Raw genomic sequence first — 56099 nt, 5'->3', positions numbered from 1 at the left:
TTCTGGAAGTCAGCTGCCGGCCCCACCCAGGCGTCGGCAACTCGGATCAGCATCGGTGCTCGCGCCGACGCCGAACACACACAACTCGGGAGACGGCAGTGGACGAGGTCCGCAACCTGATCATCATCGGCTCCGGGCCGGCCGGCTACACAGCGGCGGTCTACGCCGCACGCGCCAACCTCAAGCCGCTGATCATTGAGGGCGTCCAGTCCGGTGGCGCGCTGATGACCACGACCGAGGTGGAAAACTTCCCCGGCTTCGCTGACGGCATCCTCGGCCCCGAGCTGATGGACAACATGCGCAAGCAGGCCGAGCGGTTCGGCGCCGAGTTCCTCACCGACGACGTGACCCGGGTCGAGCTGGTGGACACCGGCGACGCCGGCTCCGGCGCGGTGAGCACCGTCTGGGTCGGCGAGACCGCCTACCGGGCGCGATCGGTCATCCTCTCCACCGGGTCGGCCTGGCGTCCGCTGGGCGTGCCGGGTGAGCAGGAATACCTGGGCCACGGCGTCTCCTCGTGTGCCACCTGTGACGGCTTCTTCTTCCGCAACCAGCACATCGTCGTCGTCGGCGGTGGCGACTCGGCGATGGAGGAGGCCAGCTTCCTCACCCGCTTCGCGGAGTCGGTGACCATCATCCACCGGCGCGACTCGTTCCGGGCCAGCAAGATCATGGCCGACCGGGCGCTGAGCAACGAGAAGATCAAGGTCGAGTGGAACAGCACCGTCGAGGAGATCCTCGGCGACGACGGCAAGGTCACCGGCGTACGCGTCCGCAACGTGCACACCGGCGAGACCAAGGTGCTGGACGTGACGGGCGTCTTCGTCGCCATCGGTCACGACCCGCGCAGCGAGCTGTTCCAGGGCCAGGTCGAGCTGGACGACGAGGGCTACGTGAAGGTCCACGCCCCGAGCACCCGCACCAACGTGCCGGGTGTCTTCGCCGCCGGCGACGTGGTCGACCACACCTACCGTCAGGCGATCACCGCGGCCGGCACCGGTTGTGCCGCCGCGCTCGACGCCGAGCGGTTCATCGCGACGCTCAGCTGAAACAAGGAACACATCCCGGAGGAGGGGCATAGTGGGAACAACCAAGGCGGTCACGGACAAGAGCTTCGTCAGTGACGTGCTGCAGGCCGACAAGCCGGTGCTGGTGGACTTCTGGGCGGAGTGGTGCGGGCCGTGCCGCAAGGTGTCGCCGCTGCTCGAGGAGATCGCCCGGGAGATGGGTGACCAGGTCACCATCGTCAAGCTCAACATCGACGAGAACCCGGAGACCGCTCGGGCCTACCGGGTGATGTCGGTGCCGACGCTCACCGTCTTCAAGAACGGCCAGCCGGTCCAGTCGATCGCCGGTGCCAAGCCGAAGGGCGAGCTGGTCCGGCTCATCGAATCGGCCCTCTGACCCGCAGAAACATCAACCGAACCCCGTACCCGCTCGCCGGGTGCGGGGTTCGGTGTCTCCTGGACCGGACCGTCGACGTATTTTTCGGCCCCAGCCACCTCGCCGCCCCGGAGCGCATAGCCTCAAGCCTGGGCCGCCCGGCCAGCCAGCGTCGTGCAGAGGGGGTCGTGCGTGCGTCCAATTCGACCCGGTGACCGGGGACCCGCGGTCACGGAGATCCGTACCATCCTGACCGGCCTCGACCTGCTCGCCGCCGCCGGCTCGCACACCGACGAGTTCGACCTCGACACCGAGCGGGCGGTCCGCGCGTTTCAGCAGTCGCGCGGGCTCAGCGTGGACGGCCGGGTCGGCGCGGAGACTTGGCGCGCGCTGGACGCCGCCCGCTGGCGGCTCGGCGCCCGCACCCTCTACCACGCGGTTCCCGAGCCGCTCACCGGCGAGGACGTCCGGTCGCTGCAGGAACGACTGCTGGAGATGGGGTACGACGTGGGCCGCGCGGACGCCATCTACGGTGTCCGGACGTCGCGGGCGGTGGCCCAGTTCCAGCGCGAGGTGGGGCTCACCCCCGACGGTTCCTGCGGCCCACACACGATGAACGCGCTCCGCCGGATCGGCCGCAAGGTGGTCGGAGGCCGCCCGCAGTGGCTCCGCGAATCCGACGCCATCCGGCAGTCCGGGCCGGCGCTGGTCGGCAAGACGGTCGTCATCGACCCGGGGCACGGGGGCACCGACCCCGGGATGGTGGTGCCCGACGGCGCGCTGCGCTGGACCGAGGCGGACCTGGTGCACGACCTGGCCAGCCGACTGGAGGGGCGACTCGCCGCCACCGGGATGCGGGTGCAGCTCACCCGGGGTCCGTCGCCCGACAGTTGCCTGCCGGACACCGACCGGGCCCTGCTCGCCAACTCGCTCGGTGCCGACGTGTTCATCTCGCTGCACCTGGACGGCCACGCCAACCCGGACGCCGAGGGCGTCGCGACCTACCACTACGGCACCGACAACGGGGTGACCTCGGCAACCGGTGAGCGCCTGGCCGGGCTGGTGCAGCGGGAGATCGTCGCCCGCACCGGGCTGCGCGACTGTCGTACCCACGCCAAGACGTGGGAGCTGCTGCGACTGACGCGGATGCCCGCCGTCCGGGTCGAGGTCGGCTATCTCACCTCGCCGACGGACCGCGCCCAACTCGTCGACCCCCGGTTCCGGGACCGGGTGGTGGAGGCGATCGTGGCCGCGGTGCAGCGGATGTACTACCCGATCGAGCGGGACGTCCCGACCGGATCACTCGACGTCAGCGAACTGCGTGCCGTGGTGACCGCCGGCACGGTCGTCGACTGATCCGCCGCCGGGCGTCAGCCGTTGGTGGAGCGGGTGGCCGGGGCGGGACGGACCGGCCGGAGCAGGGTTTCCGGGCTCATCGACCCGAGCAACTTCTCCAGCGCGTACTCGACGTCGGACTTCCAGCTCAGCGCCGTCCGCAGCTCAAGGCGCAACCGAGGAAACCGCGGATGCGGACGGACGGTCTTGAAGCCCACGGAGAGGAAGAAGTCGACCGGGGCCACGCAACCGCCGGCCGGGTCGTCCGCGTCGCCGAACTTGGCGTCGCCGAACGCCTCGATGGCCTTGATCCCCCGCTTGGTCAGATCCCGGGCGACACCCTGCACCAGCATCCGGCCCAACCCGCCGCCGGCGAACGCGGCCACCACGTTGGCGGTCATCAACAGTGCCGCGTCCGCGGAGACCGGTGAGGTCGGAAACGCCATCGAGCGGGGCACGTAGGCGGGCGGGGCGTACATCACGAAGCCGGCCGGCATGCCGTCGACGTACGCGAGTTTGCCGCAGGAGCCCCATTCCAACAACGTCTGGGAGACCCACGCCTCCTTCTCCAGGCCCGGATCGCCGGCGGCGCAGGCCCGGTCCGCGGAGACCGGATCGAGCTCCCAGTAGACGCATTGCCGGCACGGACGCGGGAGGTCTTCCAACGTGTCGAGGGTCAGGCTGACCAGACGTCGCGACATATGGCGCATCCCCACAATAGGCTCGGTGGTGAAACCGGCATGGAACGACAGCGCCGCCTTCCTGCCCCCGACGAGCGATCGTACGCCGCCGATCGGCGATACGGGAGGGGACGCGCAAATGCCCACCCCAGCGGGGGACGCCGCGGGCGGTCCGCCATGTGGTCGATCTGCCTCGGCACGGCGGCAGCCCGGCTCTGGCGGACTAGGATCGACAATCGGTGTGCCCGCCGCCATGGTCAGCGGTGTGCGGGGTACCCGGGGCGGGAGCCACCCGAGCAGCGATCGAGGTGAGGTCATGACCGGCACGACACTCGACGACTACACCGACCGGTACGCCCGGCGGGTCCGCGGGATGACCGCCTCCGAGATCCGAGCACTGTTCGCGGTGGCCAGTCGACCGGAGGTCGTCTCGCTCGCCGGCGGAATGCCGTACATCGCCGCACTGCCCCTCGATGCCGTCGGCGAGATGCTCGGCCGGCTCGGCTCCGAGCACGGTGCGACCACCCTCCAGTACGGCATCGGCCAGGGCACCCTTGAGCTGCGCGAGCGGATCTGCGAGGTGATGTCGCTCTCCGGGATCGACGCCGCGTGCGGGGCTTCCCCGGAGGACGTCGTGGTCACCGTGGGCGGGCAGCAGGCACTGGACCTGGTGGCCCGGCTCTTCCTCGACCCGGGTGACGTGGTGCTCGCCGAGGGCCCGACGTACGTCGGTGCGCTCGGTGTCTTCCAGGCCGCTGAGGCGCAGGTCGTCCACGTACCGATGGACGCCGACGGGCTGATCCCGGAGGCGCTGGAGACGGCCATCGCCGACCTGGCCCGCGCGGGCCGGCGGGTCAAGTTCCTCTACACGATCCCCACCTACCAGAACCCCGCAGGCGTGACGCTCAGCGAGGAGCGCCGGGAACGGGTGCTCGACATCTGCGAGCGCGCCGGCCTGCTCGTGGTCGAGGACGACCCGTACGGTCAGCTGGGGTTCGAGGGCGAGGCCCCGGCCCCTTTGCGGGCCCGCCGCCGGGATGGCGTCTTCTACCTCAGCACATTCTCCAAGACCTTCGCCCCCGGGCTGCGGGTCGGCTGGATCCTGGCGCCGCACGCGGTCCGCGACAAGCTGGTCATCGCCAGCGAGGCGCAGATCCTCTGCCCCAGCGGTTACGCCCAGGCCGCCGTGTCCACCTACCTGGGCACGATGCCGTGGCGGCAGCAGCTCAAGGTCTACCGCGAGGTCTACCGGGAACGCCGGGACGCGATGCTCGACGCGCTGGCCGACCTGATGCCCGAGGGCACCACCTGGACCAAGCCGGCAGGTGGTCTCTTCGCCTGGGTCACCCTGCCGGACGGGCTCGACTCGAAGGCGATGATGCCCCGCGCTGTCGCCGCCCGGGTCGCCTACGTTCCCGGCACCGGCTTCTACGCCGACGGCACCGGCACCGGTGCCATGCGGCTCAACTTCAGCTTCCCGTCGCCGGAGCGGATCCGCGAGGGCGTCCGCCGGCTGGCCGGTGTGATGGAGCAGGAGATCGCCATGCGCCGGGTCTTCGGTGCCGTTGGCGGCGCCGCCGGCCGACGCGGGCGGGCCGGCTCCGACGTGCCAGGGCCCGACTTGGCATGATGCCGGCATGGGTACGACCGCCGAGCACCTCCTCGTGACCGATTCCGCCGTCTCGGCCGACCTGCGCGTCGTGGTGCTCGCGGGTGGGCTCTCCTACGAACGGGACGTGTCGCTGCGCTCCGGTCGTCGGGTGCTCGACGCGCTGCGCGCCGTCGGGGTGGAAGCCGAGCTGCGCGACGCGGACGTGGCGCTGCTACCAGCGCTCGCGGCCGACCCGCCGGACGCGGTGGTGATCGCGCTGCACGGCGCGACCGGCGAGGACGGCTCACTGCGCGGGGTGCTCGATCTGTGCGACATCCCGTACGTCGGCTGCGACGCTCGGGCCTCCCGGGTCGCCTGGGACAAGCCCTCGGCCAAGGCGGTACTCCGCGAGGCCGGCATCCCCACCCCGGACTGGGTGGCGCTCCCGCACGATCGATTCTCCGAGCTTGGCGCGGTCGCCGTTCTCGACCGGATCGTCGACCGTCTGGGCGTACCCCTGATGGTCAAGCCGGCACAGGGCGGGTCCGGGCTGGGCGGGGCGGTGGTCCGGGACGCCGCCGCGCTGCCCGCCGCGATGGTCGGCTGCTTCGCCTACTACTCCACGGCTCTGGTGGAGCGGTACGTGCCGGGTATGGACGTGGCGGTCTCCGTCGTCGACCTCGGCGACGGCCCGCAGGCGCTGCCGCCGGTGGAGATCGTGCCGCGCAACGGCGTGTACGACTACGCCGCCCGCTACACCGCGGGGCGGACCACCTGGCACGCCCCGGCCCGGCTGGACCCGGAGGTGGCCGCCACGGTCGCTGACGTGGCCCTCGCCGCGCACACCGCGCTCGGACTGCGGGATCTCTCTCGCGTCGACGTGATCGTGGACGCGGCCGGCCAGCCGCACGTGCTGGAGGTCAACGTCTCGCCCGGCATGACGGAGACGTCACTGCTCCCGCTCGCCGTGCAGGCGGCCGGGCTGGACTTCGGCCGGCTCCTCGGCACCCTGGTCGCCCGAGCGGCGGCCCGCCTGACCACTCACTGACCTACCCGTCGGCCGAGCGGCGCCGTCCCCGGTCGACCACGAGGTTGGTCTGTCGAAGCCAACCTCGTGGCCGGTCGCAGATCACTGGCTCGCGCGTACGTCGGGTGTGTCGCTGCCGTTGCTGCGGGCGGCTGCGGCCGGATCGCTGCTGCCCCCGGCGCCGTTCCCGGCAGCGGTCCTGCGGACGGCCCCCCCGATGGCGTCCGTGTCGGAGTCCGTCGGGTCGGCTGGACCCGAGGGAGCCTCGTCGGCGCCTGCGCTCTCCGGGCCGAGGTGGGGCGTGTCGGTGGGCATTACCACCGTCCCGACGGTGGGCGTTGCCGCCGGCCTGTCGGTGGGCGTTCCCACCGGCCCGTTGACGGGCGTTGCCGCCAGGTCGACGCGAGGTCCGTCGGTGGGCGTCCCCGCCGTGCCGGCGCTGCCGGACACGGCGTTGTCGAGCGGTGCACTGTCAAGCGCTGCACTGTCGAGCGGTGCGCTGCCGAACGCGGCGGTGGTGGAGTCCGGGGCGGTCGAGGCGGCGTCCGCGTCCACGACCGGCTCGACCGGAGGCGCGCTCTCGGCGTCGGTCAGATCGGGAGCGGAGTCGAGCGCTGGTTCCGGGATCTCCTCTGCCGATTCGATGATCGAGACCACCTCCGCCCCGGCTGCTGCCACTGAGGCAGCCTCCGCTGCGGCAGCGGCGTCCGCGGCAGCGGACTGGGCCAGCAGACTGGACGGCGCCTGCCACTGGATGCGGGGCGGCTCGGCGAGCGGACGGCCACCGAACTCGGCGAGCCAGGCCGCGACCAGTGCCAGATTTTCCCGCCACTGCGCCTCGGAGATCGGCGGCAGGATCGAGTCCCACAGTGACAGGAACGTGCCCCGCAGCTGAAGGCGGCCGTACGGGCGGGCGAGGAACCACATGTGCAGATGAGCTGAGCCGTCGCCCCAACGATTGACGTGCACCCGCGCCACGCCGTCGAGCGACCGGATGGCCCGCTCCAGCCGTACGGTCATCACCCCCAGCTCGGCAGCCAGCAGATTCGGCAGGTCACCGAGGTCGAGGTGGGTCCGCGACTCCAGGATGAGCACCATGGGCAGACCGGTGGGTCGGTCCATGGCGCGGACCCGCCACCGCTCGCCCACCCAGATGTAGGCGTCGTCGGGTGCATTGCAGGCGGTGCATTCCCGGAGACCCTCGCCCTTCCGGGGCGGTTCGACCGGGACCGGATCATCGAGTTGCTTCACATGGAGGTCACCCTCGAAGGGAAATGACGGCCACTGGGTGAAGTCCGGGACTGAGGGAGGGGTGTCGTGCACGACGCTGACCCTAACCGAGTCTGGCACCGCTGTCCCTACCTGTTTGAGCGGGCCCGGACGACCGAATCGGTGCCCGGCGTCGACCCGGGCCCGCGTGGTCGCGCGGGCACCGAGAGGCGATATCCACAGGCTGCCGAGATCCTGAACACAGGCCGTCATCCACAGGCTCACACCCACTCCCACGCGCTGTTTCACGTGAAACGGGGGGTGCCTGTGGACAACCGGTGTGGATAACTTTTTGGTCGGTCCGTCGTTGTCCGCGAACCGCCAAATCGGCGGTTCGGTGGCCACCGGGGGCGGCGGTAGCGGGAGCGCTCCGACCGCGTCGCATGCCGCCGCCGAAGCGGCCTGCACCCACCGGCCAACTCAAAATTTGGCGGACCAGCGAGACGGATCTCTGTTTCACGTGAAACCGGGCACGCCCGGCGTGGGGTCGTCGGCTGGGTGGACGCCCCGGGCCCAAGTCGCTGTTTCTGCCGCACTCCGGCGTTGGGCGCCCCGGTGGCATGGCTGACGGCTCGATCGGCGTCGAGGGACGCGCGTAGGAGTGCTCCGACAGGTCGGACTCGCACCGCCAGCCTCGGCGCGCCCGAGGATGACCACGAGACGCCTTCCGCGCCACTCAGCGGCCCGCAGGCGCGTCGAGTGGGGCAAGGGGTGGCTGCGGTCGAGTGGACCATCCCAAAGCCCTCTGCGACGCGTCTAGGGGCTTCGCTCAGCAGCCCCCGCTGGCCGCCGCGCTGACCCAGCTCTCGCCGCCGCGCCGCTCGCCGCCGCGCCGCTCGCCGCCGCGCCGCTCACCGCCGCGCCACTCACCGCCGCTCGCGCTCCGAGGACTGCCTTCGAACGCGTGCTCAGCGCGAGCCCGTCCGCACGCGTACTCCAGGGCCTTGTCCCTGCGGTCTGGGTGCCGTCGGTCTGGCTGAGCGAACCGAGGACGAGGACGGCCCGTCGGGTTGGCCGATCCGCTGGAGCGGGATCGCCGGCTGTTTCACGTGAAACGCGACGACCCGGGACGCAGAACGGCCGCGCCCCGATAGGTGGCGCGGCCGTAGGCGAGAGGGGTCGGGTTCAGTCCCCGCTCTCCTCCTGCTGTACGCCGATGATTCCGACGATCCGCTCAAGGTCGTCCACCGTGGCGAACTCGATCGTGATCTTGCCCTTGCTCCGGCCGATGTCCACCTTCACCCGGGTGTCGAAGCGGTCGGACAGCCGATCGGCGAGATCGGTCAGGGCCGGCGCGTGCGCCTTGGGTCGCCGTTTGGCGGCCTGACCCTTCGCCGGCCCGTCGTTCAGTGCCAAGGCCACGATCTCCTCGGTGGCCCGAACCGACAGCCCCTCGGCCACGATCCGCAGGGCCAATTGCTCCTGTGCCTCCGCCTCGTCGAGGCTCAGCAGAGCGCGCGCGTGCCCCGCCGACAGGATGCCGGCCGCCACCCGGCGCTGTACCTGTGCGGGCAGATTCAGCAGTCGGATCGTGTTGGAGATCTGCGGCCGGCTTCGGCCGATCCGGCGGGCCAGCTCCTCGTGGGTGGCCCCGAACTCCTCCAGCAGTTGCTGGTAGGCGGCGGCCTCTTCCAGAGGGTTCAGGTTCGCCCGGTGGATGTTCTCCAGCAGGGCGTCGCGGAGCATGGCGTCGTCACGGGTGTCCCGGACGATCGCCGGGATGCTCTCCCGCCCCACCGCCTGGGCGGCCCGCCAGCGCCGCTCGCCCATCACCAGTTCGTACTTCTCGTCGTCGAGCTGCCGAACGACGATGGGCTGGAGGAAGCCGACCTCCTGGATCGAGGTCTTCAGCTCCTCCAGTGCCTCCTCGTCGAAGACCTGACGGGGCTGCTTCGGGTTGGGCATGATCGCGTCGACCGGGATCTCGGCGAATCGAGCACCGGGCACCGGGCTGAGCACGGGCTCCGGCTCGCGGACCGGCGCTCCGGTGGGCACCGTGGTGACGGCGACAGTGCCCGCATCATCCGTGTGCTCGTTCTCCGGCTCGGCGGTCGCGGTGCCAGCGGCACCCGGCGCCGGCCCGGTCGGGATCAGCGCCCCCAGGCCCCTACCCAGACCGCCCCGAGGACGGTTCTTCATGCCACGCCTCCCAGCGACTCATCCGCACTACGCATTCCGGCCCACCGGCTCCTTGACGCCCCGCTCGGCGATCTCCTGGGCGGCCTCGAAGTAACTCGTGGCACCCCGCGAACCGGGATCGTAGGTCATCACCGACTGGCCGTAGCTCGGTGCCTCGGAGACCCGGACGTTGCGGGGGATGACCGCCTGGAGGACCTTGTCGCCGAAGTGGTTCCGGACGTCCTGCTCGACGGCGTCGGCCAACCGGGTGCGACGGTCGTACATGGTCAGCAGGATGGTGGAGACCTCGAGCTTCGGGTTGAGGTGCTGGCGTACCAGGTTGATGTTGTTGATCAGCTGGTTGAGACCTTCCAGCGCGTAGTACTCGCACTGGATCGGGATCAGCACCTCCTGCGCGGCAACCAGAGCGTTGACCGTGAGCAGACCGAGCGAGGGCGGGCAGTCGATGAAGACGTAGTCGAACTCGCCGGGGTAGGCGGCGATCGCCCGGTCCAGGCGCGACTCCCGGGCCACCACCGACACCAGCTCGATCTCCGCGCCAGCCAGGTCGATGGTCGCGGGAACGCACCAGAGGTTGGGGATGCCCTCGACCGCCTGTGCCACCTCGGCCAGCGGCACGCTGTTGATCAGGCAGTCGTAAACGTCTGGGATGCCGGTGTGGTGGGGGACGTTGAGCCCGGTCGAGGCGTTGCCCTGCGGGTCGAGGTCGACCACGAGCACACGGTTGCCGTGCAGGGCGAGCGCCACCGCAAGGTTGACGGTGGTGGTGGTCTTACCCACGCCGCCCTTCTGGTTGGCGACGCACATGACCCGGGTCCGGTCCGGCCGAGGCATGGTCACCTCGCCACTGGGATTCAGGATCTGCACGGCGCGCATCGCCTCCATAGCCAACGGTGGGTCATCCTCTTCGCGCGTCGGGGTTTCACGTGAAACGTACGTGGGGTCGGCGGCCACGGCAGCCAACGACTCGGTCGAAGCGACAGGTGCGTCGGGGACCACCGGTGCGGCGTCCCGAACGACGGCCGCGGTGGGTTGGTGCGGGACCGCCGCCTCGAAGCGGACCGCCGCGGCGGTGTTGCGGCGACCCGAGGTCGACCGCACCTCGGCGGCGTTGACCGGTCGACTCGACGCGTCCGCCATCCGACGACCACTCGCCGGCTCGGGAATGGCCGAGCTGCCCGGCCGCCCGGAGCCTGCCGGTGGGTCGAGCGCCGCCAGCGGATCGCTGTCGGTAGGTCGGGTCGATGGCCCGGTCGCGCCGGGCGACCAGCTCGGGTAGTCGGTTTCACGTGAAACGGGATCGCCTGTCGACCCGGTCACGCGTGGATCGTCGTACCTGCCGTCGTCATGCACCTGTCATCCCTGCCCGCTTCGGATGGTCGGTCCGCGCCCCGGTCAACTTGGCCGCATCCACGCCCGCGACCCGGAGCGTACGGCCCACGGGAGCGGTCGGAGACCCGCGACGTCCGTCACCCGCTCCACACTATCGACGCGCGGTCAGCCTACGGCGGACGGGCGCGGCCGGTCCATGTCGGGTTCTCATCCCCTCGTCCATCCGTACCGGTACAACGAGGCAACCCGCCGGCCGGAAGCCCGATGGCGCGAAGTGTCAACCTCGCCGGGAGCGCCCGCCCCGGGCGCGCTTCCTGGCCGCCGGGCGGGCCGGGCCGACCATCCGCTCGCGCACGATCTCCACGACCGTGGTGGGTGGATCGATCACCCCGACGCCGCAGAGCCGCACGGCCGGCTCTCCGCCGCCGAGCCGCGCCACCACGTCGGCGTGCTCCTCGATCTCGGCCGCGGCGGAAGAACCCTTGAGCGCCAGCAGCCGGCCACCGCGAACCGCCAGCGGAAGGCTCCAGCCGGCCAGCCGATCCAGCGGCGCGACCGCGCGCGCGGTCACCACGTCTCCGCTGATCGGTTCCCGGCCGCTCGACCCGCTGGCCGCCTCGTCGGCCCGGCCGCGGAACACCCGCACCGACCTGGCCAGGCCGAGTCGCTCGACGACCTCGATCAGGAACGACGTCCGCCGGGCGAGCGGCTCGATCAGGGTGACGGTGAGGTCGGGGCGGGCGATGGCCAGGACGAGGCCCGGCAGACCGGCGCCGGAGCCGACGTCGAGCACCGTCGCGCCGGACGGGATCCGCTCGGCGACCGCAGCGCAGTTGAGCAGGTGCCGATCCCAGATGCGTGGTGCCTCCCGGGGGCCGATCAGGCCGCGGACCACCCCGTCGGTGGCGAGCAGTTCGGCGTACGCGGCGGCCAGGTCCAGACGATCGCCGAAGAGGGTCAGCGCGGCCGGAGCCAGCTCGGGCGGCAACGCCGCGTCGGCCGGCGACGGGGAGTTGTCGCGCCCGGTCGATTCGGCATCGGTGTCGGAGGGGGCAGGGCGGACAGCGGACGGCCCGGGCAACGTGCCGCCCGGGCCGGACACGGCATCTGCCGTGATGTCGTCGTGGGTCACCCGGTCAGTCCGCCGGCCGTACGACGATGCGCCGGTTCGGCTCCACACCCTCGGACTCGCTCGCCACGCCGGACATGGCGTTGACGACGTCGTGCACGCACTTGCGCTCGAACGCGGACATCGCCTCCAGGCGAACCGGCTCGCCGTACTCCTTGACCTTCTCGACGGCGTTCTTGGCGACCGCGGCGAGTTCCTTGCGGCGGTTCGCCCGGTAGCCGCCGACGTCGAGCAGCAGCCGGCTCGGCGTACCGGTCTGCCGGAAGACGGCGAGGCGGGTCAGCTCCTGGAGCGCCTCCAGGGTGGCTCCGCGCTGACCGACCAGATTCTGCAGCCGCTCGCCGACCACCTCGACCATCGGACGGCCGGCGGCGACCAGCTCGTCGATGTCGCCGTCGTAGTCGAGGATGTCGAGCAGGCCCTCGACGTAGTCGGCGGCGATCTCGCTCTGCCGGAACAGGTCGCCCTCGCCCACAGCCTTCTTCACCCGGGTGCCGGCGGCGGTGTCGGTGTCGTCGTCCGCCTCGGTGTCGTCGTCCGCCTCGGTGTCGTCGCCGTCCACCGCGAGCGTGGCGGTCTCCTCCTCGTCCAGGGACTGCTCGGCGCGGGGGATGCTGGTCTCGGTCACGGTCTCATCTCCGTACTCGCTCGGCCGGACCGTCGGGTCCGACTGGTTTCCCGGGGCCGGCGGGAGGTCACCGGTGCCCACGGGCACGTCTGTACGGGCAGTGTCGCCCGTGGCCGCGCGGTGCGCGGTCGGTTCCGTCCGGCGCCGGCCGTACGGCGGCTGCGCGGTGCGGAACGGGCCGCCGCCGGATCACCGGCGGCGGCCCTACAGGTCAGCCCTGCCGCTTGGCGGGGCGGCTCTTCTTCGGGTTGTTCACCGGCTTGGCGCCCGGCTTCGGCCCGGCCACCTTGGGGGCGGTCGCCTTGACCGGCGCCGGCGGGGCCGCCTTGCCCCGACCGAACAGACCGCCGGACTTGGCCGGCTGCACCGGGTTACGGGAGGCGGCGGGGGCCGCAGCCTTCTTGGCGGTCACCGGCGGCGGGAACTTCCGCAGCACCCACTGCTGCTGGCCGAGGGTGAACAGGTTGTTGGTGACCCAGTAGATGATGACGCCGATCGGGAAGATCGCGCCGGAGATCAGCAGCGACGCGGGGATGCCGTAGAGCATCAGTCGCTGGATCATCCGCTGCTGCGGGTCCTCGGCCCAGCCGGTCTTGAGGATCATCTGACGGCTGGTCAGGTAGGTGGTCGCGATCATGACCAGAACCAGGACGCCCGCAATGATCTTGACGGTGGTGCCGTTGGCGCCGAGGCTGGCCAGCTCGTCGGCGGTGGAGCCGAACTTGCCGGCGATCGGGGCGGTGAACAGCTTCGCCTGCGAGGCGCTCTGGAACTGGTCGACGGTCCAGCCGTAGAGGGTCTTGTTCCCCTTGTCCGGATCGAGCCGACGCAGCACGTGGAAGAGGCCCAGGAAGACCGGGATCTGAAGGAACATCGGAAGGCAGCCCATGAGCGGGTTGGCCTTCTCCTTCTTGTACAGCTCCATCATTTCTTTCTGGAGCGTCTCCCGGTCACCCTTGTGCTTCTCCTGAAGCTCCTTGACCTTGGGCTGGAGCGCCTGCATCGCCCGCTGCGACTTGATCTGCTTGACGAAGACCGGGAACAGGATCACCCGGACCGTGACCACCAGGAAGATGATGGACAGGATCCAGGCGAAGTTGGTGCCGAGCACCGCGTCGACGGGCACCCCGATGGCGTCCCAGGCAGAGTGCCAGGTCAGCAGGATCCACGAAATCGCGTAGTAGATCCAGTCGAGACTCAGACTCAATTCGGGGCTCCAGTCACATCAGCACGACGGCGGCCGCCCGGCTCCGGCACCGGGTCATATCCACCAGGGTGAAAGGGGTGGCAGCGCAACAACCGCCGGACCGCCAGCACGGCTCCCCGGAGCGCGCCGTGCCGGGCGACCGCCTCCTGGGCGTACGCACTGCACGACGGGTAGAACCGACAGCGGGCCGGCAGTGCCGGACTTATCCACCGACGGTACGCGATGATAGGCGCGATCAGCACCTTGGCACCGGTTGTCGACGGGCGTGGGCTGGTCTGCTCGGTGCCGCTCATCGGGACCGCCGCTCGCGGGGCGACCGGGCGACCGCGATGGCGGCGTCCAGGTCGGTGGCGAGCCGCGGGTACGACGCCTGTGCCGCAGCCGGGAGCGCCCGGACGACCAGGGTGCTGCCAGCGGGCAGGGCGGCCAATCGTTCCCGGACCAGCGCCCGCAGTCGGCGCCGGACCCGGTTACGGGTCACCGCGTTGCCGACCGCCTTGGACACGACGAAGCCGGCACGGGACGGCACGGACGACTGCTCCGCACTGTTGTCCCGTACCGGCTCCGGCGAGGTCGGTGTGCTGGGGTCGACTGTCACCGGCATGGCCAGGTGGACCACGACGGCGCCACGTCCGGCACGTCGGCCACCGCGAACCGCTGCGGCGAAGTCAGTGCTGCGCCGCAGTCGCTGTGCGGCGGCCAGCACGACTGCCCACGTCCCCTGGACCGGCCCGGTCGGCTCAGGCCGACAGGGTGGTGCGACCCTTGGCGCGACGGCTCGACAGGATGGCACGGCCGGCACGGGTGCGCATGCGCAGCCGGAAGCCGTGGGTCTTCGCGCGCCGGCGGTTGTTCGGCTGGTAGGTGCGCTTGCTCACGTCAGGCTCTCCGTTTTCGTACGCGCCCCGCGCGACGGGATCGCCGGGGTCGTGTGGTGGTCCAGGCCACCTCGACAGTGGCCCACGATCGGTGCTGTCCGGCGGAGCGGGACCTCGGCGGGCGGGGATGCGACCGCGGACAGCAAGCACCCATCACCCTAGCAGAGGGCGAGAAAGCAGCCGTTCCAGCCTACGCAGGGGGGCAATGACCGTCAAACACCCCGAGCGGCGGACAACAGGACGCGCCCGAGGCTGGAGGGCGGTTTTCGCTGATGCCGACAAGGGTGCCGCCGCGTCGCCGGTTGATGGCGCAGGGACAACGCTGTTACCGTGCCCGATTGCGGTGAGCGTCTTCAAGCTCCGGTCGTCGCACAGGCAAGACCGGACAAGGCAGTGAATCGTTCGGCACGGTGAACCCGCTTCAGCGCCCGTTCAGGCAGGGGCAGGTCCCACCCGCGACCGGCAGCGGCCACAATCGGTCGGTACACAGGCTGTGGATAACTTGTGGATGACCACCGGTCGACCGTCCGGGTGGGTGTTGTTCCACCCGCGAACGCGGCGGGCCCGGGACGGCCGGCTGGCAGACAGCGGCGGCCGGGAGCAGAAGCGAGGGGGGTGGCACGACGGTGGCCGGTACGACCGACCTTGCCGCAGTGTGGTTAGCGGCGACCGACGAGCTCGCCGACGAGATCATCTCCGCCCAGCAGCGTGCCTACCTCCGCCTGACCCGGCTGCGAGCGATCGTCGAGGACACCGCACTGCTCTCCGTCCCGGACGCGTTCACCCGTGACGTGATCGAGTCACGACTGCGCCCGGCGATCACCGAGGCGCTCACCCGTCGACTCGGCCGACCTATTCAGGTCGCGGTCACCGTTCGGGTGGCCGAGGACGCCACCGGCCGACCGGCTGGCACCGTCTACCGCAGCGCCCCGGAGCCCGCGCCGCTCGACATCGACGGTCCGGGTGTCGCGCCGTTCGACGACGACCACGGCGCTCGACCGTCGGCCGACGCGATGATCCCGGAGCAGTCACCCGCGCCGCGTACTTCCGATCCGGTGGCGTCGCCGGCACCTGCCGGCCCGCCGCTCGCGCCGGCCGTCGACGGACATCGCTCGGGGCTGATTCCCGCCAGCAGGGACGGGCAGGAGGCGTTGTTCAGCGCCGCCTTCGCGGAGCCCCTGCGGTCGCCCCGGCCCGCTCCGGACCGGCGTGGCTACGACGAGCAGGCCGGTCGGCTGGACCCACCCGGCCCGGACACCCGGCCCTACGAGCCCCGATACCGGGACGACTCGGCGTCGCCGCGCGACCAGCACGTGATTCGCTCGCTTCCCCGGGACGGTGGAACGGACAGCGGCCCGGGTCGCAGTGCGGTGGACCATCGCACCGGTGGCCGCGACGACCGCCGGCTGCCCGGTGCCGACACCGGCGGCAACCGGCTCAACCCGAAGTACATGTTTGAGACGTTCGTCATCGGCTCGTCCAACCGCTTCGCCCACGCGGCGAGCGTGGCGGTGGCGGAGTCGCCGGCCAAGGCGTACAACCCGCTCTTCATCTACGGGCACTCCGGGCTGGGCAAGACCCACCTGCTGCACGCCATCGGGCACTACGCCACCACGCTCGGCAACGCCCGCTCGGTCCGGTACGTCTCGACCGAGGAATTCACCAACGACTTCATCAACTCGCTCCGGGACGACAAGACCAGCGCGTTCCAGCGGCGCTACCGCGACGTCGACATCCTGTTGATCGACGACATCCAGTTCCTGGAGAACCGCGAGCGCACCCAGGAGGAGTTCTTCCACACCTTCAACACCCTGCACAACGCCAACAAGCAGATCGTGATCACCTCTGACCGGTCGCCGCGCCAACTCGCCACCCTTGAGGACCGGATGCGAACCCGGTTCGAGTGGGGCCTGCTGGCCGACATCCAGCCACCGGATCTGGAGACCCGGATCGCGATCCTGCAGAAGAAGGCGGCGCAGGAGCGGATGTACGCCCCGCCGGACGTGTTGGAGTTCATCGCCTCCCGGGTGTCGAACTCGATCCGGGAGCTGGAGGGCGCGCTGATCCGGGTGACCGCGTTCGCCAGCCTGACCCGGTCGACCGTCGAACTGTCGCTGGCCGAGGAGGTGCTTCGGGACTTCATGCCCGACGGCGCCGGCCCGGAGATCAACGCGGACCAGATCATGGCCTCGACCGCTGACTACTTCGGGGTGAGCCTGGAGGACCTGCGCGGTCAGTCCCGGTCCCGGGTGCTGGTGAACGCCCGCCAGGTGGCCATGTACCTGTGTCGGGAGCTGACCGAGCTGTCGCTGCCCCGGATCGGGCAGGCGTTCGGCGGTCGGGACCACACCACGGTGATGCACGCCGACCGCAAGATTCGTCAGCAGATGGCGGAGCGCCGCTCGCTGTACAACCAGATCGCCGAGCTGACCAACCGGATCAAGCAGAACAGCTGACGCGTACGACCGCCGACGGCGGTGCACAGCCCGGGACACGCCCGGCCGGATCTCCGGCCGGGCGCTTCTTTTGGCCCGCCAACTGGACTCTCGACATGGTGGAGACCACATCATCGAGGCCGTGACCGTCTCGACTTCCGCTCGTTGTCCACAGCTCGTTATCCACCGCCTGTGGATAACTACGGTCCGTCCTCCGCCAGTTACCCACAGGCTGTGGAGAAACCCTGTGTACGAGGCTGTGGACGCCTGGGGACGACGGCCACGTTTTCCACCGATCACGATCAACCTGTGTACGAGCTGTTGAAGGTTCTGGGGATGACGGCAATGGTGATCTTCCCCGCGATCCACAGGCTTGGGGAGAAAGTCGGTGGATTACCGGTGGATAACCGGTGGACGACGGTGGACAACCGGCCGGCGACGGCGGGCTGTGGACACACAAGCCGGTTTCACCCCCGGTTCTCCACAGCTAAATCACCGGTGGATAACCTGTCTGACCTGCGCAGACCTCGGTTTTCCACAGTTTGCACAGGTGCGATGAAGACGATGAGTTATCTCTTCTAAGAGAACAAAAACCAATCATCACCGTTGGGCTTTCTGTGGATCGGGCCGAACGCTGCCGGATCAACCGGTCAGCATCGACACGATCCATGGGGTCGGGCGCACAGCCGATGCCCCCGCGCCCTAAGGTGCGATGGGTACCCGCACGGTCGGGCGGGACGGTAGGCAGCGGTCGGCATGAGAGAGTTGTCGCTGACGTCGACGCGGAGGCATTGATGAAGTTCCGAGTGGAGCGCGACGCGCTCGCCGAGGCTGTGGCGTGGACCGCAAAGAGCCTGCCGAACCGGCCATCCGTACCGGTGCTCGCCGGGGTGATGCTCCGCGTCACCGACGGCAACCTGCGGGTCTCCGGGTTCGACTACGAGGTCTCCAGCCAGGTGACCGTTGAGGTGCAGGGCGACGCCGACGGCGCCGCGCTCGTCTCCGGCCGCCTGCTCGCCGAGATCACCAAGGCGTTGCCGGCCAAGCCGGTCGACATCGCCGCGGTCGGCGCGCACCTCGAGTTGGTCTGTGGCAGCGCCCGGTTCACCCTGCCCACCATGCCGGTGGAGGACTACCCCGCGCTGCCCGAGATGCCACAGAGCGCCGGCACCGTCGACGCCGCCGCGTTCGCCACCGCGGTGTCCCAGGTGGCCATCGCCGCCGGTCGCGACGAGACGCTGCCGATGATGACCGGTGTCCGCGTCGAGCTGTCCGGCGACACGCTGTCGATGCTCGCCACCGACCGCTACCGGTTGGCGCTGCGCGAGATCCAGTGGCGGCCGGACGACCCCGAGGTGAGCATCAACGCCCTGGTGCCGGCCCGCACCCTGAACGACACCGCCAAGGCCCTCGGCCCGCTGGGCGGCGAGGTCACCCTCGCTCTCGCCCAGGGCGCCGCGGGCGAGGGCATGGTCGGCCTCGCGGGCGGCACCCGACGCACCACCAGCCGACTGCTCGACGGCGCCAACTACCCGCCGGTGCGGTCGCTCTTCCCGGCCACCCACAACGCCGCGGCCCGAGTGCCGGTCAGCACGCTCATCGAGGTGGTCAAGCGGGTCGCGCTGGTCGCCGAACGGACCACGCCGGTGCTGCTCAGCTTCAGCGCCGACGGCCTGGTGGTCGAGGCCGGCGGTTCCGAGGAGGCACGGGCCAGCGAGGCGATGGAGGCCACCTTCACCGGTGACCCGCTGACCATCGGCTTCAACCCGCAGTACCTCATCGACGGTCTGGCGAACCTGGGCGCTCAGACGGCCGTGCTCTCGTTCGTCGACGCCTTCAAGCCCGCGGTGATCTCTCCCGGGGGCGAGGATGGCGAGGTCATTCCGGGGTACCGGTACCTCATCATGCCGATCCGCGTCTCGCGCTGATCGCGCGCAGCAACACCCAGATCCACGGAGGTAGAAACACATGCAGCTCGGCCTGGTAGGACTCGGCCGTATGGGCGGCAACATGCGGGAGCGGTTGCGTTCGGCCGGGCACGAGGTGGTCGGCTTCGACCACAACGCGCAGATCAGCGACGTCACGACCCTCGCCGGCCTGGCGGAGAAGCTCGAGTCCCCGCGGGCGGTCTGGGTCATGGTGCCCGCCGGTGTCACCGACGCCACCATCGACGAGCTCGCCGAGGTGCTCGGTGAGGGCGACATCATCATCGACGGCGGCAACTCGCGCTTCAGCGACGACGCTCCCCGCGCCGAGCGGCTGAACGCGCGCGGTATCGGTTACGTGGACGTCGGCGTCTCCGGCGGCGTGTGGGGCCGGCAGAACGGCTACGGGCTGATGGTCGGCGGCGCCCAGGAACACGTGGACCGCCTGATGCCGATCTTCAACGCGCTCAAGCCGGAGGGCGAGTTCGGCTTCGTGCACGCCGGCCCGGTCGGCGCCGGGCACTACTCGAAGATGGTGCACAACGGCATCGAGTACGGCCTGATGCACGCCTACGCCGAGGGCTACGAGCTGATGGCCGCCTCGGAGCTGGTGACCAACGTGCCGGGCGTCATCAAGTCCTGGCGGGAGGGCACCGTCGTCCGTTCCTGGCTGCTCGACCTGCTGGACCGGGCACTCGACGAGGACCCGGAGCTGGCCGACCTGAGCGGCTACACGGAGGACACCGGCGAGGGCCGGTGGACGGTCGACGAGGCGGTCCGGCTCGGCGTCCCGCTGAACGTCATCACCGCGTCGCTGTTCGCCCGGTTCGCCTCGCGGCAGGACGACTCGCCCGCCATGAAGGCCGTCTCCGCGCTGCGTCAGCAGTTCGGTGGCCACGCCGTGCACAAGCGCTGAGCGGTATCCACAACCTGTGTACGTTCACCGGCTGGAACTGGTCGACTTCCGCTCGTACGAGCGGGTGGCCGTCGACCTTCAGCCGGGGGCGAACGTCCTGATCGGGGCGAACGGCGTCGGCAAGACCAACCTCGTCGAGGCGCTGGGCTACGTGGCGACCCTGGACTCGCACCGGGTCGCCACCGACGCGCCGCTGGTCCGGATGGGCGCCACGTCCGCGGTGATCCGCTGCGCGGTGGTGCACGACGGCCGGGAGCTCCTGGTCGAGCTGGAGATCGTGCCCGGCAAGGCCAACCGGGCCCGACTGGGCCGCTCACCGGCGCGGCGGGCCCGGGACGTGCTCGGGGCGCTCCGGCTGGTGCTCTTCGCCCCAGAGGATCTTGAGCTGGTCCGGGGCGACCCGGCCGAGCGCCGCCGCTACCTGGACGACCTGCTGGTCAACCGGCAGCCCCGGTACGCGGGCGTGCGGGCCGACTACGAGCGGGTCGTCAAGCAGCGCAACGCCCTCTTACGCACCGCGTACCTGGCCCGCAAGACCGGGGGGTCTCGGGGCGGTGACCTCGGCACCCTCGCCGTCTGGGACACCCACCTGGCCCAGCACGGCGCGGAGCTGCTCGCCGGCCGGCTGGAGCTGGTGGCCGCGCTCACCCCGCACGTGGCCAAGGCGTACGACGCGGTGGCCGCCGGTCGGGGTGCGGCGAGCATCGCCTACCGGCCCTCGATCGAGCTGGCCGAGCCGACCACCGACCGGGCCGCGCTGGCCGAGGCGCTGACGACGGCGCTGGCCGCGTCCCGCTCCGCCGAGATCGAGCGGGGCACCACCCTGGTCGGCCCGCACCGTGACGAGTTGGCCCTGAGTCTCGGCCCACTGCCGGCCAAGGGGTACGCCAGCCACGGTGAGTCGTGGTCGTTCGCGCTCGCGCTGCGGTTGGCCGGGTACGACCTGTTGCGCGCCGACGGCATCGAGCCGGTGCTGGTGCTCGACGACGTCTTCGCGGAGTTGGACACCGGCCGCCGGGAGCGGTTGGCGGAGCTGGTCGGTGGGGCGAGTCAGCTGCTGGTCACCTGCGCGGTGGACGATGATGTGCCGGCCGCCCTGCGCGGCACCCGCTACCAGGTCGGCGAAGGGACGGTACGCCGTGTCGGATGAGCCAGGCACCGATCGGCCGGCGGCAGGCGACAACCCGGCTGCGCGTACTCCCAAAGCGGGATCGGCGGGCGGTGAGCCGGCGGCGGCCGCCAGCGGGCCGGAGCTGGCCCGAGCGGTGCTCGACGCCGCGCTGTCCCGACGGCAGGCGGCGGCCCGCGCCCGGCGTACCCCTGGCGGCGACGCTGCCGGCGGCTCGGGGCGGCGGTTGCGCGGCTACTCCGGCCCCGGCCCCGACCCGCGCGATCCACAGCCGCTCAGCGCGGTGCTGAACCGGCTGGTGAAGGCGCGCGGCTGGCAGCAGCCGGCGGCCGAGGCCACCGTCTTCGGCGCCTGGGAACGGGTCGTCGGCGCTGAGGTGGCGCAGAACAGTCGCCCGGTGAAGTTGGAGAACGGCGAGCTGACCGTGGAGGCGCGTTCGACCGCCTGGGCCACCCAGCTGCGGCTGCTGGCCGGCTCGCTGCTCAAGCAGATCGCCAGCGAGGTCGGTCACAACGTGGTGCGCAAGCTGCACATCCACGGCCCGGCAGCGCCCTCCTGGGGAAAGGGCCCGCGCCGGGTACGCGGCCGGGGTCCACGCGACACGTACGGCTGAACCGGCCGCTCAACCGCGTCGGTCGGCCTCGCGGGCTGCCCGCTTGCGTTCCCGCTGCTCCTGGGTGAAGCGCTTACGCTCGGCCAGGTCGCGTTTCCACGCCTCGCGGGCCTCGGCCGAGCCGCCCTGCACCGCGCCCTGCACACCCTCGGCTGGGCCGGCCAGGTGCCGGAAGGCCCAGCGCATCAATCGGCCACCCTCGCCCGGGGTCCTGGTGACCGCGCCGTCCTCGCTCATCTGCCGCCCTCTTCCCGCGTCGCCTCCGCCGGGTCACGCCCGTCGCACGAGCATACCGTTGGGGCACGAATGGTTGGTGTACCAATGATCGGTACGGTAGTCACCGTGCGGAGAGAGGGCAACCGATGAGCGAACGACCGGACAGCGTCGACCCGCTGGCCCTGGAGCAGCAGGTCTGTTTCGCCCTCTCGGTCGCCGCGCGCAGCGTGGTGGCCGTCTACCGGCCGCTGCTGGAACCGATGGGGCTGACCCACCCGCAGTACCTGGTGATGTTGGCGCTCTGGCAGCACGCGCCGCTGTCCGGTCGTGACCTCAGTCGCCTGCTCCAGCTCGACCCGGGCACGCTGTCACCCCTGCTCAAGCGGCTGGAAGCGGCCGGCTACCTGCGCCGGGAACGCGACCCGAGCGACGAGCGCAGCCTCGCCGTCACGCTCACCGCCAGCGGCGCGGCACTGCGGAGTCAGGCAGAGCTGATCCCGGCCGCGATCGTGCAGCGGCTCGGCCTGCCCGTCGAGGACCTGCAACACCTGCACGGGGTGCTCACGCGGCTGATCTCGGCCGCCAACCGACCGGCCGCCTCAGCGGCCGACGGGGCGGCTCAGACGTCGGCGTAGACGGCGAACCCGCGCTCGGCGCAGCGTCGATAGAACGCGGCCAGCACGCCCAGCTCGGCGCAGGTGAAGTTCCACTGCGGCGGGTCACCGCGCTCGTCGCGCAGAGCGTCGAGCCGGCTCTCCAACCAGCGCAGCTGCTGCTCGGCCAACCGACCGTCGCCGAGCAGGGAGCGCAGCACGGTGCTCACCGACTCGAACGTGACCGCCTCGCCGTTCGCGCGGTGCGCGGCCACGAACCTCTCGATGCCGCCCGCGATCCAGGAGCAGCCGTCCGGGTCGATCACCGGGTCCTCGTCCTCGGCGGCGGCGTCTGTGGCGTACAACACACCTTCGAGACCGAGCAGAAGATCCACCAACTCGGTGTACGCGGTCGCCCGGATGGTGCCGGTCTTCGCGATCAGCTCGGCCAGCGCGGCGGTCGGCGCGGAGATGCGCGGAAGGTCGACGATCTCGCCGAAGTCGACGAACTCGGCCGGCGCGACCGGATCGTAGAAGCGGCCGGTCCGCGGCCAGTGCACCGCGACGTTGTCCAGCCCCATCTGTCACCTCTTAAAGAGCACGTGTCGGGTCGATCGGGTCGATCGTCCCGGTTCCGACCACTAAAGATCAAGGCTGGTTCCGGGGCGCCGCAAACGTACGGCACGGACGCTTTGGCCGCGACCCCCGACCCGCCCGACCGCGGGTCAACCCGTTCCGGGGCGGCGCGTGCGATGGGAGCCTGGCGTGTGGGGGGAGTCGTGGGCGACGGGGTTCTGCCGGCTACGGACTTCTCAGCCGCCTCGCTGAGGGTGCCGAGTGGTGGTTCTGTCCCCCGCGCACAGTAGGATTGACAGTGAGACGAAGACCCGGTGCGGGAGTGGGACGGGGCCGGTGGCCCCAGATTCATTCTCCACGTCGGGTCGAGCCGATCGCGATCCGCGGGCAACCGCGGCGACCGGCGCGTTCGACCCGCTGTCCGGAGGTCTCCGGCGCCGGTCCACGCGCCGACGTCGCGTCCTGTCCGCCGAACCCGCGCCCGACGCGCCCTACCGGCGCGCCTGACGCGAGAAAGTGGCCGAGGGTGGCAGCGCAGGACAAGCAGGAGTACGGCGCAGAGTCGATCACCGTTCTCGAGGGGCTGGAGGCGGTTCGCAAGCGGCCCGGTATGTACATCGGGTCCACCGGCGAGCGCGGTCTGCACCACCTCGTCTGGGAGGTCGTCGACAACGCTGTCGACGAGGCGCTGGCTGGATACTGCGACACCATCGACGTGGTGCTGCAAGCCGATGGTGGCGTCCGGGTCACCGACAACGGCCGTGGTTTCCCGGTCGACCTGCACCCGAAGCTCAAGAAGCCGGGTGTCGAGGTCGCGTTGACCATCCTGCACGCGGGTGGCAAGTTCGACGGCAAGGCGTACGCGGTCTCCGGCGGTCTGCACGGCGTCGGTGTCTCCGTGGTGAACGCGCTCTCCACCAAGATGTTCGTGGAGATCCACAAGTCCGGCTCCGTGTGGCGGCAGCACTACACCAACTCCAAGCCGAGCCCGCTGGAGAAGGGCGAGGCCACCGACCGCACCGGCTCGGCGGTCTCCTTCTGGCCCGACCCCGACGTGTTCGAGACCGTCGACTTCGACTTCCAGACCATCTACCGGCGTCTGCAGGAGATGGCCTTCCTCAACCGCGCGCTGCGCATCCACCTGCTCGACGAGCGGGTGGATGCGGAGGAGGACGGCCGGCAGCGCGAGGTCACCTTCTTCTACGAGGGCGGCATCGCCGACTTCGTCCGGCACCTCAACGCCTCGAAGAACCCGATCCACAAGACAGTGGTCGAGTTCGAGGCCGAGGAGGAGGGCATGTCGCTCGAGATCGCCATGCAGTGGAACGAGTCGTACGGCGAGTCGGTCTACACCTTTGCCAACACGATCAACACGCACGAGGGCGGCACCCACGAGGAGGGCTTCCGGTCCGCGCTGACCAGCGTGGTCAACCGGTACGGCACCGACAAGAAGTTGCTCAAGGGCGACGAGAAGCTCTCCGGCGAGGACATTCGCGAAGGGCTCGCCGCGATCATCTCGGTCAAGCTGGCCAACCCGCAGTTCGAGGGTCAGACCAAGACCAAGCTGGGCAACACCCCGGTGAAGAGCTTCGTGCAGCGGGTCTGCAACGACCGGCTGGTCGACTGGTTCGACCGCAACCCGGCCGAAGCCAAGATGATCATCCAGAAGGCGTCCCAGGCGGCTCGGGCTCGCATCGCCGCGCAGCAGGCACGCAAGCTGGCCCGGCGCAAGTCTCTGCTGGAGTCCGGCTCGATGCCGGGCAAGCTGGCCGACTGCCAGTCCACCGACCCCCGCGAGTCCGAGGTGTTCATCGTCGAGGGCGACTCGGCCGGCGGCTCGGCCAAGCAGGGCCGCGACCCGCGGACCCAGGCGATCCTGCCGATCCGCGGCAAGATCCTCAACGTGGAGAAGGCCCGGATCGACCGGGTGCTGAAGAACAACGAGGTCCAGGCGCTGATCACCGCGCTGGGCACCGGCATCCACGACGACTTCGACATGGAGAAGCTGCGGTACCACAAGGTGGTGCTGATGGCCGACGCGGACGTCGACGGCCAGCACATCCAGACGCTGCTGCTCACCCTGCTGTTCCGCTTCATGCGTCCGCTGGTCGAGCTGGGGCACGTCTACCTGGCCGCCCCGCCGCTCTACAAGATCAAGTGGAACAAGAAGGGCGACGACGCCCAGTACGCGTACTCCGACCGCGAGCGCGACGGGCTGATCCTGCTGCGCCAGCAGAAGAAGCCGAACGCCAAGCCGGACGACATTCAGCGCTTCAAGGGCCTCGGCGAGATGAACTATCCCGAGCTGTGGGAAACCACGATGAACCCGGCGACGCGTACCCTGCGTCAGGTCACTCTCGACGACGCGGCGACCGCCGACGAGTTGTTCAGTGTGCTGATGGGTGAGGACGTCGAGGCGCGCCGGTCGTTCATCCAGCGCAACGCCAAGGACGTGCGGTTCCTGGACATCTGACGGACTGCGCAGGATCGGCCGGGCACTGCCCGGCCGATCCGGCGGTCCACAGAGTTATCCACAGCTTGGCCGGTATCCACAGCGGTTATCCACAGCACGAAAACGACTCTGAGTCTGATAAGGGTATACAGTGACCGATTCTCCCGAGTCCACACCGAACGAGCCCGAGGTCCCCGCCGAGGCCATCGCCGCGGTGGTCGCGCACGACCGGATCGAACCGGTCGGGCTCGAGGTGGAGATGCAGCGCTCCTACCTCGACTACGCGATGAGCGTCATCGTCGGTCGCGCGCTGCCGGACGTTCGGGACGGCCTCAAGCCGGTCCACCGCAAGATCCTCTACGCGATGTTCGACTCCGGCTACCGTCCGGACCGCGGTTACGTGAAGTGCTCCCGGGTCGTCGGCGACGTGATGGGTCAGTTCCACCCGCACGGCGACTCGGCGATCTACGACGCGCTGGTCCGGATGGCCCAGCCCTGGTCGCTGCGCTACCCGCTGGTCGACGGCAACGGCAACTTCGGCTCGCCCGGTAATGATCCGGCCGCCGCGATGCGATACTGCGTTACCGCGGACGTCCGGATTCGCACCGCAGAGGGCAGTGTGCGGATCGCGGACGTGGTGGCAGACGCCGCGCCGTCCAGCGAGACCGACATCGACCTCAAGGTCCGCGACCGCAACGGCGACCTGGTCCGCGCCAGCAAGTTCTTCCACTCCGGCGAGCACCCGACGCTGCGGCTGCGGACCCGCGAGGGGTACGAGCTGACCGGCACCCACAACCACCCGGTGCTCTGCCTGGTGGACGTCGCCGGCGTGCCGACCCTGCTGTGGAAGCTGCTCGCCGAGATCTCCCCCGGTGACCGGGTGGTCCTCCAGCGCAGCGTGCCGGACGAGATCGGCTACCCGATGCTGGAGCACGTCGAGGCGGCCGTCCTCGCCGGCGCCTTCGTCAGCGAGGGCTGGGTTTCCCCGAGCCGGGCCGGTTTCAACAACGTGGACCGGGAGTTCTTCGTCCGCGTCCTCGCGGCGTACGACCTGGCCGTGGGCGGCCCCCGCTACGTCAGCGAGCGGGTCATCGCCTCCGGCAGCACTCTGCACGAACTCGACGTGCAGGACCTCACCGCGCTGCGGACGAGCCTCCTCGGCGACATGGTGGGCGCGCGCAGCGCCGCCAAGTTCGTTCCCGAGTTCGTCTGGCAGGGGCCGGCCGCGATCAAGCGTGCCTTCCTCCAGGCACTCTTCGAGGGCGACGGCTCGTCGTCGCTGCTGCCCCGCAACACCATGCAGATTTCGTACTCGACCCGCAGTGAGCGGTTGGCCCGCGAGGTCCAGCAGTTGTTGCTGGAGTTCGGTGTGATCAGCCGGCAGACCCGCTACGACAACGGCGAGATCAAGGTCGTGGTGACCAACCGCCGCGACGCCCGCATCTTCGCCGCGCAGGTCGGCTTCCTCGGCCGTAAGCAGGCCAAGCTGGAGGCTGAGCTGGCCCAGGTGCCGGCCAGCAGCACCGCTCTCTCCAGCGACCACGTGCCGCTGGTCGCCGACTTCATCCGCGAGCACGGCGCGACGCGCTGGACGGAGCGGGACTGGCTGCGCCGGCACAACGTGGACCGGGTGGAGCGGTGGGAGCGGGACCGCGACGAGATCGCCGCCCGGATCACCAACACCGAGGTGCTCGACGTGGTCGAGCCGTTGGTCGATGGTCGGTTCTACTACGCCGAGGTGGCGCAGATCACGGACGCCGGTGTGCAGCCGGTCTACAGCGTCCGGGTCGACACCGACGACCACTCGTTCGTCTCGGACGGCTTCGTCAGCCACAACACCGAGTGCAAGCTCGACCCGCTCGCCATGGAGATGCTGCGGGACATCGACGAGGACACCGTCGACCTGCAGGACAACTACGACGGCCGGGCCAAGGAGCCCACCATCCTGCCGTCGCGGATCCCCAATCTGCTGGTGAACGGCTCCGAGGGCATCGCGGTCGGCATGGCCACCAAGATCCCACCGCACAACCTGCGGGAGATCGGCGCGGCGGTGCAGTGGTGCCTGGAGCACCCGGAGGAGGACGAGGAGACCACCCTCGAAGCCCTGCTCGGCATCGTCAAGGGCCCGGACTTCCCGACCCACGGCCTGATCGTCGGCACCACCGCGATCCAGGACGCGTACCGCACCGGTCGCGGCTCGATCCGGATGCGCGCCGTGGTGGAGGTCGAGGAGGACAAGCGGGGTCGCCCCTGCCTGGTCGTCAGCGAGCTGCCCTACCAGGTCAACCCGGACAACCTCGCCGAGCGGATCGCCGAGCTGATCAAGGAGGGCAAGCTCGCCGGGATCGCCGACATCCGCGACGAGTCCTCCGGGCGTACCGGCATGCGGATCGTTCTGGTGCTCAAGCGCGACGCGGTCGCCAAGGTCGTGCTGAACAACCTCTACAAGCACACCCAGCTCCAGGAGACCTTCGGCGCCAACATGCTGGCCCTGGTCGACGGGGTGCCGCGCACGCTCAACCTGGCCCAGTTCATCCGGTACTACGTCGAGCACCAGATCGACGTGATTCGCCGGCGGACCGCGTTCCGGTTGCGCAAGGCTGAGGAGCGGGCGCACATCCTGCGCGGCCTGGGCAAGGCGCTGGACGCGCTGGACGAGGTGATCGCCCTGATCCGGCGTTCGCCGACAGTGGACGACGCCCGGCAGGGCCTGATCCGGCTGCTGGAGATCGACGAGATCCAGGCGACCGCGATCCTGGACATGCAGCTGCGCCGGCTCGCCGCGTTGGAGCGGCAGCGGATCGTGGACGACCTTGCCAAGCTCGAGCTGGAGATCGCCGACCTCAAGGACATCCTCGCCAAGCCGGAGCGGCAGCGCAGGATCGTCTCGGAGGAGCTGGGCGAGATCGTCGCCAAGTGGGGCGACGACCGGCGGACGCAGATCATCCCGTTCGACGGCGAGGTCTCGATGGAGGACCTCATCGCCCGCGAGGACGTGGTCGTCACGATCACCCGCACCGGGTACGCCAAGCGGACCAAGGTCGATCTGTACCGCTCGCAGCGGCGCGGCGGGAAGGGCGTCAGTGGCGCCACGCTGCGGCAGGACGACATCGTCAGCCACTTCTTCGTCTGCTCGACCCACGACTGGATCCTGTTCTTCACGAACAAGGGCCGTGTCTACCGGGCCAAGGCGTACGAGTTGCCGGAGGCCAGTAGGGTAGCCAAGGGCCAACACGTGGCCAATCTGCTCGCCTTCCTGCCCGACGAGCAGATCGCGCAGATCATCGAGATCCCGAACTACCAGGTAGCCCCCTATCTGGTACTGGCCACGAAGAACGGCCTGGTGAAGAAGACGCGGCTTGAGGAGTTCGACTCCAATCGTTCCGGCGGCATCATCGCGATCAACCTGCGCGATGAGGACGAGCTGGTCGGTGCTGCGCTGGTTGCGCCGGAGAACGACCTGCTGCTGGTCTCGAAGAAGGCACAGGCGATCCGGTTCAACGCCTCGGACGAGGCGTTGCGGCCGATGGGCCGGGCCACCTCGGGCGTGATCGGCATGCGCTTCACGGACGACGACGTCCTGCTCGCCATGGAAGTCGTGCGGGAAGGTTTGGACGTTCTGGTGGCCACGAACGGGGGATATGCGAAGCGGACCCCGATCGAGGAATACCCGGTGCAGGGCCGGGGAGGTAAGGGCGTGTTGACTGCAAAGATCACCGAGCGGCGCGGTGGTCTGGTTGGCGCGGTGGTGATCGATCCGGACGACGAGCTGTTCGCGATCACCAGCAATGGTGGTGTCATTCGGACTCCGGTGAAGCCTGTACGCCGTACGCGTGACCGGAACACAATGGGGGTCAAGCTGATGGACCTCCCGGACGGCGTGACTATCGTGGCGATTGCTCGCAATGCCGACGAGCCTGACGAACAGGACTAGTTGAATGACGGAGACACAGGCGAAGTCGGGGAACACGGGGACCTCGGCCAACCCGGTCGACGAGGAGGCCGCCAAAGGCGGCACACCAGCGACCGGCCGCGCGGCCGTAGGCCGGGCGACGGTCCCCGCCGACGCGCCTGCCCCGAAGTTCACCAGGGCTCCAGGTATGACACCCCCGCCGGAGCAGCCCGGTGAGGACGGCGGGTCAGGCGACAAGACCGAGGCGCCCAGCGCCGAGGCGCCGACGTCGGCCGCCGCCGCACCTTCGGCTCCGACAGCGGCACCGTCGGCCCGTCCGGTGACCACCCAGCCGATCGGTGTCCGGCCCGGCCAGGCGGCGTCGACCGGGGCCACCGGCACCCAGCCGCGGATCACACCCGGGATGACCCAGCCGCAGCCGGACGCGGCGCGCACGGCCGGCCGCCCGGCCAGCGGCGGTGGCCTGCCACCGGGGATCGGCAACGCGTCCGCCGTCGGGGCCGCCCGGGTCGGTGACGCGGTGCGTGCGGCGCGTACGTCGGTCAGCTCGGCCGCCTCCCGCGGGCCGCGCCGGGCCCGGCTGAACCTCAAGCGGATCGACCCGTGGTCCGTGATGAAGTTCGCGTTCGCGGTCTCGGTGGTGCTGTTCATCGTCGTGGTGGTCGCCACCTCGGTGCTGTACCTGGCGCTGGACGCGATGGGTGTGTTCCAGAGCGTCAACGAGAGCCTGAGCGACCTGGTCAACGCCGGCGGTGGGCAGAGCACCAGCGGCTTCCAGATCACCGCCAAGGGCGTGATCCTCAGCTCGGCGCTGATCGGCCTGGTCAACGTGGTGCTGTTCACCGCGCTGGCCACGCTTGGCGCGTTCGTCTACAACGTCTGCGCTGACCTGGTCGGCGGGATCGAGCTGACCCTCGCCGAGCGGGACTGAGCCACCGGGACGCCGGAGCACCGCGGAATGCGGTCGCTCCGGCGTCCCGTACTCAGGTAGGTTTTGCCGGCGGCGACGGGCCCGGCTCGCAGGCGCGGACCCCGATTTGGGGCCGGCGCGGCGGATGGGTTAATCTTGCTCGTCGCAACGCGGGGCTATAGCTCAGTCGGTTAGAGCGCAGAGCTGATAACTCTGAGGTCGATGGTTCGATTCCATCTAGCCCCACCGCATGTCGTCCGACGGTAGTCGAGCGCGAGGGGTCGCCCCATGTTCAAGAAGCTGCTGATTCTGGCTGGCGTCGTCGGTGTGGCCGCCGTCGTGTTCAACAAGATCAAGGCCTCGAACGACGAGCGTGCCCTGTGGCACGAGGCGACCACCGCGCCCGACCTGCGCTGACGTTCGGCCCGGCGACGAGCGATCGTCGCTGCGGCCACTCGCGGGGCCCTAGCTCAACTGGCAGAGCACTGCCTTTGCAAGGCAGGGGTTAGGGGTTCGAGTCCCCTGGGCTCCACCAGCACTTTCCCCGGTTGATCTCGGGTCTGAATACAGCCATTCGTACAGCCAAGCCGTCACGCCGTCCCCTCCTCGCCGAGGACCCGGTCGATGGCTGAGGCAGCCTGACGAGCCCGCGCCGGCAGGACATGCCCGTAGGTATCGGCCGTCATCCGGATTGTGGAGTGCCCGAGCAGTTCCATCACCGTCCGCAGCTCCTCGCCCTGGTCGAGCAGGAACGTGGCGAACGCGTGTCGCAGGTCGTGCAGGTGCAGCCAGTCCAGCCCGGCCGTCGCGCGGAGCTGCTCGAAGCGCCGGTTAACGTTCCGCGGCTCCATGGCCGTGCCGATCGTGCTAGCGAAGACCAGGCCCAGATCCGACCACACATCCCCGGCCGCGAGCCGTTCCTTGGCCTGGCGCACGCGCTCTGCCTCCAACGCCCGGACGGCCAGAGCCGACAGCGGCAGTGGACGGGCCGATCGGTGCGTCTTCGGTGGCACGAACACCAACCCGTGATCGGTTCGCTGGAGCGTCTGCCGAACGAACAGCGCCCTTCCCGGTAGGTCGACATCCGACCACCGCAGGCCCAACAGCTCAGCCCGCCGCAGCCCCGTTGCCAGCGCCAGGACGAACAAGGACTCCAGCCGGTCGCCGGTCAGCACCGACAGCAGCGTCTTGGCTTCCTCGGGCGTCAGGGCACGTCGCTCCGTCCGCCCGAGAGCCGGCGGCTTGGCGGCCTTGGCGACGTTGCGCGGCACCAGATCCATCCGCTCAGCGTCGGCCAAGGCGACCCGCAGCACGGCATGCACCTTGATGATGCTGGCCGGCGCGAGCTTCCCGCGCAGCCCCGTGAGGAACCGCTGCACGTCCCGAGGTGTCAGCCGGTCAAGCTTGACCCGACCGAGGCCCGGCACCAGGTGCTTGCTCACGGCCAGGCGGTAGCGCACCAGCGTTGACGGTCGGGTGCCATCGTGCGCCTTCACGTCCCGCAGCCACTCGGTCAACCAGGCTTCCAGGGTCCGAGGCTGTGCGGTGAGGTCGACCCCGAGCTGAAGTTGGCGCCGCAGCTCATCCCGCTTCCGGACCGCCTCAGCCTCGCTCTTGGCGTAGACGTACTTCCGCTTCCGTTTCCCGTCGATCCAACCGAGGTCGACCACCGCAGCCCACGTGCCCGGCCGCTGCTCGTACACCGAGCCCTCACCATGAGAACGCCGACGTCGGCCGGTCATGCCGCGAACTCCTCATCCGCTGCCAAGAACTCATCGAGCGCGGACAGCGGGATCAGCCGAGCCCGACCAGCCTTGATCGATCGCAGCCGACCCGATCGCATCAGGACGTACACGGTGTCCCGACAGACACCGAGCAGGGCCGCAGCCTCAGCCGGGCGGACGCTTTTCCGCTCACTCATGCTCCGGTCCCTTCCTGCTCTACCGACTGACGTGAGGTGATTGCCGAAACATCGGGCGGACCGGAGACCCGTCTCGCGGCATCAAGGCGGCCCGCAAGCGGGCCGCGCCGGCCGCGCTCGGCCTGCTGGCGGCGCAAGCGCCGGCATCGGCCGGCGCGCCGGCCGATTGCAGGCTGTGCCCATGGACCAGAACTGATGCCTCCGGCGGGGATCTTCGACAGAGATGGGGCCGCCCACCTCCACCGTGAGTCCGGGCGGAGCCGAACAGACCAGCTCCCCGGTGTCAACACGGTGGATCGTTGTGTTGACACCGGGGATCAGGCCCGTTCCACGATGTGCGGACTCACGGCGGAGATGGGCTTGAGGGAGAGGAGCGGTACGTGCCAGACGAGGTGTTCCCCAGCGATCTTTCCGGCCACTTCTGGGCAACGTTGGAACACCGGCCCGAACTCAATCGGTGGCGGTTCGAGATCATCGACTACCAGGGCAACGTCCTGCTCAGTGGCTTGGCCTGTAGCGAGCGGCAGGCCGCAGCCATCGTCAACGCATGGGACCAGGTGATCACAACGTCGCCCGACGAGGAGGACCCCAGCATGGATTGGGTCGATGACCCGGCATGACGGGTAGCCCGCCGCCCGAGTGACGTGCGGTCCGCATCTGGTCCGCAAGAGGTCGGGGACAGCAGGGGAGTGGTGAAAGGTGCCGAGAGGTATTTCCGCTGCTAGGAGACCATTCGGGCAGCTCGCCGAGTCGCCCATCTTGATCTCATAACTCTTCGGTCATCGTGCAACCTCGCCTCAGAGTAGGCGGGACCTCGAACTGGCGGTGCGGCCGGTTTCAGCAAGGATCCCGCTCAGGGCTTGGTTAACTCGCACCAGAGCCGCAGCGACCGCTGCCGAATGATCTCGGTACGTTCAGGCGCATCTTTGAGGGACCGCACCGTGTCCCGGAACGGAGCAGCTGGGTAGCCGTCCTCAAGCCAGCCGAGCGCGAGGCCCGCCCAGTAGTCGGACCAACAGGACAGGGCGTAACGGACAAGGTCATCCCAAGGGGGCGGATCGGAGGCCTGTTCGGTGCCGAGGGTTGTGACGGCCTCGTGGCGCTGTTCCAGGAGTGGTAGCAGCGACTGGATGTTCTCGGCTGGTGTCCAGTGGCGGTCGTCCTTTGTCGAGAGGACGAGCCAGTGCCCTCCAGAATCAAGGCCCAGCCTCAGCTCGTGTTTGCCGATCGCCATCACCACGCGGTTGTCGTCCGCCATCAGGTCATTGTCCATGCGTCGCAGCAGGTGGCTGTACAGCCATCCGTACAGCCAAGCCGGCTGACGGGCAGGAGTGACCAGCGACGGCGGCCGACAAGTCGAGCAGGTCAGCGGCAGTGGCTGACGACGACCGACAACAGTCTTGATCTTTGCAAGGCAGGGGTTAGGGGTTCGAGTCCCCTGGGCTCCACCAGCACTTTCCTCGGTTGATCTCGGTCCGAGTGCAGCCATTCGTTCACGCTGACGGACGGCCAAGACTCGGAAGACCTCGGGGCTCCGCCCTGAACCTCGGCCCTCCTCAGAGATCAGGTCCGCCTTCACCTCGCCAGCGACCGTGCAATCCTCGTGCGACATGTGGCGGCCATCAGCGGGATTCCGGGGTCAACGAGGGGCGGGCAGGGCAGTGGGGTTTCTCGGGCTAAAGCAGAGCGCCGACCGGCGTTGCCGCGGGTCGGCGCTCTGGTAGCCCGGCGAAAGGCTATCTGGCGCAGGGTCAGGCCAGCCGCTGCGCCCGGGTCGCCGTCACCGTCGCGGTGCCGCTGGTGGACAGACCGGTGATCAGGTACGCCCGGTAGGTGCCGTTGGGCAGGACAATCCACAGGTCGGGGGTGCCGTTGAGGTTGATGTCGGCGGCCCAGAGGGTGCTGATCGTGACGCCGGTGTTCCAGTTCGTGGCCACCTGGTACTGGGTGTGGGTCAGGGTGCCGGTGCCGTCGCCGTTGTCGACCATGGTGACTCCGGTCCACAGGTACAGGTCGCCGGTGCCGGCGTTGCGCAGGAAGAGCGCGACGCCGGAGGCGGTTTCCGTGCTGGCGATGCTCCAGTTCTGCCAGTCGCTCCCGCCGGTCGGGGTGGAGTTGCTCAGCGTCGTGGTGCCGAAGTAGAGGCCCGGCGCGCCGAAGCTGGGGTGGTAGCCGAGGCGGTAGCCGTTGGTGGCGTCCCCGGAGATGCCGATCAGGTCCGGGATGCCGTTGTCGACGCCGTCCGCGACGTAGCCGTTGACCAGCGTCAGCGGCGAGTTGCCGTTGGCGTCCAGGAGATATTCCAGGCCGATGTTTACCTGGTTGCCGCCGGCCGGGTTGAGCATCGTGCCGTCGCCGGCGCCCTTGATGACCGTGCCGTTGCCGGCGTAGGCCCCGCCAACGTAGTAGGCGAGGAAGTCCTCCTCGGTGCCGCCGAAGAAGCGGCCGGTGATCACCTGTGCGCCGTTGAACTCAGCCGCGGAATAGGTGCCACCGAAGCCGTTGCCGCGCAGGCCGATGTTGGTGGCCGGGGTCTTTACCTGACCGGTGCCGACGCCGGTCTTGCGCGACTTCACGCCGAGCGCGGACCAGACGCCGGAGCCGAGACCGGTACCCGGACCACCGACGGTGATCAGGTCCGCGACGCCGTCGCCGTTGAGGTCCTTGTCAACCGGGCCGGTGGTGACGGCGGGCGCGGGCTTCGGCGCGGCCTGGGCCGGCAGGGCCGGGGCGAGCGCGGTCAGCGCAAGCGCCACAGGTGCGGTCCATGCGAGCATTCGCTGGGAATTGAAGGAAATCGTCATGAGCTTCCCCCGTGCGTTGAGGAGTGTGCTGCCCGGACGGTACTCGATCAAGGCAACGTCCACGACCTCGAACCAACGAGGGTTTTCATCGACCGGCCAGAAGCTTTGCTGTACAGCCAAGCCCGCCGAGGGACATAGGCCGGAGTCGACGATAGGCGACACGGCGAGCAGGTCAGCGGCAGTGACCGACGTCGGCCGACAGCAGTCTTGATCTTTGCGAGGCAGGGGTTAGGGGTTCGAGTCTTTCCGGGCGAGCGAGTGATGATGCATGCATAATGAATGCATGGTTGCTCTCCAGATTCGGGACGTGCCGGAAGAAGTGCGAGACGCCCTGGCGGCGCAGGCCAAGGCGCGCGGGCAGTCACTCCAGGCGTACCTGCTGGATCTGGTGGAGACGCAGGCTCGGCGGCTGCGCAACACGGCGGCCCTTGATCGCTTCACCGGCCGATCGGACGGTGCTCGCTCCCTGCCGGGGGAGAGCGCGGCCGAGTTGAATGACCAGCGGGAGCAGCGCGGACCATGGGGCAGCGCCGGATGATCGTCGTGGACGCGTCGGTTCTGGCCGATGCCTTGATTGACGACGGGCCGGTCGGCGACGCGGCGCGGGCGGAGCTGACCGGAGATCCGCACTGGGCCGCACCGAGCCATCTTCTGGTCGAGGTCATGTCGGTGATCAGAGGCAAGGTCCTCGGTGGGAAGTTGGGCCTTGCCCGGGCTCAGGAGGCGATCGACACCCTGCCCTCGTTGGTCATCGATGAGGTTGGCGTCGCGGTGCTGTTCGACCGGATGTGGCAGTTGCGGGGCAATGTCACGGCGTATGACGCGGCCTACGTCGCGGCGGCGGAGTTGTTGGCCTGCCCACTCGTGACCGGTGATGGTCGGCTCGCCAAGGCCAACGGCGTCCGCTGCGAGTTCCGACTGCTCGCTGCGTCCTGACGGTGGCAGCCTGAGGATCATTTTCCCTGGACACCACGCCTCGGACATCTCGGGGTGGAGGGCGTGGAGCCATTCGTCGGCGGTGAGCCGCAGCGCGTTCTGCTCTTTCTCCAGCGGCCGGGCCAGGGTGGTCTTGCCGCTGCTCTGGCTGCCGCCGGTCAGGAAGAGGGTGGCGGGCACTGTCGGACGATATCGCCTGCTGGCGCGGACGCCGGCACGAGTTTGCGCAGCGAGGCCAGGTCGGCGCGGTCGACGTCGCGCGGTTCGTACCCGCTGTGGAACAGCAGTTGCTGGTCCACCGAGATGCAGGTGACCGGGCGGCCGGCGATGGTCCCGGTGGTGAAGCACTCCTTCGGCCAGCGGAAGCTGCTGCCGTCGAGGCCGGCCTGGTGGCCGTGGCCGGCCTGGTCGAACCTGAGCGGGTGAAGGTCCACCCGGCCTCGTCCATCGGCGACGACCTCGACGCGTACCGGTCGCCAGTCAGTCTCGACGACGTAGCCCAGCCGGGAGAGAGCTTGCAGTGCCGCTGATTCGTGCTCGGCGGCGATGGCCAGGTCCAGGTCGCGGTGTGGACGGGTCTGACGCCCGACCAGCGCATCAACGCCCCATCCACCGCTGATCCACGCCTCGCAGCCGGCGACAGCGAGAGCGTCCAGGACCGCGTGGACCTCGTCAGCATTCATGCCGGCGTGACGGTGAACTGGTTGCCGTCGGGGTCGGCCAGCGCGACGTCGCCCGCCGCGCCGACCTCGACCCGGGTGGCCCCGAGGGACACCAATCGGTCGATCTCGGCTCGCTGGTCGCGACCGGCCGGAGTGAGGTCGAAGCGCTGCCGGTTTCGCCCCTGTCTCGGGGTTAGGGGTGGGCCTCCCCACGCGACCTTCGTGCCGCCGTGCGGTGACTGGATCGCGGTCTCCTCGTCCTGGTCCCATACCAGCGGCCAACCCAGTGCCTTGCTCCAGAAGACGCCGACCTCCCGGGTGCCGTCGCAGGCGATCTCCCCGAGCAGGCCGCACCCGGCGAGGAAGCCGTTGCCCGGCTCGATCACGCAGAATGCGTTGCCCTCGGGATCGGCCAGGACGATGTGCCCCTCCTCGGGCAGTTGCCCGACGTCCAGGTGGTCGCCGCCGAGCTTCAGCGCCGTGGACACCAAGTGTTGCTGGTCGGCCTCGTTGGTGCTGGTCAGGTGAAGGTGCAGGCGGTTCGGCCCCACCTTCTCCGTACGGCTCGGGATGAATCGGAGGCTGAGCTGGGTGTCGTCGCCGGGCAGGAGCACGCCGCCGGCGTCCTCGATGACCTCCCGACCGAGCATTCTGGCCCAGAACCGAGCCACGCCAGCCGGATCGTGCGCATCGAAGGTCACCGTCAGCATCACCGCACCGTAGACACGGGACCGGCACCGCAACAACGAAATTTCGGAGGGGTCAGCGGCGGGAACGCCGCCAGCGGGCAAGGCGCCCGAAGCGGGGCCCGGCCCAGAGCCAGAACATCGACCCCGTCAGCTCGGCTTTCCGGCGCGTGGCGTACTGGCCATGATCTCGGCATGGATGAACAGTCGGCGCCCCTCACCATGCACCTGTACTGCCGGGTCGATGTGGTTGTCACCGACCCCGCCGCCGTGACCGGCCAGGCGGTCGCCGAGCTGCGGGCGGCCGACATCGACTGGTCCGCCGAGGAGGACGACCTCGACACGGCGGTCGTCGAGCTGCGCGCGAACCTCGCCGCCTCGCTGGCGAGCGTGGTCGACATCAGTCGGCTGAGTGACGGCGTTCCGGGGGTGGAGTTCCGGGGCGGCCTCTGCTGGGGGGAGCAGAGCCCGCCGCGTGTGGCGTTTCGGCGGAATGACGGTTGACCGGCGGCGCGAGGTCGTTCGTCTCGGCCGTCGAGGGCTGCCCGTCCGCGGGATGCGCCTGCGGCAGGCGTTCCACCAGCTTGGTGAGCATGCCGTTGGCGAAGGTCGCGCCGAGCGCCGACCCGGCGCCGATGGTCCAGCCGACCGGCCCGAGCGGGGTGCAGCCGAAGAACTGGCTCACCCCCGGCGTCTGCACCACCACGACCAGCACGCCCAGTGACGCTGCCGTGGACGCCAGCACCGTCGGGCTGGTGCCGCCGGCCAGGATGGTCTGCCCGAGTTGGGTGCCGACCAGGGAGACCAGGGCGACAGTGCCGGCCCGCTGACGGCGTCCGGTGTAGCGGGCCAACGTCCAGCCCGCGGTCGCGCCCAGCGTGGTCGCTGCCGCCCGGAGCCCGATCTCCCTGGTGAGGCTCTCACCGAGCGCCTTGTCCGGGCCCTCCCGGAGCAGCGCGTCGGTGCGGTCCGACGCGGGTGGCCGGACCGCGATGGCCAGCGCCGGTGCCAGGTCGGTGAGCAGGTTGACCAGCAGCAGTTGCCGCCCGGTGAGTGCGGAGCGGCCGGTCGCCGCGGCGGTGAGCACACTGAACGCGATCTCGCCGAGGTTGCCGCCGACCAGGATGCTGAGCGCGTGCCGTACCGACGACCACATCGCTCGTCCCTCGATCAGGGTCGCGATGATGGTTTCCAGCCGGTCGTCGGTGACCACCAGGTCGGCTGCCGCGCGGGCCGCCGGGGTGCCCCGTTGGCCGAGGGCGATGCCGACGTCGGCCAGCCGGATCGCCGGGGCGTCGTTGGCGCCGTCGCCGGTCATCGCCACGGTCCGCCCGCACTTCTGCAACGCCTGGATGATCCGCACCTTGTGGGCCGGGGTGCAGCGGGCCACCACGTCGGTGTTGGCCAACCGCTCGGCGAGCGCGTCGTCGTCCAGTTGGTCGAGTTCACTTGCGGTGACCACCCGCTGTTCGTCGTGATCGCTGATGGTGGCGGCGATCGCCTCGGCGGTGGCCGGATGATCACCGGTGATCATGATGGTGTGCACGCCGGCCTGCCGGATTCGACGTACCGCGGGGGCGGCGCTCTCCCGCACACCGTCAGCGAGGGCCAGGAAACCCACGAAGGTCAGCCCTCGGACGTCCCCGTCGGTCACCTTCGGGTCGTTCACCGGGCATTCTGCGACGGCCAGGATCCGGTTTCCCGCACCGGCCCGGTCGGCGAGCATCCGCTCCAACTCCGCACGTCCGGCGTCGTCCAGCGGCTCCTGACGACCGTCCATGCGTCGGGACGAACAGCGCGGTAGCACCGTCTCCGGAGCACCCTTGACGCTCAACAACAGGTGACCGTCGGTCTGTCCGATGCTCGCGTGGTAGCCGCGGGACGGTTCGAACGGCAGGCCGCCGGCAGCGCGCCAACCGGCAGCACCGGTCTGCTCCGCCACCCCGGCCTCACCGGCACCCCGCCGGACCGCCCGGTCGGTCTGCAACGCCAGCTCCTCCGGATTCTTCGCGGCGGGGGTGGCCCGCAGCGCCGCGGCCAGCGTCATCCGTAGCCGGTCGTCCAACTGGTCCACCGGCGCGTACCGGTCGCCGGCGCTGTCGCCGACCCCGGCGAGCAGCAACTGACCCTCGGTGAGGGTGCCGGTCTTGTCGAAGCAGAGCACGTCGACTCGGCCCAGCGCCTCGATGGTGCGTGGGTTGCGGACCAACGCCCCGTGCTCGGCCAGCCGCCGGGCCGCGGCCAGTTGCGCCGCGCTGACCAGGAACGGCAGCCCCTCCGGCACCGACGCCACGGCGAGGTTCGCGGCGGTCGCGGCCGTTTCGGCCAGGGGTACGCCTCGAAGCAGGCCGGCGCCGGCCACCGCCACCGCGGAACTGGCCGCCAACGGGATGGCGGCGCTGGTCAACGAGCCGAGCCGGGCTTCCACTCCACTGGCCGGTGGGTCCTGCTTGACCAGGGCGAGGCTGCGGCCGGATTCGGTGTCCGGCCCGGTCGCCACCACCACGGCAGTGCCGTGCCCGGCGGCGACGGTGGTGCCCTCGTACAACATGGAGTGCCGGTCGGCGAGCGCGGCGGCGACCACCGGCCGGTTGGACTTGGCGACCGGCAGCGATTCGCCAGTCAGCGAGGACTCGTCGGCCTCCAGGCCCACCGCTTCGAGCACCCGGCAGTCGGCCGGCACCGAGTCGCCCGGTTCGAGGGTGATGACGTCCCCAAGGACCAGGTCTTCGGCGGCGAGAACCTGCTCGGCACCGTCGCGGCTGACCCGTGCCGTCACCGCCGACCGGGACAGAAGTTCGGCCAGCGATCGTTCGGTGTTGCGCCCGTGCACCGCGCCGACCAGGGCGGACCCGCCGACGACGCTGCCCACCAGCGCGGCGTCGACAAGGGAGCCGAACGACGCGGAGAGTACCGCCCCGGCGACCAGCACCGGGGTGAGCGGGTTGGACAGCTCGTCCACGAAGGCACGCAGCAGTCCCCCGCTGGCCGGTCCGGCATTGCCGTTCCCGCCGGCGCCCTGATGCCGGCGCTGCGCTTCCGCGCTGGTCAGGCCGTCCGGCGTGGAGCGCAGGTGGTCGAGCACGGTGCCGACGGGCATCAGGTGCCAGGCGGTCGTGACCGGCGCCGGGGTGCCCGACTGGTCGTGCAACCGGTGGGCCTGCCAGACCCCGTTGGCGAAGGCCATCCCGGCCGCGCCGTTCACCGCGACGAGCGACCGGCCGGGCAGCTCGGTCGGCGGGGCCGTGAACGCGCCCAGCGCCCCGAGACCGGTGCCGGCCATGGCCAGCCGGATGTTCTGCTGGGCGGTCCGCCGAGCCACCCCGGTCGCCTCGATCACCAGCGCCACCACCCGCAGGTCGGCACCGATCAGCAGGTGCGCACCCCAGGGCGGCAGCTCCTCCGGCGCGGCGAACCCGAGACCGCAGTCGGACGCGCCGAGCGCCTTCCGGTCCGCGGACACCAGCATCACCACCGCGCCGTCGCGCTGCAACGCGCGTACCGACTCGGTCAGCCGGTCCCCGCCGGGCAGCATCGCATCGGCGAAGCCGTACCGCTGCTCGTCGCCGCTGGCAACGACCAGCCGCAGGCCGGCCCGCCGCGCGGCGGCCGGCAGCCCGTCGACGCCGGGTGCGGGTTCCGGCTCGACCCGCAACAGGGCGGCAAGTCGGTCACCGTGGGCGAGGCCGAGCAGTTGGCCGCCGGCCGAGCGCAGCCGGGCCGCGTCCGGAATGCCGTCCAGGTCGCTTGCGGGCATCTGGTCCAACGGTCCGAGCCGCCAGCCGTCCGCCGCACGGGAAGCGTCCGGGTCGTCCGGGTCGAACAACGCGAAGGCCCGCTCGACCACCTGGTCAACGTCCGCGCCCGTTGCCGGCGCCAGATCGGCCAGTACGCCCCGATTCGAGCCGAGCACCGCGGCGTCCAGCACGAGCGTGTCGATCCGGTCCAACTCCCGCAGCACACTGCGGTCCATCGCGATCACCCCGCGCCGCGCCAGCATTCGGCCGAGTTGGGCGGCGTACCCCTCGCGTCCGCTGCCGGGCGCTTTCGGCAGCGCCGACAGGCCCAGCGCGGCGGCCCGCTTGCGCCCGGCGAAGGACGCCGCCGCAGCGCCAGCCGCTGCACCGGCGGCGAGCATCTGGTTGATGTACCGCTCGACCGGGCCGTGCGGCTTGGGCCGGGGACGGTCGGCTATCGGCCACCGGGCGACGGCCCGCTCGGGGTCCCCGGTCAACCGCGGTTCGGCGCTCTCCCAGGCGGAGAACTGGGCCCGGTCCTCGCCCCACTGCACGAGCCGTTGTGCACCGTCGAGGACGATGCCGGTCCAGCGGCCGGTCAGGCCCTGCACCACGGCCTCGGCCAGGGGAAAAAGGACCTCCGCGCGCGGGTCGGAGCGCAACTTCCTGCCCAGGAACGCGTGCAGCTTCGGCTGCAGGTCGACCGCCGACAGAACGCCGGCCACCTCTGCGGGCAACGGCGCGAACGGCAGGATCCGGGTGGCCGCCCAGAGGGTCAGACCCAGCGCGTCCGAGGCGAGCGCGCCGAGGGTGCGCGGGTTGTGTGGGCCCTCCTCGGGCGGGTGTGGGGGTGGGATCTCCGGGTCGGGTTCGTGGTCGCAGGTCCGCTCGACCCGGCTGATCGCGGCGATGAGGTCATCGAGATTCGGTTCGGGGGCCTGCACGGCCACCACCACCCGCCCGGATGGCGCGTTCACCCTGGCCCAGGCCACCCCGGGGATCCGCTCCAGCGCGCCCTCCACCTGCCGGGCGAGCTGGTCGCCACCCTCCTGGCAGACACCGTGCACCTCGATGTGGTGCCGGCCCGGCCGGGACCAGACCCGACGCCGCGCCAACCCGGCCGTCCGGGCCAGCCGGGTCGCGGCCGAGCTGACCGTCCGGGACGCCTCGCCGATCAGGTGCGGTACGCCGAACGACGGCAGGATGCGGCCGGCAGCGCGACCCGCCGCCGTCATCGAGACGTACGGCTGGACGGGCGCCGGCCCGGCTCCCTGTTGCCGCTGGTCCTGGCCTTGGCCATGTCGTCCTCCCACCGCGCTCACGTCCGGCGGCCTGGCTTCCCGACCTGCCATCCGTTATGCCCCCTGAGCGGCGGAATTTTCCGCCGTCGCTGGTGCATGGACGGGGTGGGCCGTGGAATCCGACGACCATCACCGGACATGGGGAGGCCAGCATGAGCACGCTGACGCGACATCTCAACGGTTCGCGGGAGAACGTGAAGCTGTACAACCGGCGGGTGCAACTGCCGATGCTGGGTGAGGTGGCGGTGCCGCCACCGGACAAGGTCGCCTACTACGCCGGGATCGGAGTGCTCGCCGCGCTACAGGTCATCGAGTGGCCGATCGCTGTGGTGATCACCGCTGGTCACCTGCTGGCAGATCAGCATTTCTCCGGACTGGTGCGCGGTGTCGGGGAGGCGCTGGAGAACGCCTGATGAGACACGGGTCACCGGGCGGTTGACCTCAATCAGGGTTGAGGTCGCATGCTCGGTCGATGCCGAGCACAGCCGTCGCCGTCACATCCGCCCCACCGGGACTCTTCGCACCCCGGCTGCGGGCGATGACGGTGGGCAGCGTCGCGTTGATCTCACTCCTCGCGTTCGAGGCGTTGGCGGTCGGTACGGCGATGCCGACCGTCGCGCGCAGCCTGGACGGGCTGGCGCTCTACGGGATCGCGTTCGGTGGCCCGTTCGCCACCGGTGTGCTGGCCATGGTGGTCTCCGGCATCTGGTGCGACGCCCGGGGGCCTCGTGGGCCAATGTGGCACGGTGTCGCCTGGTTCGTGGTCGGGTTGCTGATCGCCGGGACGGCCCCGGTGATGAGCGCGCTTGTCGTCGGGCGGGTCGTGCAGGGTTTCGGCTCCGGGTTGCTCTCGGTGGCGCTCTACGTGATCGTCGGGCACGCGTACCCACCGGAGCTGCACCGGCGGATCTTCGCGGCGTTCGCGGCGGCGTGGGTCGTACCGTCGCTGGTCGGGCCGGCGGTTGCCGGCCTGATCGTGCAGTACCTGGGCTGGCGGTGGGTTTTCCTGGCGGTGCCGGCGGTGGCCGTGCCGGCGGTGCTGCTGATCCATCCCGGCCTGCGGTCGCTGGGCCAGGGTGTGGCAACGACCCCACCGGCGGGTGCGGCCGCGCGGATCGGTTGGGCGTGCGGGGCCGCGGTGAGTGCCGCACTGCTGCACATCGGGGGACAGCAGCGCGGCGCCACCGCCTTGGTGCTGGTCGCGTTCGCCGTGGTCGGTCTGCTGGTCTGCGCCCCGCGTCTGCTGCCGGCCGGGTTCCTCCGGGCCGCGCGAGGGCTGCCCACCGTCGTGGGGTTGCGGGGCCTGGCGTCGGCGGCCTTCGTCGGCGCCGAGGTGGTCATCCCGCTGATGCTCTCCCGGGAACGGGGCCTCTCGCCGACCGCGGCCGGGCTGGTCCTCACCGTCGGCGCGTTGGCGTGGTCGGCGGGTTCCTGGTTGCAGGGCCGGATCCCGGTGCCGGCGTCGCGGGCCAGCCTGCCCCGTGCCGGGCTGAGCTGCATCACGGTCGGCACCGCCACGGTTGCGCTGGCCGTCCGGCCGGAGCTTCCGGTGACCGTCGCAGTGGTCGGTTGGGCCCTCGCCGGTCTGGGCATGGGGCTGCTCTACCCGTCGTTGTCGGTGCTCACCCTGGAGTTGTCCGCACCGGGTGAGCAGGGCCGCAACAGCTCGTCACTGCAACTGAGCGACTCTCTCTTCGCGGCGACCGTGCTCGCGCTGACCGGGGCCGTACTGGCGGCGGGGAGCGCGCCGGGCCCGGCCAGCTACACGGCGACGCTGGTGGTGACCGCTGGACTGGCGCTGCTCGGGGTGCTGCTGGCCGGCCGTGTCGTGGTGGGCGGGGGCGTACGACAAGGCGGGTGATCCGCGGATCCGGCCACGTCCGAGAGCAGGGCGGCGCGGGGTGCTGACCCGGCCGACACGTACGGGGGAATCGGCCGGAAATGAGAGCAACAACGGTTCACATTCGTCTTACCGTGACGGCATGTTGGTTGTCGTCACTACTGTGATCCTTTACGTCTTCGGCTTCGTCTTCCTCTACGGCGTGATCCGGCTGGGTGTCCGGCACGCGTTCGAGGATCTGGAGCTGCAACGGGCCAAGGTCCAACGCGAAGAGGAGTTGGCGGCTGCCCGCGACCGCTCCTTCATGCGCGACAACGCGTTCCTCGCCGGCAGTTGAGCGCCGGATCGCTCCGGCCGCGGCCGGTGGCGTCGCCGGGCGGCCGGGGAGTGGCCGGGCGGTTCAGCGTCGCGGATGCGAGGATCGCACCCGTGATGGGAACGCTGAAGACCGAACCCGCCCGCGCCCGCCTGGATCTGCTCGCCCCGCCGGTCGCGGAGGCCATCGCGCAGTGGCCGGCCGACGCTCCGGTGGATGTCAACGACGTGCTGGTAGCGCCGATCGACGCCGACCTCGCCGACACCGCGGCGTTCTGTGCGGCGTACGAGGTGGGGCTGGACGTGTCGGCCAACTGTGTCGTGCTGGCGGGCAAGCGCGAGGGCGTGGTGCGCTACGCGGCCTGCATCGTCCTGGCCACCACGCGGGCCGATGTGAACGGGGTGGCGCGCCGGGCGTTGGACGTCCGCAAGGTGAGCTTCGCCCCGATGGCGGACGCTGTCGAGTTGACCGGCATGGAGTACGGCGGCATCACCCCGATCGGGCTGCCGGCCCAGTGGCCGATCCTGGTGGACGCGCGGGTCATCGCCACACCGCACGTGATCGTCGGGTCCGGCGTACGGCACAGCAAGATCGCGCTGCCGGGGCCGGCGTTGGGCGCGCTGCCGGGAGCGCAGGTGGTGGAAGGGCTGGCCAGGCCGGCCTGACCAGCTATCGGCATCGATATTGTTGCACGTGAAACATCGTGATCATCGATGCCGGCTGCCGGCCGTTGATGACTCAGTGTGAGTGGGCTGCGGACTCGCGCTGCTCGACCTCGGCGAGCGCGGCGAGCAACGTCTGCACCTCCTGCGCGCCGGAGACCGCGTACTTCCCGGCCAGCACGAAGGTCGGCACGCTGGTGATGCCCAGGTCCCGGGCGGCGGCCAGGTCGGCGGCGACGTCGGCGACGCGCTCGTCCGAGTCGAGGAATCGGCGGGCGTCGGCCGCGTCCAGGCCGATCTCGCCGGCCAGGGTGGCCAGCGCCTCCCGTGACCCGACGTCGACCCCGTGGTTGAAGTGCGCCCGGTAGAGCGCGTCCACCATGTCGGCCGCCCTGCCCTGGTCGGTCGCCCAGGACACCAGCCGGTGCGCCTCGAAGGTGTTGGCGATCACCGCGCGGTCGTAGTCCAACCGCAGCCCGTCGGCCGCGGCGACCTGGGTCACGCGGTCGACCATCTGCCGGGCGCGCTCCGGACCGCCGAACTTGCCGGCCAGCGCCTCCACCAGCGGAAGGGGCTGCGGCACCGGCGACGGGTCGAGCTGGAACGGCCGGTAGCGGACCGTCACCTCGCCCGGGTAGCTGGCGAGGGCCTCATCCAGGCGGCGCTTGCCGATGTAGCACCACGGGCAGACGACGTCCGCGTAGATCTCGATCTCCATGACCGGTGACAACCTCGTGGTCAGCCGAGTTGTTCCCGGATCTGCCGCTTGAGCCGGCCCAGGATCGCCGTGCCGCCGCGGACCCGCAGCGGGCTGATCGCCTGCGCCAGCCCCATCCGCTGGTAGAGGTCGTCCGGCACGGCAAGCACCTGCTCGGCACTCGCGCCCGCCAGCCCCTCGGCGAGGATCCCGGCGAACGCCCGGGTGGTGGGCGCCTCCGGCGGGCAGTCGAAGAGCGTCTCCACGGTGCCCTCCGGGGTCACCCGGGCGCGCAGGAAGAACGCCGTCTGGCACTCGGGCACCTGCTCCATGCCCTCACGTTCCGCAGCGCCCTCCGGCAGCGCCGGGATGACGTCCGCGTACTCCAGGAGCATCTCCAGCACCAGGTCGCGCGGCGCGGCGGCGAACTCGTCGACGATCTCGGCCAGTCGGGCCGGCATGTCAGCCATGCGTCGAGGCTACCGCCGTGGTGCGGGGACCCCGGTCACACCGTGGGCGACTGTTCGCTGATCTCGCTGAGTGCGCTGGTGGGGTCGAGCTGCATGGCCAGGTCGCCGAGCGAGACGATCCCCACCAGCTTGCGGTCGCTGTCACAGACCAGCACGCGTCGGATGCCGCGATCCCGCATCAGCGCCGCCGCCTCACCCGCCGTGCAGTGCTGTTCGATCATGACGACCTCGCGGGTGACGATCGAGCCGATGGTGGTGGCCGCAGGGGAGCTGTTCTCCGCCACGGCCCGCACCACGATGTCCCGGTCGGTGAGCATGCCGGCGAGGCTGGCGCCGTCGGTGACCACCACATCACCGATGTCGGCCTCCTTCATCACCCTGGCCGCCTCGTCCAGGGTGGTCTCGGCCGGCAGGTACACGACCTGCTTGGTCATCACGTCACTGACCCGGTAACCGGTCATGAGAGCCTCCGAAGACAGTTTCCACCCGATCCGACTGCACTACCCCGTAGCGCAGCAGCTACACCAGGTTCGCACGTTCCTGGCGTACCTCGTGGACGAGTCGATCCACCAGACCGTCCAGCGGTAGCTCGGTGCGCCCGTCGCCGGCCCGCTCGCGCAGCTCGACGTACCCCTCGGTGAGTCGGCGGCCGACCACGACGGCCCGGGGGATGCCGATCAGCTCGGCGTCGGTGAACTTGACCCCGGCCGAGACGTGCGTGCGGTCGTCGACCAGCACCCGCAGACCGGCGGCGGCGAGCTGCCCGCCGAGCTCCAGCGCCGCGTCGAGCTGCGGGCCCTTCCCCGCAACCACCAGGTGTACGTCACACGGCGCGATCGCCGCCGGCCAGACCAGCCCCCGGTCGTCGTGGTGCTGTTCGGCGACGGCCGCCACCGCCCGGGAAACCCCGATGCCGTAGCAGCCCATGGTCGGCCGGACCGGCTTGCCGGCCGGCCCGAGCACGTCGACCGCGAAGGCGTCGGTGAATCGGCGGCCGAGCTGGAAGATGTGCCCGATCTCGATGCCCCGCCGGATGGTCAGCTCGCCCGACTCGCAGTCGGGGCAGGGGTCGCCAGCGCGTACGTCAGCCGCCTCGATGGTGCCGTCGGGGGTGAAGTCCCGTCCGCACACCACGTCGGTCGCGTGTCGACCCGGCTCGTTCGCCCCGGTCAGCCAGGCTGACCCGGCCACCACCCGAGGATCGACCAGGTAACGGATGCCCAGCTTGTCGAGCAGTTGCGGCCCGATGTAGCCGCGTACCAGTTCCGGATGGTCGGCCCACTCCTCGAAGACGGTCACCTGTGCCGGGTGCAGTGCGGCACCGACCCGCTTCAGGTCGACCTCCCGGTCACCGGGCAGGCCGATCACCAGCGGCTCGGCCCGGTCGGCACCCGGCTGGCGGACGGTCAGCACGACGTTCTTCAGGGTGTCGGCGGCCGTCCAGGTGTCCCGGCCACCCAGCCGGCGGGCATTCGCCAGCTCCACCAGGCTGGCGATCGTCGGGGTTTCCGGGGTGTCGTGCACCTCGACGGCCGGCCACGTCGCCGGGTCGCCGTCCGTCGGCGCACGGGTGAGCACCGCCTCGGTGTTGGCCGCGTAGTCGCAGGAGGTGCAGCCGACGAAGGTGTCCTCACCGACCGGCGTCGCGGCCAGGAACTCCTCCGACGCGGAGCCGCCCATCGCACCGGACATCGCGTGCACCACCGTGTAGTCCAGACCCAGCCGGTCGAAGATCCGCTGGTACGCCGCGCGGTGCCGGGCGTACGCCTCTCGCAGCCCCGCCTCGTCCAGGTCGAAGGAGTACGCGTCCTTCATCAGGAACTCGCGGCCGCGCAGCAGCCCGGCACGCGGGCGCGCCTCGTCGCGGAACTTCGTCTGCACCTGAAACAGCGTCACCGGGAAGTCCCGGTACGAGGTGAACAGGTCCTTGACCAGCAGCGCTGCCATTTCCTCGTGGGTGGGCGCCAACAGGTGCTCGGCACCGCGCCGGTCGGCGAGGGTGAAGATGTCGTCGCCGTACTCCGCCCACCGGCCACTCGTGCGGTACGGCTCGGCGGGCAGCAGCGCCGGGAAGTGCACCTCCTGGTCGCCGATCGCGATCAGCTCGGCGCGTACCACCTCGGTGATCCGATCCAGCACCAGCTTGCCCAGCGGCAGCCAGGTGTAGCCGCCCGGTGCGGCACGACGGATGTAGCCGGCGCGCAGCAGCAGCCGGTGGCTCGGCACCTCCGCGTCGGCCGGGTCCTCGCGCAGGGTCCGCAGCAACAGGGTCGACATGCGTAGCAGCATGGGCCGAAGCGTAGAGCCGCGCCGACCAGCCCGGCGACCCTATTCGTCGCGACGCTGGCCGCATGACCTCCGACACGTCGTGGTTTCGGGGCGACACCGGGCGTTCCAGCGGTGACAGACTGGTCGCCGCAGGCAACTGGTGGGGTGAGGGAGGCGCGGGTGCGCTGGCGCAGTTTTGTCGCGGTCGGGGACAGCTTCACCGAGGGTATGGACGACGCGTACCCGGACGGCACCTACCGTGGCTGGGCGGACCTGGTAGCGACCCGACTCGCCGCCGAGGCAGGCCCCGACTTCCGGTACGCGAACCTGGCCATCCGGGGCCGGCTCTTCCCCGGCGTGGTCGCCGAGCAGGTGCCCTCCGCGGTGGCGATGAAGCCCGACCTCATCAGCTTCGCGGCCGGTGGCAACGACGTGCTGCGGCGCACCTTCGACCCGGACACGCTTGTCGCCCGCTTCGACGAGGTGGTCCGGCAACTGCGCTCGGGCGGCGCGGACGTGCTCCTCTTCCGGTTCGCGGACGTGATGGCCCGACTGCCCGGCCAACGCCTCGTCGCCCCCCGGGTGCAGCTGCTCAACCAGGCGGTCGGTGAGACCGCCGAGCGGCACGGCGCGATCATGGTCGACCTGTACGCCGACGACACGTTCCTCAATCCGATGCTCTGGAGCACCGACCGGTTGCACCTCTCCCCGGCCGGCCACCGGCGGGTAGCCGGGCAGGTGTTGAACGCTCTCGGGGTTGGTTGCGACGAGGAGTGGTTGATGGTTCCGCCGCACCCGGCGCCGTCGCCGTGGCTGGCCGCCCGCGCCGCCGACGTGCGGTGGGCCGGTCAATACCTCGCCCCCTGGGTGAAGCGGCGGTTGACCGGTCGGTCGTCCGGCGACACGGTGACGGCGAAGCGCCCCCACCTCGGGCCGCTCGTCGACTGAGCGTTCACGTCCCTGGACGCCCCCTGATCAGGTCCACTCGTTGGGACGACATCGACCGCCGGGAACGCCGCAGCGCTGCGCAGCCGCGTGCGAGCAGGCCCGCCGGCGTCGCGGCCAGCGGTCGGCCCCTGACGTACTGGTTGTTCCGGAGCTTCGCCCTCGATGCAGGGCGAGAGCTGCCACCTTGCTCCGTGTTGCTGGCGCCAGGATGGTGCTACCGGAGTACGCTGATCGGTATGACCACGGTGAAAAAGCTGTCGATCTCCGTCCCTCAGGATGTAGCTGAGACGCTGGAGCAGCAGGGCCCGGGCAAGGCGAGCGCCTACGTGACCGGGGCCGTGCGCGCCCAGAGGGCATGGGAGCAGTTCCGTGACGAGCAGGCTCGCCGCGGGGTGACGCTGACCTCGGAGGGCATGGCCGCCGCCCGCGCGCGCCGGTACGCGGTGCAGGCTGAGTGGCCTGCGGAGCGATTCGCGGCGGTCCGCGAGCGGGTCCGCCAGCACATGGAGCAGGAGCAGGCCGGCGGGGACCAGTCGGCGCCGGCCGCGTGAACCCCGAGGACGAGCTGCCCCCGGTCACGCTCGTGCTGGATCGCTCGGCGCTGCTGGCGTACGTGGCGGCGTCGATCCACGCCGTGGAGCCGGTAGGTGAGGTCATCACCGACCGGCAGCGCTTCGGCGTCACCGCCGTCACCGTGGCCGAGGCCTTGAAGCTGGTGACCGAATCGAAGGACCGGGCGGACCTCCACACGCTGCTGGCGATGGATGCCTGCGCGGTGCTGCCCACGTGGGGCGAGGACTGGTTGGGGCTGTCGTACTGGTTGGGGGTGACCAGTCGGGTCGACCTGGCCACGACGGTGCTGGCATCGCTGGAGCACGGGGCGCAAATTCTGACCGGGGAGGGTCATCGCTACGGCGAGGGCCTGGCGATCAACTACATGCCGAATCAGTGACCGGGCGACCTGGCTGAATCAGCGGCGTGACCTTGCTGGCCGGCGGCCGGGACAGAACGCCGACACTGCAGAGGTGCCGGGCCGATAGACAGCGCGTTGGCGGAGCAGGTCGTTGAGCAAGGTATTCGGGGACTAAATCGAGGGTTTCCTGCCTCACCGCGGCTCGACGGCGCCTGCCTGGTGACCGTGGTCGCCGGTCGGATCGTCCACCGCCGCGCCTGAACAGGTCGGAAGGCTCCACTGTGCAGGGCACCGAGCAAATCGGGGTCGCCCGATGTCCGCCGTCCTCGATAGCATCCGCTGCCCTGCTGATCGGAAGGCGGGGACATCGGGGAAAGGTGGATGAGGGATGACCCTCAGACCTGGCACGACGACATCCGCAGGACCGCTCCGGGCCCTGCTGGCCACCGGGCTTTCCGTGGCGGTGGCTGCCGGGACGCTCACGCTCACGGCCGCGCCGGCCGCGGCGAACGACCTGCGGTACGCGCTCTCCGACGGCGACAACCAGCCGCCGGGTGTGCCGACCGAGCTGCACACCTCCGGCCAGCCGTGCACGACGGCGGAGCCGTACCAGTTGTGGCAGAACGACGACCTGGCGCTCTCCGCAGTGCTGCACGACGCGGACATCGACGAGAACGGTGGCACCGACCGGTTGACCACCACCTTCGCGCTCTGGCCGGTCGACGAGCCGACGGCCCGGATCGAGCGGTTCGGGGTCAACGGTCGGGACGGCGAGCGGGAGAGCGGCCTGGTCGAACGGGAACTGCTGACCCACGACCGGGTGTACGCGTGGCAGGTCCAGGCGGCGGACAGTTGGACGACCGGTGGGTGGAGCGGCCTCTGCTATCTCCGGACCGACTTCGAGGGCCCGGCGGTCGCGCCGGTCGTCTCCTCCACCGACTTCCCTGCCGAGGGCTGGCACCCGGCGCTGCCGGGCCAGTTCACCTTCGACGCCGCGGCGACGCCGGACGCGGTCGGCTTCCGCTACGAGCTGCTCGGCCAGGGCGTCCAGACGGTGTCGGCGGACCGGCCCGGCGGCTCGGCCACTGTCACGCTCCACCCGAATGCCGGCCCCTGCACCCTCGTGGTCTGGAGCCTCGACGCGGCCGGGAACAGGTCGCCCGAGGCGCGGTACGAATTCCGGGCCAGCGACGTCGCGCCGATCATCACCGGCAGGCTCACCGAGATCGGCGTGCCGACCACGTTCACCGTGCAGCCGCAGATGGCCGGGGTGGTCAGCTACCGGTTCCAGTTGGACGGCGACCCGGAGCAGACGGTGGAGGCGGCGGCCGAGGGCACCGCCACGCTCACCGTCACCGCGACCCGGGGCGGCTCCCGGACGCTCTCGGTGACCAGCGTGACCGCCGACGGCGTGACCGCGACCGCGGCGAGTACCTTCCGGCTGACCACCGCCCCGAAGATAACCGCGACGGTCTATCAGCAGGGCGGCACCAGTGGGGGGCCGGGCGTGCCCGGGGTCTTCACCTTCACCCCGCGCCAGCCTGGAGTGGTCAGCTACCGCTATCGCTTCGGCGCGGTGACCAGCACCGTGGCCGCGGCGGCCGACGGCACCGCGTCGGTGACCTGGGCGCCGACGAGGGCGGGTCTGACCTCGCTCACCGTCTGGAGCATCGACGGGAGCGGCACCCAGTCGGACGCGGCGTCCTTCACCTTCTTCGTCGGCAACCTGCCGCCGAGCAGCTAGCGGCTGCTGCCCCGGCTCGAGCGACCCGGCGGGCGGCTCAGCCGGCGATCAGTGATCCACCGACCGGCCGATCGGCCCACCATCCTGTGCGGGGGTGGTGGGCCGGTCCCGTTACAGCGATCGTTGACCCCGATCCGGCGTACCTTGGGGATCATGTCTGTGCCGAACGATCCCGATCCCCGCCTCCAGTCGTACGCGGACCCGCAGCGGCTGGTCACCACCGAGTGGCTGGCCGAGCATCTGGGCGACGAGGGTCTCGTCGTCGTCGAGTCCGACGAGGATGTGCTGCTCTACGAGTCCGGTCACATTCCCGGTGCCGTCAAGATCGACTGGCACCTGGAGTTGAACGATCAGGTGACCCGGGACTACCTGGACGCCACGAGCTTCGCGGAGATGTGTGCCGCGAAGGGCATCGGCCGGGGCGACACTGTCGTCTTCTACGGCGACAACTTCAACTGGTGGGCCGCGTACGCCCTCTGGGTCTTCTCGCTCTTCGGCCACGCCGATGTGCGACTGCTCGACGGCGGCCGGCAGAAGTGGATCGCCGAGGGGCGCGAGGTGACCCGCGACAAGCCGGCCCGCCCGCGCGCCGACTACCCGGTGCCGCTCCGCGACGACGCACCGCTGCGGGCCTTCCGTGAGCAGGTCATGGCGCACATCGCGTCCGGCCGGCCACTGGTCGACGTCCGGTCGCCGGGTGAGTACACCGGCGAGATGCTGCACATGCCGGACTACCCGCAGGAGGGCGCGCTGCGCGGCGGGCACATCCCGGGCGCGGTCAGCAAGCCGTGGAAGTCCGCCGCCAACGAGGACGGCACGTTCAAGTCCGCCGACGAGCTGAAGGCGATCTACGCCGACCAGCTCGGGCTGAGCCCCGACGATGACGTGATCGCGTACTGCCGGATCGGCGAGCGGTCCAGTCACACCTGGTTCGTGCTGCGGCACCTGCTGGGCTACCCGCAGGTGCGCAACTACGACGGCTCGTGGACCGAGTGGGGCAACCTGGTTCGGGCGCCCGTGGTCAAGGGCGACCAGCCCGGTGGTCTGGCCGTCTGAGCGGCACGACCGTCCCCGCGTGACAGCGAACGTCGCGCGGGGACGGTGCTTTTCAGCCAGCTAGCGCGATCACGCCGCGCAGGTTGCGGACGATCCCGGTGATCTCGCCGGTCTCCGGATGCCAGCGGGCCAGGGCGGCCGGTTCCAGTCGGAGCAGCACCGCGCCCGTGTTGTCCCAACCCAGCACCTCGCAGCAGCCCTTGGCGCGATCCCGGCCCAGGTCGAGCAGGTGGAGCACGGCGCCGGTCCGCGCGTCGAGCACGGCCGCCCCCTCGGCGCCGTTGATCTCGCTGCTGGTGATCCAGGCTGCTCGGGCCAGCCGCTCGCCGTGCAGCCAGCCCCGGCCGTAGAACTCGTTGACCTGGTAGGGCGAGGGCAGCGCCGAGGCGTTGAACGGCTGTTCGGAACGGATCTCACCCTCCCGGGCGGTCCGGCTGCGTAGCTTCAGGTTGGTCCCCTCGCCGTACATGTCGATCAACGGTGCCTCGCGGCCGGCGGCCGGATCGGGTGCGATCAACTCCCAGGTCGACACGTCGATCGGGCTGGCCGCCCCGGTGACCCGGTCCACCGCGTACGTCCGGTCCTCACCGCCGACCAGCACCCGGTCGTGCGCCCACACCACCTGCTCCAGGTAGCCGTCGAGCGGGATCCGGCGGACGGCCGTCGTGCTGAGGTCGATCATGACCAGCTCTTTGGTCTGCGCGAACGCGGCCGACCGGCCGTCCGGCGACAGCACCCCCGGCTTCAGCGCGGGCGCCTCGTTGCCGCTCACGTCCCGGGTCGGTGCCAGCGTCACCACGTCGAGGCTGCGCACCACGCCGTCGTTGCCGAGCACCCGGACCGGGCCGTTCGCGCGGTTCTCCTCATCCAGCGGCTGGAACAGCGCCAGTGCCCGCTGGACCGGTCGCTCGGAGAGCAGCACTGTCGCCGGATCGCCGAGCCGGGCCAACGGATCGGGCGGGAAGGTCAGCTCGGCGGGCGGTCGCTGCACCGGACCCGCGTGGGAGGGGTCGACGGTCGGGGTCACCGTCGGCCCGACCGGGGGGACCGGCGCGGGATCGGCGGGTGGTCGCAGCGCCGCCACCGTGCCGCCGCCGACCAGGAGCACGGCCAGGGCGACCACCGCGACGGCCCGCCGGGTACGCCGGGTGCGTCGCGCCCGCTCCCACCCGGCGACGGCGGGCTGGCTGGGTAGCACGTCCTCGACGCTGACGGTCAGCAGTCGGCGCAGCTCCTGCTCGTTCACGGGTTCACCTCCAGACCGCTGGCCAGATCGGCCGAGCCTCGGCTCGATCGGGCATCGCGGGCGAGGTCCGGGGCGACCTCGCGGAGTCGGCGCAGCGCGGCGTGACACTGGCTCTTCACAGTGCCGACGGTCACCCCCAGCGCCTCGGCGGTGGCGACCTCGGTCAGGTCCTCGTAGTAGCGCAACACCAGCACGGCCCGCTGCCGTGGGGGCAGCAGGCCGAGCGCGTCGTGCATCGTCAGCCGTAACGCGCCGTCACGGTCGTGGGCGACCTGGTCCGGCGGGGTGGCGCTGAGCCATTCCCGCCGCCGACGACGCCACCACGACACCGAGTCCCGGTAGAGGATGGCCCGCACGTACGCGGAGGGGTCGCCGTTGCGGACCGAGGACCAGCGCAGCGCCAGCTTCAGCAGCGCGTCCTGGAGGAGGTCCTCGGCCTGATGCTGGTTGCCGCAGATCAGGTAGGCCGCGCGGAGCAGTCGGTGCTGGTGGTTCTCCACGAAGGCGAGGTAGCCGTCGCGTCCGTCGTCGCTCGTCGGCACCATCCGCCCCCTCCCGGCCGTCGCGCTGTACGCGTCATCTGGCAGACGCACGGGAGGTGGGAAAAGGTTGGGTCAGCTCGGTGGCGTTCCGGTCAGATAGTGCTGGAGGGTCGGCGCGACCCAGCAGACCAGCTCCTCCGGCGTGGTGTCCACCATGGGCGACAGCCGGACGATGTATCGGGTGAAGGCGAGGCCGAGGACCTGACTGGCCACCAGGCCGGCCCGGCGCGCGGTGAGCGTCGGGTCGGTGCCGAACCTGGCCACGGCGGCGGTGAGCTGGTCGGCGAAGATGCCGCGCATGCGCTCGGCCGCGCCGGGATTGGTGCTGGCGGCCCGCAGTAACGCCACCAGGGTCTCGTCGCCCTCCCAGCGGGCGAGGAAATGCCGGACCAGCACCTCGCCGAGGCGATCGGGCGGCACCGAGGTCAGGTCGGGCAGGCGTAGGTCGAACTCGGCCGCTGCCGCGAAGAGCCCCTCCTTGCTGCCGTAGTAGCGCATGACCATCGACGGGTCGATCTGGGCATCGGCGGCAATGGCGCGGATGGTGGCGCGCTCGTAGCCGTCCGCAGCGAAGCGTTCCCGGGCCGCTCGCAGGATCGCCGCCCGGGTGGCGTCGGAGCGGCGGGGCTGGGTCGACTGGGCGGACGGAACCATGCCAACGACCGTATGCCAACACTTGTTGACACGCAATCAGCAGGGTTCTAGCGTTGCCAACAAGTGTTTGCCAACATGTGTTGGCAACGGTCTTCTGGAGGTGGCCATGCTGCCCACGAGCACCGACGTCCTGGTGGTGGGCGCCGGCCCCACAGGTCTCGCCACCGCGTTGACGCTGGCCCGGCGCGGGGTCGAGGTGACAGTGCTGGACCGGTCGGCCGCGCCGCCGACAACCTCCCGCGCCGCCGTCGTGCACGCGTACACCCTGGAGGTGCTGGACCGGATCGGTGCCGCGGCGCCGCTGATCGCCCAGGCGGTGCGGACGCCGCGCTTCACCGTGCGCGACCGGGACCGGGTGCTCCTGTCGGTGCCGTTCCACGAACTGCCGTCCCGCTTCCCCTACGCGCTGCTGGTCTCCCA

General features: G+C 70.5%; 54 protein-coding genes, 2 tRNA genes and 1 pseudogene (1 of these 57 only partly in view). 31 read left to right on the top strand and 26 right to left on the bottom strand.

Annotated elements, in window-relative coordinates:
- The first annotated feature begins 98 nt into the window (after nt 1-98).
- The 3 genes from trxB (at nt 99) to ABZU52_RS07940 (ending at nt 2739) form a co-directional block, all read left to right on the top strand.
- Complete coding sequence (gene trxB / locus ABZU52_RS07950; RefSeq protein WP_354970313.1) at nt 99-1049, top strand: thioredoxin-disulfide reductase; 951 nt, start codon at nt 99-101, stop codon at nt 1047-1049.
- A gap of 31 nt (nt 1050-1080) precedes the next feature.
- The gene (gene trxA / locus ABZU52_RS07945; protein WP_354970312.1) at nt 1081-1404 is read left to right on the top strand and encodes a thioredoxin; all 324 of its coding nucleotides are present in this window, start codon (nt 1081-1083) and stop codon (nt 1402-1404) included.
- A 171-nt stretch (nt 1405-1575) separates the two neighbouring features.
- Nucleotides 1576-2739, top strand: a complete 1164-nt coding sequence (locus ABZU52_RS07940) for an N-acetylmuramoyl-L-alanine amidase (RefSeq protein WP_354970311.1) — start codon at nt 1576-1578, stop codon at nt 2737-2739.
- A gap of 14 nt (nt 2740-2753) precedes the next feature.
- Here the strand turns inward: ABZU52_RS07940 and ABZU52_RS07935 are convergent, their stop codons facing one another.
- Entirely contained in the window at nt 2754-3419 is a 666-nt protein-coding gene (locus ABZU52_RS07935; RefSeq protein WP_110564833.1) for a GNAT family N-acetyltransferase, read from the bottom strand.
- A gap of 295 nt (nt 3420-3714) precedes the next feature.
- Here ABZU52_RS07935 and ABZU52_RS07930 point away from each other — a divergent pair, with 295 nt between their 5' ends.
- Together ABZU52_RS07930 and ABZU52_RS07925 are read left to right on the top strand one after the other, a co-directional pair.
- Nucleotides 3715-5028, top strand: a complete 1314-nt coding sequence (locus ABZU52_RS07930; RefSeq protein ID WP_354970310.1) for a PLP-dependent aminotransferase family protein — start codon at nt 3715-3717, stop codon at nt 5026-5028.
- A 7-nt stretch (nt 5029-5035) separates the two neighbouring features.
- On the top strand, nt 5036-6037 hold the full coding sequence (locus ABZU52_RS07925; RefSeq protein WP_354970309.1) for a D-alanine--D-alanine ligase: 1002 nt from the start codon (nt 5036-5038) through the stop codon (nt 6035-6037).
- A 711-nt stretch (nt 6038-6748) separates the two neighbouring features.
- Here the strand turns inward: ABZU52_RS07925 and ABZU52_RS07920 are convergent.
- The 9 genes and pseudogenes from ABZU52_RS07920 to rpmH all read right to left on the bottom strand — a co-directional run.
- A pseudogene (locus tag ABZU52_RS07920) lies at nt 6749-7339 on the bottom strand (hypothetical protein); the annotation flags it as partial.
- A 1071-nt stretch (nt 7340-8410) separates the two neighbouring features.
- Complete coding sequence (locus ABZU52_RS07915) at nt 8411-9424, bottom strand: ParB/RepB/Spo0J family partition protein (RefSeq protein WP_354970308.1); 1014 nt, start codon at nt 9422-9424, stop codon at nt 8411-8413.
- A gap of 27 nt (nt 9425-9451) precedes the next feature.
- Entirely contained in the window at nt 9452-10777 is a 1326-nt protein-coding gene (locus tag ABZU52_RS07910; protein ID WP_354970307.1) for an AAA family ATPase, read from the bottom strand.
- A gap of 256 nt (nt 10778-11033) precedes the next feature.
- On the bottom strand, nt 11034-11888 hold the full coding sequence (gene rsmG, locus ABZU52_RS07905) for a 16S rRNA (guanine(527)-N(7))-methyltransferase RsmG (protein WP_354970306.1): 855 nt from the start codon (nt 11886-11888) through the stop codon (nt 11034-11036).
- A gap of 4 nt (nt 11889-11892) precedes the next feature.
- Complete coding sequence (locus ABZU52_RS07900) at nt 11893-12513, bottom strand: R3H domain-containing nucleic acid-binding protein (RefSeq protein WP_354970305.1); 621 nt, start codon at nt 12511-12513, stop codon at nt 11893-11895.
- Nucleotides 12514-12724: 211 nt separating this feature from the next.
- Nucleotides 12725-13714: a membrane protein insertase YidC gene (gene yidC / locus ABZU52_RS07895; RefSeq protein ID WP_354970329.1), complete on the bottom strand. Its 990-nt coding sequence runs from the start codon at nt 13712-13714 to the stop codon at nt 12725-12727.
- Nucleotides 13715-13716: 2 nt separating this feature from the next.
- Nucleotides 13717-14013 (bottom strand): membrane protein insertion efficiency factor YidD, encoded by a 297-nt coding sequence (gene yidD / locus ABZU52_RS07890; protein WP_130405835.1) that lies wholly within the window; start codon nt 14011-14013, stop codon nt 13717-13719.
- Nucleotides 14010-14426, bottom strand: a complete 417-nt coding sequence (gene rnpA, locus ABZU52_RS07885) for a ribonuclease P protein component (RefSeq protein WP_354970304.1) — start codon at nt 14424-14426, stop codon at nt 14010-14012. Before rnpA ends, yidD begins: the two co-directional genes overlap by 4 nt.
- 34 nt (nt 14427-14460) lie before the next feature.
- Nucleotides 14461-14598, bottom strand: coding sequence for a 50S ribosomal protein L34 (gene rpmH / locus ABZU52_RS07880; RefSeq protein WP_007453904.1), 138 nt, complete (start codon nt 14596-14598; stop codon nt 14461-14463).
- A 626-nt stretch (nt 14599-15224) separates the two neighbouring features.
- Here rpmH and dnaA point away from each other — a divergent pair.
- From dnaA to ABZU52_RS07855, 5 genes are all read left to right on the top strand, one after another.
- Nucleotides 15225-17054 (top strand): chromosomal replication initiator protein DnaA, encoded by a 1830-nt coding sequence (gene dnaA / locus ABZU52_RS07875; RefSeq protein ID WP_354970303.1) that lies wholly within the window; start codon nt 15225-15227, stop codon nt 17052-17054.
- 773 nt (nt 17055-17827) lie between these two features.
- Complete coding sequence (gene dnaN / locus ABZU52_RS07870; protein ID WP_354970302.1) at nt 17828-18961, top strand: DNA polymerase III subunit beta; 1134 nt, start codon at nt 17828-17830, stop codon at nt 18959-18961.
- Between the two features lie 40 nt (nt 18962-19001).
- Nucleotides 19002-19874: a phosphogluconate dehydrogenase (NAD(+)-dependent, decarboxylating) gene (gene gnd / locus ABZU52_RS07865; RefSeq protein WP_354970301.1), complete on the top strand. Its 873-nt coding sequence runs from the start codon at nt 19002-19004 to the stop codon at nt 19872-19874.
- 16 nt (nt 19875-19890) lie between these two features.
- Entirely contained in the window at nt 19891-21024 is a 1134-nt protein-coding gene (recF, locus tag ABZU52_RS07860; RefSeq protein ID WP_354970300.1) for a DNA replication/repair protein RecF, read from the top strand.
- The gene (locus ABZU52_RS07855; RefSeq protein ID WP_354970299.1) at nt 21014-21616 is read left to right on the top strand and encodes a DciA family protein; all 603 of its coding nucleotides are present in this window, start codon (nt 21014-21016) and stop codon (nt 21614-21616) included. The genes recF and ABZU52_RS07855 overlap by 11 nt, the downstream gene beginning before the upstream one ends.
- A 9-nt stretch (nt 21617-21625) precedes the next feature.
- On the opposite strand, the gene ABZU52_RS07850 is transcribed toward ABZU52_RS07855, so the two are convergent.
- Nucleotides 21626-21853, bottom strand: a complete 228-nt coding sequence (locus ABZU52_RS07850) for a hypothetical protein (protein WP_354970298.1) — start codon at nt 21851-21853, stop codon at nt 21626-21628.
- 125 nt (nt 21854-21978) lie between these two features.
- Here ABZU52_RS07850 and ABZU52_RS07845 point away from each other — a divergent pair, with 125 nt between their 5' ends.
- Nucleotides 21979-22467 (top strand): MarR family transcriptional regulator, encoded by a 489-nt coding sequence (locus ABZU52_RS07845; RefSeq protein WP_354970297.1) that lies wholly within the window; start codon nt 21979-21981, stop codon nt 22465-22467.
- Here ABZU52_RS07845 and ABZU52_RS07840 read toward each other — a convergent pair.
- Nucleotides 22452-23006: a hypothetical protein gene (locus ABZU52_RS07840; RefSeq protein ID WP_354970296.1), complete on the bottom strand. Its 555-nt coding sequence runs from the start codon at nt 23004-23006 to the stop codon at nt 22452-22454. The genes ABZU52_RS07845 and ABZU52_RS07840 overlap by 16 nt on opposite strands.
- A gap of 521 nt (nt 23007-23527) precedes the next feature.
- On the opposite strand from ABZU52_RS07840, the gene gyrB reads away from it, so the two are divergent.
- The 6 genes from gyrB to ABZU52_RS07810 all read left to right on the top strand — a co-directional run bounded on the left by gyrB (nt 23528) and on the right by ABZU52_RS07810 (nt 30811).
- Nucleotides 23528-25474, top strand: coding sequence for a DNA topoisomerase (ATP-hydrolyzing) subunit B (gene gyrB, locus ABZU52_RS07835; protein ID WP_354970295.1), 1947 nt, complete (start codon nt 23528-23530; stop codon nt 25472-25474).
- Between the two features lie 193 nt (nt 25475-25667).
- Nucleotides 25668-29387 (top strand): intein-containing DNA gyrase subunit A, encoded by a 3720-nt coding sequence (gyrA, locus tag ABZU52_RS07830; RefSeq protein WP_354970328.1) that lies wholly within the window; start codon nt 25668-25670, stop codon nt 29385-29387.
- A gap of 4 nt (nt 29388-29391) precedes the next feature.
- Nucleotides 29392-30297 carry a DUF3566 domain-containing protein gene (locus ABZU52_RS07825; protein WP_354970294.1) on the top strand — a complete coding sequence of 302 codons (906 nt, stop codon included), beginning with the start codon at nt 29392-29394 and terminating at the stop codon, nt 30295-30297.
- Between the two features lie 151 nt (nt 30298-30448).
- Nucleotides 30449-30522 (top strand) — tRNA-Ile (locus ABZU52_RS07820).
- A 42-nt stretch (nt 30523-30564) separates the two neighbouring features.
- Nucleotides 30565-30693, top strand: a complete 129-nt coding sequence (locus tag ABZU52_RS07815; protein ID WP_209444550.1) for a DLW-39 family protein — start codon at nt 30565-30567, stop codon at nt 30691-30693.
- Between the two features lie 42 nt (nt 30694-30735).
- Nucleotides 30736-30811, top strand: a tRNA-Ala gene (locus ABZU52_RS07810).
- Nucleotides 30812-30866: 55 nt separating this feature from the next.
- On the opposite strand, the gene ABZU52_RS07805 is transcribed toward ABZU52_RS07810, so the two are convergent.
- On the bottom strand, nt 30867-32018 hold the full coding sequence (locus ABZU52_RS07805; RefSeq protein WP_354970293.1) for a site-specific integrase: 1152 nt from the start codon (nt 32016-32018) through the stop codon (nt 30867-30869).
- Complete coding sequence (locus ABZU52_RS07800; RefSeq protein ID WP_210912260.1) at nt 32015-32197, bottom strand: helix-turn-helix domain-containing protein; 183 nt, start codon at nt 32195-32197, stop codon at nt 32015-32017. The genes ABZU52_RS07805 and ABZU52_RS07800 overlap by 4 nt, the downstream gene beginning before the upstream one ends.
- A gap of 380 nt (nt 32198-32577) precedes the next feature.
- On the opposite strand from ABZU52_RS07800, the gene ABZU52_RS07795 reads away from it, so the two are divergent.
- Nucleotides 32578-32817 (top strand): hypothetical protein, encoded by a 240-nt coding sequence (locus tag ABZU52_RS07795; protein ID WP_354970292.1) that lies wholly within the window; start codon nt 32578-32580, stop codon nt 32815-32817.
- A gap of 233 nt (nt 32818-33050) precedes the next feature.
- Here ABZU52_RS07795 and ABZU52_RS07790 read toward each other — a convergent pair whose 3' ends face one another.
- The gene (locus ABZU52_RS07790; RefSeq protein WP_354970291.1) at nt 33051-33455 is read right to left on the bottom strand and encodes a hypothetical protein; all 405 of its coding nucleotides are present in this window, start codon (nt 33453-33455) and stop codon (nt 33051-33053) included.
- Nucleotides 33456-33948: 493 nt separating this feature from the next.
- Nucleotides 33949-34953 carry a hypothetical protein gene (locus ABZU52_RS07785; RefSeq protein WP_354970290.1) on the bottom strand — a complete coding sequence of 335 codons (1005 nt, stop codon included), beginning with the start codon at nt 34951-34953 and terminating at the stop codon, nt 33949-33951.
- A gap of 331 nt (nt 34954-35284) precedes the next feature.
- Between ABZU52_RS07785 and ABZU52_RS07780 the strand changes: the two genes are divergently transcribed.
- Both ABZU52_RS07780 and ABZU52_RS07775 read left to right on the top strand, forming a co-directional pair.
- On the top strand, nt 35285-35539 hold the full coding sequence (locus tag ABZU52_RS07780) for a hypothetical protein (protein ID WP_354970289.1): 255 nt from the start codon (nt 35285-35287) through the stop codon (nt 35537-35539).
- Nucleotides 35521-35937: a type II toxin-antitoxin system VapC family toxin gene (locus ABZU52_RS07775; protein ID WP_354970288.1), complete on the top strand. Its 417-nt coding sequence runs from the start codon at nt 35521-35523 to the stop codon at nt 35935-35937. The genes ABZU52_RS07780 and ABZU52_RS07775 overlap by 19 nt, the downstream gene beginning before the upstream one ends.
- A gap of 158 nt (nt 35938-36095) precedes the next feature.
- On the opposite strand, the gene ABZU52_RS07770 is transcribed toward ABZU52_RS07775, so the two are convergent.
- The gene (locus ABZU52_RS07770) at nt 36096-36620 is read right to left on the bottom strand and encodes an aminoglycoside adenylyltransferase (protein WP_354970287.1); all 525 of its coding nucleotides are present in this window, start codon (nt 36618-36620) and stop codon (nt 36096-36098) included.
- Nucleotides 36617-37309, bottom strand: a complete 693-nt coding sequence (locus tag ABZU52_RS07765; RefSeq protein ID WP_354970286.1) for a VOC family protein — start codon at nt 37307-37309, stop codon at nt 36617-36619. Before ABZU52_RS07765 ends, ABZU52_RS07770 begins: the two co-directional genes overlap by 4 nt.
- A gap of 171 nt (nt 37310-37480) precedes the next feature.
- Between ABZU52_RS07765 and ABZU52_RS07760 the strand changes: the two genes are divergently transcribed.
- Complete coding sequence (locus ABZU52_RS07760) at nt 37481-37789, top strand: hypothetical protein (RefSeq protein ID WP_354970285.1); 309 nt, start codon at nt 37481-37483, stop codon at nt 37787-37789.
- Here ABZU52_RS07760 and ABZU52_RS07755 read toward each other — a convergent pair.
- A complete protein-coding gene (locus ABZU52_RS07755; RefSeq protein WP_354970284.1) occupies nt 37686-42257 on the bottom strand; it encodes a cation-translocating P-type ATPase in 4572 nt (1523 codons plus the stop codon). The genes ABZU52_RS07760 and ABZU52_RS07755 overlap by 104 nt on opposite strands.
- Nucleotides 42258-42475: 218 nt before the next feature.
- Here ABZU52_RS07755 and ABZU52_RS07750 point away from each other — a divergent pair, with 218 nt between their 5' ends.
- The 4 genes from ABZU52_RS07750 to ABZU52_RS07735 all read left to right on the top strand — a co-directional run bounded on the left by ABZU52_RS07750 (nt 42476) and on the right by ABZU52_RS07735 (nt 45144).
- Complete coding sequence (locus ABZU52_RS07750) at nt 42476-42736, top strand: hypothetical protein (RefSeq protein WP_354970283.1); 261 nt, start codon at nt 42476-42478, stop codon at nt 42734-42736.
- Nucleotides 42737-42795: 59 nt separating this feature from the next.
- Nucleotides 42796-44184, top strand: coding sequence for an MFS transporter (locus tag ABZU52_RS07745; protein WP_354970282.1), 1389 nt, complete (start codon nt 42796-42798; stop codon nt 44182-44184).
- Between the two features lie 121 nt (nt 44185-44305).
- Nucleotides 44306-44500: a hypothetical protein gene (locus ABZU52_RS07740; protein ID WP_354970281.1), complete on the top strand. Its 195-nt coding sequence runs from the start codon at nt 44306-44308 to the stop codon at nt 44498-44500.
- A gap of 95 nt (nt 44501-44595) precedes the next feature.
- Nucleotides 44596-45144: a YbaK/EbsC family protein gene (locus tag ABZU52_RS07735; protein WP_354970327.1), complete on the top strand. Its 549-nt coding sequence runs from the start codon at nt 44596-44598 to the stop codon at nt 45142-45144.
- Between the two features lie 73 nt (nt 45145-45217).
- Here the strand turns inward: ABZU52_RS07735 and ABZU52_RS07730 are convergent, their stop codons facing one another.
- Genes ABZU52_RS07730 through ABZU52_RS07715 form a run of 4 tightly spaced genes read right to left on the bottom strand, consistent with a single transcriptional unit; the run spans nt 45218 to nt 48597 of the window.
- Nucleotides 45218-45859, bottom strand: a complete 642-nt coding sequence (locus ABZU52_RS07730) for a DsbA family oxidoreductase (RefSeq protein ID WP_354970280.1) — start codon at nt 45857-45859, stop codon at nt 45218-45220.
- 20 nt (nt 45860-45879) lie between these two features.
- Nucleotides 45880-46308, bottom strand: a complete 429-nt coding sequence (locus ABZU52_RS07725) for a SufE family protein (protein WP_112736716.1) — start codon at nt 46306-46308, stop codon at nt 45880-45882.
- Nucleotides 46309-46343: 35 nt separating this feature from the next.
- Nucleotides 46344-46769 (bottom strand): CBS domain-containing protein, encoded by a 426-nt coding sequence (locus ABZU52_RS07720; protein ID WP_030487636.1) that lies wholly within the window; start codon nt 46767-46769, stop codon nt 46344-46346.
- Between the two features lie 58 nt (nt 46770-46827).
- Nucleotides 46828-48597: a proline--tRNA ligase gene (locus ABZU52_RS07715; protein ID WP_354970279.1), complete on the bottom strand. Its 1770-nt coding sequence runs from the start codon at nt 48595-48597 to the stop codon at nt 46828-46830.
- A 159-nt stretch (nt 48598-48756) separates the two neighbouring features.
- On the opposite strand from ABZU52_RS07715, the gene ABZU52_RS07710 reads away from it, so the two are divergent.
- The 5 genes from ABZU52_RS07710 to ABZU52_RS07690 all read left to right on the top strand — a co-directional run bounded on the left by ABZU52_RS07710 (nt 48757) and on the right by ABZU52_RS07690 (nt 53237).
- On the top strand, nt 48757-49524 hold the full coding sequence (locus tag ABZU52_RS07710; RefSeq protein ID WP_354970278.1) for an SGNH/GDSL hydrolase family protein: 768 nt from the start codon (nt 48757-48759) through the stop codon (nt 49522-49524).
- A 236-nt stretch (nt 49525-49760) separates the two neighbouring features.
- Nucleotides 49761-50075 carry a hypothetical protein gene (locus ABZU52_RS07705; RefSeq protein WP_354970277.1) on the top strand — a complete coding sequence of 105 codons (315 nt, stop codon included), beginning with the start codon at nt 49761-49763 and terminating at the stop codon, nt 50073-50075.
- Nucleotides 50072-50476 (top strand): hypothetical protein, encoded by a 405-nt coding sequence (locus tag ABZU52_RS07700; RefSeq protein ID WP_354970276.1) that lies wholly within the window; start codon nt 50072-50074, stop codon nt 50474-50476. The genes ABZU52_RS07705 and ABZU52_RS07700 overlap by 4 nt, the downstream gene beginning before the upstream one ends.
- 349 nt (nt 50477-50825) lie before the next feature.
- Complete coding sequence (locus ABZU52_RS07695; protein WP_354970275.1) at nt 50826-52181, top strand: hypothetical protein; 1356 nt, start codon at nt 50826-50828, stop codon at nt 52179-52181.
- 153 nt (nt 52182-52334) lie between these two features.
- Nucleotides 52335-53237: a sulfurtransferase gene (locus ABZU52_RS07690; protein ID WP_354970274.1), complete on the top strand. Its 903-nt coding sequence runs from the start codon at nt 52335-52337 to the stop codon at nt 53235-53237.
- Nucleotides 53238-53289: 52 nt separating this feature from the next.
- On the opposite strand, the gene ABZU52_RS07685 is transcribed toward ABZU52_RS07690, so the two are convergent.
- From ABZU52_RS07685 to ABZU52_RS07675, 3 genes are all read right to left on the bottom strand, one after another.
- Nucleotides 53290-54483, bottom strand: a complete 1194-nt coding sequence (locus ABZU52_RS07685) for a hypothetical protein (protein WP_354970273.1) — start codon at nt 54481-54483, stop codon at nt 53290-53292.
- Entirely contained in the window at nt 54480-55028 is a 549-nt protein-coding gene (locus ABZU52_RS07680) for a SigE family RNA polymerase sigma factor (protein WP_354970272.1), read from the bottom strand. The genes ABZU52_RS07685 and ABZU52_RS07680 overlap by 4 nt, the downstream gene beginning before the upstream one ends.
- A 69-nt stretch (nt 55029-55097) precedes the next feature.
- Entirely contained in the window at nt 55098-55679 is a 582-nt protein-coding gene (locus ABZU52_RS07675; RefSeq protein ID WP_354970271.1) for a TetR family transcriptional regulator, read from the bottom strand.
- Nucleotides 55680-55785: 106 nt separating this feature from the next.
- Between ABZU52_RS07675 and ABZU52_RS07670 the strand changes: the two genes are divergently transcribed.
- Nucleotides 55786-56099: the start of an FAD-dependent oxidoreductase gene (locus tag ABZU52_RS07670; RefSeq protein WP_354970270.1), read on the top strand. The gene runs 844 nt beyond the window's last position; only the first 314 of its 1158 coding nucleotides appear in the window; the start codon lies at nt 55786-55788; the stop codon falls past the right edge of the window.

It is taken from the genome of Micromonospora sp. NPDC005220, from assembly GCF_040607895.1.
Classification (GTDB): Bacteria; Actinomycetota; Actinomycetes; order Mycobacteriales; family Micromonosporaceae; genus Micromonospora.
Note: the sequence above shows the minus strand (reverse complement) of the source record. Positions and strands in the feature narration are given on the sequence as shown.

Bases quoted from the DNA above. Each gene is read 5' to 3' on its own strand.
- ABZU52_RS07935 (WP_110564833.1), bottom strand. From the start codon at position 3,419: ATGTCGCGACGTCTGGTCAGCCTGACCCTCGACACGTTGGAAGACCTC.
- ABZU52_RS07930 (WP_354970310.1), top strand. From the start codon at position 3,715: ATGACCGGCACGACACTCGACGACTACACCGACCGGTACGCCCGGCGG.
- ABZU52_RS07925 (WP_354970309.1), top strand. From the start codon at position 5,036: ATGGGTACGACCGCCGAGCACCTCCTCGTGACCGATTCCGCCGTCTCG.
- ABZU52_RS07915 (WP_354970308.1), bottom strand. From the start codon at position 9,424: ATGAAGAACCGTCCTCGGGGCGGTCTGGGTAGGGGCCTGGGGGCGCTG.
- yidD (WP_130405835.1), bottom strand. From the start codon at position 14,013: ATGAGCGGCACCGAGCAGACCAGCCCACGCCCGTCGACAACCGGTGCC.
- dnaN (WP_354970302.1), top strand. From the start codon at position 17,828: ATGAAGTTCCGAGTGGAGCGCGACGCGCTCGCCGAGGCTGTGGCGTGG.
- gnd (WP_354970301.1), top strand. From the start codon at position 19,002: ATGCAGCTCGGCCTGGTAGGACTCGGCCGTATGGGCGGCAACATGCGG.
- ABZU52_RS07850 (WP_354970298.1), bottom strand. From the start codon at position 21,853: ATGAGCGAGGACGGCGCGGTCACCAGGACCCCGGGCGAGGGTGGCCGA.
- ABZU52_RS07845 (WP_354970297.1), top strand. From the start codon at position 21,979: ATGAGCGAACGACCGGACAGCGTCGACCCGCTGGCCCTGGAGCAGCAG.
- ABZU52_RS07840 (WP_354970296.1), bottom strand. From the start codon at position 23,006: ATGGGGCTGGACAACGTCGCGGTGCACTGGCCGCGGACCGGCCGCTTC.
- ABZU52_RS07825 (WP_354970294.1), top strand. From the start codon at position 29,392: ATGACGGAGACACAGGCGAAGTCGGGGAACACGGGGACCTCGGCCAAC.
- ABZU52_RS07815 (WP_209444550.1), top strand. From the start codon at position 30,565: ATGTTCAAGAAGCTGCTGATTCTGGCTGGCGTCGTCGGTGTGGCCGCC.
- ABZU52_RS07805 (WP_354970293.1), bottom strand. From the start codon at position 32,018: ATGACCGGCCGACGTCGGCGTTCTCATGGTGAGGGCTCGGTGTACGAG.
- ABZU52_RS07800 (WP_210912260.1), bottom strand. From the start codon at position 32,197: ATGAGTGAGCGGAAAAGCGTCCGCCCGGCTGAGGCTGCGGCCCTGCTC.
- ABZU52_RS07790 (WP_354970291.1), bottom strand. From the start codon at position 33,455: ATGGCGGACGACAACCGCGTGGTGATGGCGATCGGCAAACACGAGCTG.
- ABZU52_RS07780 (WP_354970289.1), top strand. From the start codon at position 35,285: ATGGTTGCTCTCCAGATTCGGGACGTGCCGGAAGAAGTGCGAGACGCC.
- ABZU52_RS07775 (WP_354970288.1), top strand. From the start codon at position 35,521: ATGGGGCAGCGCCGGATGATCGTCGTGGACGCGTCGGTTCTGGCCGAT.
- ABZU52_RS07770 (WP_354970287.1), bottom strand. From the start codon at position 36,620: ATGAATGCTGACGAGGTCCACGCGGTCCTGGACGCTCTCGCTGTCGCC.
- ABZU52_RS07765 (WP_354970286.1), bottom strand. From the start codon at position 37,309: ATGCTGACGGTGACCTTCGATGCGCACGATCCGGCTGGCGTGGCTCGG.
- ABZU52_RS07760 (WP_354970285.1), top strand. From the start codon at position 37,481: ATGGATGAACAGTCGGCGCCCCTCACCATGCACCTGTACTGCCGGGTC.
- ABZU52_RS07755 (WP_354970284.1), bottom strand. From the start codon at position 42,257: ATGACGGCGGCGGGTCGCGCTGCCGGCCGCATCCTGCCGTCGTTCGGC.
- ABZU52_RS07750 (WP_354970283.1), top strand. From the start codon at position 42,476: ATGAGCACGCTGACGCGACATCTCAACGGTTCGCGGGAGAACGTGAAG.
- ABZU52_RS07745 (WP_354970282.1), top strand. From the start codon at position 42,796: ATGCCGAGCACAGCCGTCGCCGTCACATCCGCCCCACCGGGACTCTTC.
- ABZU52_RS07740 (WP_354970281.1), top strand. From the start codon at position 44,306: ATGTTGGTTGTCGTCACTACTGTGATCCTTTACGTCTTCGGCTTCGTC.
- ABZU52_RS07735 (WP_354970327.1), top strand. From the start codon at position 44,596: ATGGGAACGCTGAAGACCGAACCCGCCCGCGCCCGCCTGGATCTGCTC.
- ABZU52_RS07730 (WP_354970280.1), bottom strand. From the start codon at position 45,859: ATGGAGATCGAGATCTACGCGGACGTCGTCTGCCCGTGGTGCTACATC.
- ABZU52_RS07725 (WP_112736716.1), bottom strand. From the start codon at position 46,308: ATGGCTGACATGCCGGCCCGACTGGCCGAGATCGTCGACGAGTTCGCC.
- ABZU52_RS07720 (WP_030487636.1), bottom strand. From the start codon at position 46,769: ATGACCGGTTACCGGGTCAGTGACGTGATGACCAAGCAGGTCGTGTAC.
- ABZU52_RS07715 (WP_354970279.1), bottom strand. From the start codon at position 48,597: ATGCTGCTACGCATGTCGACCCTGTTGCTGCGGACCCTGCGCGAGGAC.
- ABZU52_RS07705 (WP_354970277.1), top strand. From the start codon at position 49,761: ATGACCACGGTGAAAAAGCTGTCGATCTCCGTCCCTCAGGATGTAGCT.
- ABZU52_RS07695 (WP_354970275.1), top strand. From the start codon at position 50,826: ATGACCCTCAGACCTGGCACGACGACATCCGCAGGACCGCTCCGGGCC.
- ABZU52_RS07690 (WP_354970274.1), top strand. From the start codon at position 52,335: ATGTCTGTGCCGAACGATCCCGATCCCCGCCTCCAGTCGTACGCGGAC.
- ABZU52_RS07680 (WP_354970272.1), bottom strand. From the start codon at position 55,028: ATGGTGCCGACGAGCGACGACGGACGCGACGGCTACCTCGCCTTCGTG.
- ABZU52_RS07675 (WP_354970271.1), bottom strand. From the start codon at position 55,679: ATGGTTCCGTCCGCCCAGTCGACCCAGCCCCGCCGCTCCGACGCCACC.